This window comes from Desulfobulbus elongatus DSM 2908 (assembly GCF_000621145.1).
Lineage (GTDB): Bacteria > Desulfobacterota > Desulfobulbia > Desulfobulbales > Desulfobulbaceae > Desulfobulbus > Desulfobulbus elongatus.
This window is the reverse complement of sequence record NZ_JHZB01000017.1, coordinates 1-56,086: the sequence shown is the minus strand read 5'-3', so window position 1 is coordinate 56,086 and position 56,086 is coordinate 1. Positions and strand designations below refer to the sequence as shown.

53 protein-coding genes and 1 riboswitch (1 of these 54 cut by a window edge) are annotated in these 56,086 nt (G+C 63.7%); of the genes, 30 read left to right on the top strand and 23 right to left on the bottom strand.

Features of this window, described 5'->3' with window-relative positions; translation table 11 throughout:
- The 3 genes from Q362_RS0109930 to Q362_RS20100 all read left to right on the top strand — a co-directional run.
- Window positions 1-929: the 3' portion of a TOBE domain-containing protein gene (locus Q362_RS0109930; protein ID WP_028318564.1), read on the top strand. 163 nt of this gene lie to the left of the window's left edge; the window shows 929 of its 1,092 coding nt (coding positions 164-1,092); the start codon falls outside the window, past its left edge; the stop codon is at window positions 927-929.
- An 82-nt stretch (window positions 930-1,011) separates the two neighbouring features.
- Window positions 1,012-1,404: a cytochrome c3 family protein gene (locus tag Q362_RS0109925; RefSeq protein ID WP_028318563.1), complete on the top strand. Its 393-nt coding sequence runs from the start codon at window positions 1,012-1,014 to the stop codon at window positions 1,402-1,404.
- Between the two features lie 307 nt (window positions 1,405-1,711).
- Entirely contained in the window at window positions 1,712-4,558 is a 2,847-nt protein-coding gene (locus Q362_RS20100; protein ID WP_051554061.1) for a hybrid sensor histidine kinase/response regulator, read from the top strand.
- A gap of 14 nt (window positions 4,559-4,572) precedes the next feature.
- Here Q362_RS20100 and Q362_RS0109915 read toward each other — a convergent pair whose 3' ends face one another.
- Window positions 4,573-6,102: a YifB family Mg chelatase-like AAA ATPase gene (locus Q362_RS0109915; RefSeq protein ID WP_028318562.1), complete on the bottom strand. Its 1,530-nt coding sequence runs from the start codon at window positions 6,100-6,102 to the stop codon at window positions 4,573-4,575.
- The gene (locus Q362_RS0109910) at window positions 6,087-6,854 is read right to left on the bottom strand and encodes a tRNA1(Val) (adenine(37)-N6)-methyltransferase (RefSeq protein WP_169737400.1); all 768 of its coding nucleotides are present in this window, start codon (window positions 6,852-6,854) and stop codon (window positions 6,087-6,089) included. The genes Q362_RS0109915 and Q362_RS0109910 overlap by 16 nt, the downstream gene beginning before the upstream one ends.
- Before the next feature lie 205 nt (window positions 6,855-7,059).
- On the opposite strand from Q362_RS0109910, the gene queD reads away from it, so the two are divergent.
- The 3 genes from queD (at window position 7,060) to ribB (ending at window position 9,178) form a co-directional block, all read left to right on the top strand.
- Window positions 7,060-7,428, top strand: a complete 369-nt coding sequence (gene queD / locus Q362_RS0109905) for a 6-carboxytetrahydropterin synthase QueD (protein WP_028318560.1) — start codon at window positions 7,060-7,062, stop codon at window positions 7,426-7,428.
- Window positions 7,421-8,089, top strand: a complete 669-nt coding sequence (locus Q362_RS0109900) for a radical SAM protein (RefSeq protein ID WP_035216289.1) — start codon at window positions 7,421-7,423, stop codon at window positions 8,087-8,089. The genes queD and Q362_RS0109900 overlap by 8 nt, the downstream gene beginning before the upstream one ends.
- Before the next feature lie 123 nt (window positions 8,090-8,212).
- Window positions 8,213-8,356, top strand: a riboswitch (FMN riboswitch).
- Between the two features lie 177 nt (window positions 8,357-8,533).
- On the top strand, window positions 8,534-9,178 hold the full coding sequence (gene ribB, locus Q362_RS0109895) for a 3,4-dihydroxy-2-butanone-4-phosphate synthase (protein WP_028318558.1): 645 nt from the start codon (window positions 8,534-8,536) through the stop codon (window positions 9,176-9,178).
- Between the two features lie 62 nt (window positions 9,179-9,240).
- Here ribB and Q362_RS0109890 read toward each other — a convergent pair whose 3' ends face one another.
- The 3 genes from Q362_RS0109890 to Q362_RS0109880 are packed head-to-tail and all read right to left on the bottom strand — an operon-like array spanning window position 9,241 to window position 11,638.
- A complete protein-coding gene (locus tag Q362_RS0109890; RefSeq protein ID WP_211248476.1) occupies window positions 9,241-9,894 on the bottom strand; it encodes a hypothetical protein in 654 nt (217 codons plus the stop codon).
- Window positions 9,895-9,909: 15 nt separating this feature from the next.
- Entirely contained in the window at window positions 9,910-10,845 is a 936-nt protein-coding gene (locus tag Q362_RS20095) for a S66 peptidase family protein (protein WP_051554059.1), read from the bottom strand.
- Window positions 10,817-11,638, bottom strand: a complete 822-nt coding sequence (locus Q362_RS0109880) for a type III pantothenate kinase (protein WP_028318556.1) — start codon at window positions 11,636-11,638, stop codon at window positions 10,817-10,819. Before Q362_RS0109880 ends, Q362_RS20095 begins: the two co-directional genes overlap by 29 nt.
- 140 nt (window positions 11,639-11,778) lie before the next feature.
- On the opposite strand from Q362_RS0109880, the gene cutA reads away from it, so the two are divergent.
- From cutA to Q362_RS0109860, 4 genes are all read left to right on the top strand, one after another.
- Window positions 11,779-12,105, top strand: coding sequence for a divalent-cation tolerance protein CutA (cutA, locus tag Q362_RS0109875; RefSeq protein WP_028318555.1), 327 nt, complete (start codon window positions 11,779-11,781; stop codon window positions 12,103-12,105).
- 7 nt (window positions 12,106-12,112) lie between these two features.
- Window positions 12,113-12,322, top strand: coding sequence for a hypothetical protein (locus tag Q362_RS0109870; protein ID WP_028318554.1), 210 nt, complete (start codon window positions 12,113-12,115; stop codon window positions 12,320-12,322).
- A gap of 85 nt (window positions 12,323-12,407) precedes the next feature.
- Window positions 12,408-14,240 carry a DNA topoisomerase IV subunit B gene (locus tag Q362_RS0109865; RefSeq protein WP_028318553.1) on the top strand — a complete coding sequence of 611 codons (1,833 nt, stop codon included), beginning with the start codon at window positions 12,408-12,410 and terminating at the stop codon, window positions 14,238-14,240.
- Complete coding sequence (locus tag Q362_RS0109860; protein WP_035216287.1) at window positions 14,237-16,267, top strand: DNA topoisomerase IV subunit A; 2,031 nt, start codon at window positions 14,237-14,239, stop codon at window positions 16,265-16,267. The genes Q362_RS0109865 and Q362_RS0109860 overlap by 4 nt, the downstream gene beginning before the upstream one ends.
- Before the next feature lie 109 nt (window positions 16,268-16,376).
- On the opposite strand, the gene Q362_RS0109855 is transcribed toward Q362_RS0109860, so the two are convergent.
- Window positions 16,377-16,691 carry a BON domain-containing protein gene (locus Q362_RS0109855; protein WP_028318551.1) on the bottom strand — a complete coding sequence of 105 codons (315 nt, stop codon included), beginning with the start codon at window positions 16,689-16,691 and terminating at the stop codon, window positions 16,377-16,379.
- Window positions 16,692-17,225: 534 nt separating this feature from the next.
- Here Q362_RS0109855 and coaD point away from each other — a divergent pair.
- The 3 genes from coaD (at window position 17,226) to Q362_RS20085 (ending at window position 19,978) form a co-directional block, all read left to right on the top strand.
- Window positions 17,226-17,756 (top strand): pantetheine-phosphate adenylyltransferase, encoded by a 531-nt coding sequence (coaD, locus tag Q362_RS0109850; RefSeq protein WP_028318550.1) that lies wholly within the window; start codon window positions 17,226-17,228, stop codon window positions 17,754-17,756.
- Window positions 17,757-17,932: 176 nt separating this feature from the next.
- Window positions 17,933-19,120 (top strand): AI-2E family transporter, encoded by a 1,188-nt coding sequence (locus Q362_RS22260; protein WP_051554057.1) that lies wholly within the window; start codon window positions 17,933-17,935, stop codon window positions 19,118-19,120.
- 78 nt (window positions 19,121-19,198) lie between these two features.
- Complete coding sequence (locus tag Q362_RS20085; protein WP_051554055.1) at window positions 19,199-19,978, top strand: TerC family protein; 780 nt, start codon at window positions 19,199-19,201, stop codon at window positions 19,976-19,978.
- A gap of 307 nt (window positions 19,979-20,285) precedes the next feature.
- Here the strand turns inward: Q362_RS20085 and Q362_RS20080 are convergent, their stop codons facing one another.
- Window positions 20,286-21,359 carry an acyltransferase family protein gene (locus Q362_RS20080; protein ID WP_051554053.1) on the bottom strand — a complete coding sequence of 358 codons (1,074 nt, stop codon included), beginning with the start codon at window positions 21,357-21,359 and terminating at the stop codon, window positions 20,286-20,288.
- A gap of 779 nt (window positions 21,360-22,138) precedes the next feature.
- Between Q362_RS20080 and Q362_RS0109830 the strand changes: the two genes are divergently transcribed.
- The 9 genes from Q362_RS0109830 to Q362_RS0109790 all read left to right on the top strand — a co-directional run bounded on the left by Q362_RS0109830 (window position 22,139) and on the right by Q362_RS0109790 (window position 32,933).
- Window positions 22,139-22,963, top strand: coding sequence for an SIR2 family NAD-dependent protein deacylase (locus Q362_RS0109830; RefSeq protein WP_028318549.1), 825 nt, complete (start codon window positions 22,139-22,141; stop codon window positions 22,961-22,963).
- Window positions 22,964-23,136: 173 nt separating this feature from the next.
- A complete protein-coding gene (gene pdxH, locus Q362_RS0109825) occupies window positions 23,137-23,772 on the top strand; it encodes a pyridoxamine 5'-phosphate oxidase (RefSeq protein ID WP_028318548.1) in 636 nt (211 codons plus the stop codon).
- A 60-nt stretch (window positions 23,773-23,832) separates the two neighbouring features.
- Entirely contained in the window at window positions 23,833-26,016 is a 2,184-nt protein-coding gene (locus Q362_RS20075; protein ID WP_051554050.1) for a hypothetical protein, read from the top strand.
- Window positions 26,017-26,041: 25 nt separating this feature from the next.
- Entirely contained in the window at window positions 26,042-27,487 is a 1,446-nt protein-coding gene (locus Q362_RS20070; protein ID WP_084312549.1) for an FAD-linked oxidase C-terminal domain-containing protein, read from the top strand.
- Complete coding sequence (locus Q362_RS0109810; RefSeq protein ID WP_028318547.1) at window positions 27,480-28,736, top strand: (Fe-S)-binding protein; 1,257 nt, start codon at window positions 27,480-27,482, stop codon at window positions 28,734-28,736. The genes Q362_RS20070 and Q362_RS0109810 overlap by 8 nt, the downstream gene beginning before the upstream one ends.
- Window positions 28,733-29,998: a lactate racemase domain-containing protein gene (locus Q362_RS0109805; protein WP_028318546.1), complete on the top strand. Its 1,266-nt coding sequence runs from the start codon at window positions 28,733-28,735 to the stop codon at window positions 29,996-29,998. The genes Q362_RS0109810 and Q362_RS0109805 overlap by 4 nt, the downstream gene beginning before the upstream one ends.
- Window positions 29,999-30,132: 134 nt before the next feature.
- Window positions 30,133-31,491 (top strand): cytochrome c biogenesis protein ResB, encoded by a 1,359-nt coding sequence (locus Q362_RS0109800; RefSeq protein WP_028318545.1) that lies wholly within the window; start codon window positions 30,133-30,135, stop codon window positions 31,489-31,491.
- A gap of 45 nt (window positions 31,492-31,536) precedes the next feature.
- On the top strand, window positions 31,537-32,391 hold the full coding sequence (gene ccsB, locus Q362_RS0109795; RefSeq protein ID WP_028318544.1) for a c-type cytochrome biogenesis protein CcsB: 855 nt from the start codon (window positions 31,537-31,539) through the stop codon (window positions 32,389-32,391).
- A gap of 146 nt (window positions 32,392-32,537) precedes the next feature.
- The gene (locus Q362_RS0109790; protein ID WP_028318543.1) at window positions 32,538-32,933 is read left to right on the top strand and encodes a cytochrome c3 family protein; all 396 of its coding nucleotides are present in this window, start codon (window positions 32,538-32,540) and stop codon (window positions 32,931-32,933) included.
- Between the two features lie 113 nt (window positions 32,934-33,046).
- Here Q362_RS0109790 and glyS read toward each other — a convergent pair whose 3' ends face one another.
- The 11 genes from glyS to nrfH all read right to left on the bottom strand — a co-directional run bounded on the left by glyS (window position 33,047) and on the right by nrfH (window position 43,505).
- Window positions 33,047-35,128 carry a glycine--tRNA ligase subunit beta gene (glyS, locus tag Q362_RS0109785; RefSeq protein WP_028318542.1) on the bottom strand — a complete coding sequence of 694 codons (2,082 nt, stop codon included), beginning with the start codon at window positions 35,126-35,128 and terminating at the stop codon, window positions 33,047-33,049.
- Window positions 35,121-35,936: a GTP cyclohydrolase, FolE2/MptA family gene (locus Q362_RS20065; RefSeq protein ID WP_051554048.1), complete on the bottom strand. Its 816-nt coding sequence runs from the start codon at window positions 35,934-35,936 to the stop codon at window positions 35,121-35,123. The genes glyS and Q362_RS20065 overlap by 8 nt, the downstream gene beginning before the upstream one ends.
- A gap of 72 nt (window positions 35,937-36,008) precedes the next feature.
- Window positions 36,009-36,365, bottom strand: coding sequence for a response regulator (locus tag Q362_RS0109775; protein ID WP_028318541.1), 357 nt, complete (start codon window positions 36,363-36,365; stop codon window positions 36,009-36,011).
- 9 nt (window positions 36,366-36,374) lie between these two features.
- Window positions 36,375-37,373 carry a galactose-1-phosphate uridylyltransferase gene (galT, locus tag Q362_RS0109770; protein ID WP_028318540.1) on the bottom strand — a complete coding sequence of 333 codons (999 nt, stop codon included), beginning with the start codon at window positions 37,371-37,373 and terminating at the stop codon, window positions 36,375-36,377.
- 15 nt (window positions 37,374-37,388) lie between these two features.
- Complete coding sequence (gene dksA, locus Q362_RS0109765; protein WP_028318539.1) at window positions 37,389-37,751, bottom strand: RNA polymerase-binding protein DksA; 363 nt, start codon at window positions 37,749-37,751, stop codon at window positions 37,389-37,391.
- Between the two features lie 2 nt (window positions 37,752-37,753).
- A complete protein-coding gene (moaC, locus tag Q362_RS20060) occupies window positions 37,754-38,284 on the bottom strand; it encodes a cyclic pyranopterin monophosphate synthase MoaC (RefSeq protein WP_051554046.1) in 531 nt (176 codons plus the stop codon).
- Window positions 38,277-39,431, bottom strand: coding sequence for a molecular chaperone DnaJ (gene dnaJ / locus Q362_RS20055; protein WP_035216284.1), 1,155 nt, complete (start codon window positions 39,429-39,431; stop codon window positions 38,277-38,279). The genes moaC and dnaJ overlap by 8 nt, the downstream gene beginning before the upstream one ends.
- Before the next feature lie 24 nt (window positions 39,432-39,455).
- A complete protein-coding gene (rpoZ, locus tag Q362_RS20050; RefSeq protein WP_035216310.1) occupies window positions 39,456-39,722 on the bottom strand; it encodes a DNA-directed RNA polymerase subunit omega in 267 nt (88 codons plus the stop codon).
- Between the two features lie 177 nt (window positions 39,723-39,899).
- A complete protein-coding gene (locus Q362_RS0109745; RefSeq protein WP_028318538.1) occupies window positions 39,900-41,204 on the bottom strand; it encodes an adenylosuccinate synthase in 1,305 nt (434 codons plus the stop codon).
- Window positions 41,205-41,466: 262 nt separating this feature from the next.
- A complete protein-coding gene (nrfA, locus tag Q362_RS0109740; RefSeq protein ID WP_028318537.1) occupies window positions 41,467-42,966 on the bottom strand; it encodes an ammonia-forming cytochrome c nitrite reductase in 1,500 nt (499 codons plus the stop codon).
- Window positions 42,967-42,989: 23 nt separating this feature from the next.
- Window positions 42,990-43,505 (bottom strand): cytochrome c nitrite reductase small subunit, encoded by a 516-nt coding sequence (gene nrfH / locus Q362_RS0109735; protein ID WP_035216282.1) that lies wholly within the window; start codon window positions 43,503-43,505, stop codon window positions 42,990-42,992.
- A 346-nt stretch (window positions 43,506-43,851) separates the two neighbouring features.
- On the opposite strand from nrfH, the gene Q362_RS0109730 reads away from it, so the two are divergent.
- From Q362_RS0109730 to Q362_RS22255, 5 genes are all read left to right on the top strand, one after another.
- Window positions 43,852-44,205: a nitrous oxide-stimulated promoter family protein gene (locus Q362_RS0109730; RefSeq protein WP_028318535.1), complete on the top strand. Its 354-nt coding sequence runs from the start codon at window positions 43,852-43,854 to the stop codon at window positions 44,203-44,205.
- An 82-nt stretch (window positions 44,206-44,287) separates the two neighbouring features.
- Complete coding sequence (locus Q362_RS20045) at window positions 44,288-44,752, top strand: twin-arginine translocase TatA/TatE family subunit (protein ID WP_035216280.1); 465 nt, start codon at window positions 44,288-44,290, stop codon at window positions 44,750-44,752.
- Window positions 44,749-45,501, top strand: a complete 753-nt coding sequence (tatC, locus tag Q362_RS20040) for a twin-arginine translocase subunit TatC (protein ID WP_051554041.1) — start codon at window positions 44,749-44,751, stop codon at window positions 45,499-45,501. The genes Q362_RS20045 and tatC overlap by 4 nt, the downstream gene beginning before the upstream one ends.
- Before the next feature lie 12 nt (window positions 45,502-45,513).
- Window positions 45,514-46,449 (top strand): DMT family transporter, encoded by a 936-nt coding sequence (locus Q362_RS0109715; protein WP_245590193.1) that lies wholly within the window; start codon window positions 45,514-45,516, stop codon window positions 46,447-46,449.
- A 187-nt stretch (window positions 46,450-46,636) separates the two neighbouring features.
- The gene (locus Q362_RS22255) at window positions 46,637-48,685 is read left to right on the top strand and encodes a HAMP domain-containing methyl-accepting chemotaxis protein (protein WP_051554036.1); all 2,049 of its coding nucleotides are present in this window, start codon (window positions 46,637-46,639) and stop codon (window positions 48,683-48,685) included.
- A gap of 94 nt (window positions 48,686-48,779) precedes the next feature.
- Here the strand turns inward: Q362_RS22255 and Q362_RS0109705 are convergent, their stop codons facing one another.
- From Q362_RS0109705 to Q362_RS0109690, 4 genes are all read right to left on the bottom strand, one after another.
- Complete coding sequence (locus Q362_RS0109705; protein WP_028318533.1) at window positions 48,780-49,802, bottom strand: radical SAM protein; 1,023 nt, start codon at window positions 49,800-49,802, stop codon at window positions 48,780-48,782.
- Window positions 49,799-50,317, bottom strand: a complete 519-nt coding sequence (locus tag Q362_RS0109700) for a nucleoside deaminase (protein WP_028318532.1) — start codon at window positions 50,315-50,317, stop codon at window positions 49,799-49,801. The genes Q362_RS0109705 and Q362_RS0109700 overlap by 4 nt, the downstream gene beginning before the upstream one ends.
- 82 nt (window positions 50,318-50,399) lie before the next feature.
- The gene (locus Q362_RS0109695; protein ID WP_028318531.1) at window positions 50,400-51,638 is read right to left on the bottom strand and encodes a TFIIB-type zinc ribbon-containing protein; all 1,239 of its coding nucleotides are present in this window, start codon (window positions 51,636-51,638) and stop codon (window positions 50,400-50,402) included.
- Window positions 51,639-51,680: 42 nt separating this feature from the next.
- Window positions 51,681-52,802, bottom strand: coding sequence for an SPFH domain-containing protein (locus tag Q362_RS0109690; RefSeq protein ID WP_028318530.1), 1,122 nt, complete (start codon window positions 52,800-52,802; stop codon window positions 51,681-51,683).
- A 185-nt stretch (window positions 52,803-52,987) separates the two neighbouring features.
- Here Q362_RS0109690 and Q362_RS0109685 point away from each other — a divergent pair, with 185 nt between their 5' ends.
- Window positions 52,988-53,338, top strand: coding sequence for a hypothetical protein (locus Q362_RS0109685; RefSeq protein WP_028318529.1), 351 nt, complete (start codon window positions 52,988-52,990; stop codon window positions 53,336-53,338).
- A gap of 20 nt (window positions 53,339-53,358) precedes the next feature.
- On the opposite strand, the gene Q362_RS0109680 is transcribed toward Q362_RS0109685, so the two are convergent.
- On the bottom strand, window positions 53,359-54,591 hold the full coding sequence (locus Q362_RS0109680; RefSeq protein ID WP_028318528.1) for a bifunctional nucleoside/nucleotide kinase/histidine phosphatase family protein: 1,233 nt from the start codon (window positions 54,589-54,591) through the stop codon (window positions 53,359-53,361).
- A gap of 283 nt (window positions 54,592-54,874) precedes the next feature.
- Between Q362_RS0109680 and Q362_RS20030 the strand changes: the two genes are divergently transcribed.
- Entirely contained in the window at window positions 54,875-55,795 is a 921-nt protein-coding gene (locus Q362_RS20030) for a c-type heme family protein (RefSeq protein ID WP_084312525.1), read from the top strand.
- Between the two features lie 33 nt (window positions 55,796-55,828).
- On the top strand, window positions 55,829-56,086 hold a 258-nt coding region (locus tag Q362_RS0109670; protein WP_028318527.1), incomplete at its 3' end, for a transposase family protein.

The following is a 56,086-nucleotide window of genomic DNA, read 5'->3' as shown; positions in this document are numbered from 1 at the left end:
GCGACGTCCGGCTGGCCCGCCGCCGCATCCTGCTGGTTTTTCTCCTGATCCGCTACACCGGCGCCAAGCTCAACGAGATTCTCCAACTCGATCCCTTCACCGATATCGACGGCCAGACGGTCTGCATCCGCGATTGTGAAACCGAGGAAACCTGCACGCGCACCGTGGTCATTGCCGAGGCGCTCGGTCGGGAAATCGGGACGACGCTCCTCGACCCCGACTTTCGCCGCACCCTGGCCAACCGCTTTGCCGTGGATCCGGCCTTTGTCCGCCGCAAGTTTTATGAGCGCGCCGAGGCCTGCGGTTTTCCCAAGCATCTGGGCGGACCGGAGATGATCCGCCGGGCGCGGGCCGTGGAGCTGGTGCGCGGCAACATGCCCCTGCCGGCGGTACAGAAACTGCTCGGCCACGCCACCCCCAGCCTGACCGCCGCGCAGGTGTCCTTTTCCGAGGAGGAGCTGGGCCAGGTCACCCGACTGTTCATCGAACGGGAATCCTCGCGGAAGACGAGCGCCCGAAATTCCTTCTTCGGGAAGATCGTGGCCATCGAACCGGGCGATGTGCAGGCCCGGATCACCCTGGTCAACCTCGGCGGCCACCGGGTGGCCTCGATCATCACCCGTGAGAGCCTGGACCGGCTGGGCCTGCGGCCGGGACGGCTGATCACCGCCGAGGTCAAGGCCCCCTGGATCGTGCTGCACCGCGGGCAGACGCTCTCCGGATGCAGCGCCGACAACCGCCTGTTGGGGGAAATCGTGCGGATCAACCACGGTGCGGTGAGTTCGGAATACGTCGTCCGCCTCGACGATCACACGGAACTCTGCGCCCTCACCTCCACCAGCGACGGCGACGGTGCCGGTCTGGCCGTCGGCCAGCAGGTGTGGGCGGTCTTCAACGGTTTTGCGGTCATCCTGCATGCGGATGACTGAGTACGAAGGAAGCGCCGCGGGCATTTCCGGCCGTGGCGCCGTGTTCATTGGCTGTTCAACCAAAATGAGACAGGAGGAAAACATGAAAAAAATACTGTTGTACGGCGTGGTGCTGCTGGGGTGCTGCACCGTGGGACTGACCGGTGCGGCCGTGGCCGCGGACAAGGGTCCGGCGGAGATGACCCTCACCTCGACCGTCGATCCCGCCCCCACCCCCAAGCCGGCCACCTTTCCCCATGCGGCCCACCAAAGCCGGCTGGAATGCGGGGCCTGCCACCACGCCAAGGGTGCGGACGGCAAGCAGATCGCCTACAGCGAGGGGCAGAAGATCGAAAAATGCGAATCCTGCCACAACAGCAAGGCCGGCATGCCGGACAAGATCAACACCTTCAAGAACGCGGCCCACACCCTCTGCCAGGGCTGCCATCGCAGCACCAAACCGGAACTGGCCAAATGTACCGTGTGTCATAAATAAACCCGGCACCATTGTTCCCTCGACCCGGACGGGCCGCGTCCCATAACGCGGCCCGTCCGGGTCGTCCGCCGGCCATCGCCCCAGGCGACGCGAAACGGTCGTCCGGCGGCCGGCCTCTTTCCTTGCAACCGTTCTTCCTTCCGTTCGAGGTTTCATTCGGCCACAGTGTGGCATGGTCACCGCCGGATGCGCCGGCGCGGAAAATCTATACTTTTCCCGTTGCCTCGGGTAGGATAGGCACCGTGGCGGCCGGCTCCGTCCCCCCCCTTCCTCCACGCGCCTTTTTCCTTTCCCACGGGAGAATGCCATGCGTCCCCTGTCCTCCGCCAACCGCATCTCCGCCACGACAGCGCTCATCTATCTCGTTGTCGCCGTTCTGTGGATCTGGTTCTCGGATCAGGCCACCTATGCCCTGTTCGGGGATGCGAGGACCGTTTCCAAGGTCCAGACCGTCAAGGGGTGGCTGTTCGTCTCGTTTTCGTCGCTGCTCATTTTCTTTATTTCCCACCGGGCGATCCGCCGCTATGAACGGGAACGGAATTCCTTTCAGGCCAACGAGCGGTTTCTGGCCAGCATCTTCCGGGCGGCGCCCACCGGGATCGGTATGGTCCGCAGCCGGATCATCCTGACGGCGAACGATCAGTTGTGCGCCATGACCGGTTACACGGCCGAGGAACTGATCGGCCGCAGCGCCCGCATCCTGTACCCCAGCGACGCCGAATACGAAACGGTCGGCACCGACAAATACCGCCAGATCGACCGGTCCGGAACGGGAACGGTTGAAACCCGGTGGCAGCGGAAAGACGGCGTGCTCATCGACGTGCTCCTGAGCTCAACCCCCATCCAGGTCGGCAATCTGGAGGCCGGCGTCACCTTCACCGCCGTGGACATCACGGCGTCGAAACAGGCGGAAATGGCGGTGCGGGCAAGCGAGGAGCGGTACAGGGGCCTGATAGAACTGGCGGTCGACGGCATCCTGCTCACCACGCACGAGGGCATCATCACCGAGAGCAACAGCTCGATGTGCGCCATGCTGGGCATGGAACGCGCCAGCCTCATCGACAGGCATCTCGGCGCCCTGCCCTTCACCCCGGAAAGCGTGGCCAAGACCCCTTTCCGTCTCGAACTCCTGCACCGGAGCGAGATCGTGCTCAGCGAACGCGACCTGGTCCGGCCGGACGGATCGCTCATCTCCGTTGAAATGCGTACCAAGATGATGCCCGACGGTTCCTGCCAGTCGATCTTCCGCGACATCACCGAACGCAAGCGTACCGAGCAGGCCCTGCGGGAAAGCCGGGAAAAATTCGCCCTGGCCTTTGCCCATGTTCCCGATTCCATCAACATCACCCGTCTGTCGGACGGCGTCTTTGTGGAGACCAGCAAGAGTTTTACTGGCATGACCGGCTACACCCGCGAGGAGGTCATCGGCAAGACCTCGCTCGAATTGAACATGTGGCACGATCCCGCTGACCGGCAGCGCGTATTCGAAGCCATGCAAACGTACGGCTGCTGCGACAACCTCGAGGCCGTGTTCCGCCGCAAGGACGGCGACCTCAGAACCGGCCTGCTGTCGGCACGGCTCCTGATGCTGAACGACGAGCCCCACATCATTTCCATCACCCGCGACATCAGCCAGTTAAAGCAGGCCGAGGCCGACCTGCACCGGCTGAAGGTGGCCATCGAGCAGGCCGGCGAGGTCATCGTCATCACCGACACGGCCGGCAACATCCAATACGCCAACCCGGCCTTTACCCGGATCACCGGTTACACCGTCGAGGAGGTCCTCCTGCACAACCCGCGCATCCTCAAGAGCGGCGAACACGACGAGGCCTTTTACCGTGGCATGTGGCAGACCATCACCTCGGGCCGGACCTGGACCGGACGGCTGGTCAACAGGAAAAAGGACGGCTCCCTCTACACGGAGGAGGCCACCATCTCGCCGGTGTTCGACCCGCAAGGCGTCATTGTCAATTTCGTGGCGATCAAGCGCGACATCAGCGCCCAGCTCAAGCTGGAGGCCCAGTACCGTCAGGCGCAGAAAATGGAATCGGTCGGCCGGCTCACCGGCGGGGTGGCCCACGATTTCAACAACATCCTGGCGGTGATCATCGGCTATGCCGAAATGGCCCTGGAAAAAACGGACCCCGGCCAGATGGTCCACGCCGATCTGAAAAAAATCCACGAGGCGGCCCTGCGCTCCACCGACATCGTCCGGCAGCTGCTGGCCTATTCCCGCAAACAGCACATCACCCCGCGGACCATGGATCTCAATCGGGTCGTGGCCGGGATCCTGCAGATGCTGCGGCGGCTCATCGGCGAGGACATCGAACTGGTGTGGATACCGAATCCCGTTCTGCCGCCGATCAAGATGGATCCCGCCCAGATCGACCAGATTCTGGCCAATCTCTGCGTCAATGCCCGCGATGCCATCGACGAGACCGGCACGATCACCATCCGCACCGGCCGCGTCTTTCTCGACGAGGCCCGGTGCGCCGAGCATCCCGGCGCCGAACCGGGGGACTACGTCGTACTCACGGTTGCCGACAACGGCTGCGGCATGGAGCCGGAACTGCTCGACAAGATCTTCGAACCGTTCTTCACCACCAAGGAATTGCTCGGGACCGGACTCGGACTGGCCACCGTCTACGGCATCGTCCAACAGAACGCGGGCATCATCGAGGTCGCGAGCACGCCCGGTCAGGGGACGACCTTCTCCATCCACCTGCCCGTTCCCACCGACGGCATCGTCCAGGAGAAGCACGATCAGGCCGGACTGACCGCGCCGGGACACGGGGAAACCATTCTCCTGGTCGAGGACGATCCGGGCATTCTGGGATTGGGTCGGTCCATGCTGAAAAAACTGGGATACAGCCCCCTGACCGCCTCTTCGCCGGAGGCGGCCCTGCAACTGGCCGAACGCCACGACTGGATCGATCTGCTGATCACCGACGTGATCATGCCGGGGATGAACGGCAAGGAACTGGCCGACCGCCTGAGCGCGATGCACCCCGGCCTCCGCATCCTGTACATGTCGGGGTACACCGCCGATGTCATCGCCCATCACGGCGTGCTGGACGGGCGGATGCAGTTCCTTCAGAAACCTTTCACCCTCAAGGGACTGGCGGAGAAGATCAGGACGACGCTGGACGGGTGAGCGGGGCCGCCCCCCTAACCGTCCCACCGGAGGCGGCGGTACTGAATCGCCTCGGCCACGTGGCTGCGGTCCGGCATCTCGGCGCCGGCGAGGTCGGCGATGGTCAGGGCGATCTTGAGGATGCGGTGATAGGCCCGGGCGGAAAGGCCGAGCCGGGTGATCGACTGGCCGAGCAGGTCGGCCGAGGCGGAATCGAGGCGGCAGAATGTTTTCACGTCCTTGGCGCTCATCTGGGCATTGCAGTGGAGCCTGGCCCTGCCGGCAAACCGCTGGCGCTGGCGGCTCCGGGCCCGGTTGACCCGCTCGCGGATCGCCGCCGACGGTTCGCCCTCCGGCCGGCCGAGCAGTTCCTTCACCTGAACCGGCGGCACCTCGACGTGCATGTCGATGCGGTCCAAAAGCGGTCCGGACAGACGGCTGCGGTAGCGCTGGATCTGGAGCGGCGTGCAGGTGCAGGTCCGGACGCCGTCGCCGAGGAATCCGCAGGGGCACGGATTCATGGCCGCCACCAGCATGAAGCGGGCCGGGAACCTGAGGCTGGAGGCGGCCCGGGCGATGGTCACCGTGCCGTCTTCCAGCGGCTGGCGCAGCACCTCCAGCACATGTTTCTTGAACTCCGGCAACTCGTCGAGGAAGAGTACGCCGTTGTGGGCCAGGGACACCTCGCCGGGCCGCGGCACCTGGCCGCCGCCGATCAGGCCGGCATCGGAGACCGTATGATGCGGGGAACGGAAGGGACGGCTGACCAGCAGCGGTGTCTGTTCCGGCATGAGGCCGGCGGTGGAGAACACCTTGGTGGTCTCGATGGCCTCCTCCAGGGTCAGGTCGGGCAGAATGGTCGCCAGGCGGCGGGCCATCATGGTCTTGCCGGTGCCCGGCACGCCGGTTAGCAGGACATTATGTCCGCCGGCGGCGGCGATTTCCATGGCCCGCTTGGCGTATTCCTGCCCCTTGACGTCGGCGAAATCGACCGGATACCGGTCGTGTCGGGCAAAGAGATCGGCCGGATCGATGACCAGGGGGACGAGCGCGGCGCGGCCGGCGAGGAATGCCACCGCCTGGTCGAGCCGCTCCACCGGGTAGACGTCGAGCCCGTGGACAATGGCCGCCTCGGCGGCGTTGGCCGCCGGAACCAGGAAACGGCGCATCCCTTCCTGCTGCGCCGCCAGGGCCATGGGCAGGACGCCCGGCACCGGCCGTACCGATCCGTCCAGGGAAAGCTCGCCGGCTATGGCGGTGTCGTCGAGCAAGTTGCTGTGCAGAACGCCCGCCGCCGCCAGGATCCCCAGGGCCATGGGCAGGTCGTAGCCGGTGCCCTCCTTCTTCACCGCCGCCGGCGCCAGGTTGACCGTGATCCGGTGCTGGGGAAAGCTGTAGCCCGCATTCCTGATCGCCGCCCGCACCCGGTCCTTGGCCTCGCGCACCGCCCCCTCGGCCAAGCCTACGGTGGAAAAGGAGGGCAGCCCCTGGGCCAGGTCCACCTCCACCCGCACCAGAAGTCCGTCGACCCCGGTCACCGAGCAACCCATCACCTTGGCGAGCATGGGGCCGTCTCGTACAAAGCCTGCATGGCCGGGGTGTACCCACCGCCGCCGTGCTGATAAACGAACAGCGGCGCCAGGATGTCGACCTGCTCGCCCCCGTTTTTCCGTGCCTCGACCAGAACGAGGCTGGCCTGGTCCGCGCCGGGGTAGGAATAGACCGGTTGCAGCCGCTTGGGCGTCAACCGCTGGCCCTGGAGGGCGGCGAACAGCGCGTTGCAGCGCCTGGCCGGATAGACGAAGACCACCTGGCCCCGGTTCTTGACGGCAAACGCCGCCGCCCGGACGAAATCCTCGATCCCGCCGTGCAACTCATGGCGGGCGCGGGCCGCTTGGCTCTCCCGGTTCAACCGGCCGCTGTCCCTGCCGCCATAGGGGGGATTGCAGACGACCACGTCAAAGGATTCGGGGGGCAGCGAGGCGGCCATGGCGCAAACATCGCCCCGGAGGACAATGAAGCGATGCGCGAAACCGTTGCGCCGGACGTTTTCCTCGGCCAGGTCGGCCAATGCGTCCTGGATCTCCAGGCCGGCGACCGCGACGTCCGGATGGCGGAAGCACACAATTAGGCCGATGACGCCGCAGCCGCAGCCGAGATCGAGCACCCGCCGCCCAGGGCCGGGATCGACGAAGTGGGCCGCCAGAACCGCATCCACCGAAAAACGGTAGCCGTCGCGGTACTGGCGGCAGATCAACCGGCCGTCGAACAGGGTGTCGTCGGTCACTGCAGCGGGAGAAGAAGACGATTCCTGCACAAAATGGCTCCACCGATGAGGGTGCGGGGGGCCAACGGGCTGGCAGGACGGCGTCGTTCCTGCTACAGTACCCGTTCGCATCACGTTTCTGGACAGAACGACGATTCTGTTTACCATTTGCACGAGACGACGCGCAAGCGGCATTTCATCGTCCCGTGCTGCGCCATGACAAGCAAACACACCGAAGTATCGGCAAGGAAACACCATGGACGTTTTCATCCGCACCCATTTTTCCGGCGGCCACCACCTGCGGGCGTATCCGGGCAACTGCGAAAATCCCCACGGCCACAACTGGCAGATCAAGGTGACCGTACGGGCCGAACAACTCGACCACCTCGGCATGGGCATTGATTTCAAGGAGCTGAAAAAGACGGTCAACGCGGTGGTCGACGAACTCGATCACCGCGACCTCAATCAGCATCGGGCCTTTCGGGAAATCAACCCCTCCTCCGAACATATCGCCATCTACCTCTTCCGGCAGCTCGAACACCCCTTGCGCACCGGGCGCTACCGGCTCTACAGCGTCGAAGTGCGGGAAACCGAAACCAGCGGCGTGATTTACTACGGTGACTGAGCTGCTGCACATCTCGGAACTGTTCTATTCCATCCAGGGCGAATCGACCCGGGCCGGACTGCCCTGCCTGTTCGTCCGCCTGTCGGGCTGCAACCTGCGCTGCGCCTACTGCGACGCCAGCTATGCCTGGCAGGAGGCGGGCACACCGATGGCCGTGGCCGAAATCCTCGCCTGGGTCGGGCGCATCTCCGGCGTGCCGGTGGAAATCACCGGCGGCGAACCGCTGCTGCAGGAGGCGGTCTATCCGCTGATGCAGGCCCTGGTCCTAACCGGCCGCGAGGTGCTGCTCGAAACCAACGGCAGCCTGGCCCTCGACCGGGTGCCGGATGCGGTCGGCATCATCATGGACATCAAGTGCCCCGATTCCGGCATGGCCAGCCACAACCTGGCGGACAATCTGGAGGTGCTGCGCGACCGGCAGAAACGAGGCTGCCGCGACGAAATCAAGTTCGTCCTCAGCTCCGAGACCGATTTTCACTGGGCGCGGGGGATGGTCGCACAGGAAGGGCTGACCGCCTCGCCCCCCATCCTGTTTTCGCCGGTCCGGCCCCGGCTCGATCCCGCCGCACTGGCCCGGCTGCTGCTGGAGCACCGACTGCCCGTGCGCCTGCAACTCCAGTTGCACACCCTGCTCTGGCCGGAGAAGACCAGAGGCGCCTGACTTTTTCCGCAAGATTTTTTTTGTTTTCCACCGAGCATTGGCACCCCTCATCGTAGCGTGGCGACGTGCGCGACGGTTCCGCAAAATACCTGTTGTTGCCCCGTAGCGATTCCTTTATAGTGCGGCCATTCTCAGGGCAGGGTGCAATTCCCTACCGGCGGTAAGCCTGCAAGGCGAGCCCGCGAGCGCCTGCTCATCGAGCAGGGTCAAGCAGATCCGGTGCGACTCCGGAGCCGACGGTGACAGTCCGGATGGGAGAGAATACGGTTGACGGCAGAACCCTTGCCGGACCGCACGGCTTTTTTCGCCTGCGGTGCGCAGGGGCTGGCTCGGCTGCCCCACGCGGGCAGTTTGGGCCGCGCTCTGTCCGATGCCAGTAAACCGGCATGGGGCCGGTTGTTCCCGCACGCCCTGATTCTGGTCACTGATCCCACAGGAGGAACCATGAATCAGACCACCGACACGTCCCTTTTATCCCGCTTCGGCACTCCCAGACAACGGGTCGAAAACGCGCTGGCCGCATTGCAGCGAGGCCAGGGCCTGCTCCTGGTCGACGACGAGCACCGGGAGAACGAAGGCGATCTCATCTTCGCAGCCGAGCATCTCACCTCCGAGCAGATGGCGCTGCTCATCCGCGAAGGCAGTGGCATCGTCTGCCTGTGCCTGACGGACGAACAGGTCGGCCGGCTTGAGCTGCCGATGATGGTCGATCGCAACACCAGCCAGTACGGCACAGCCTTCACCGTCAGCATCGAGGCCCGCGAGGGCGTGACCACCGGCGTCTCCGCCCAGGACAGAGTCACCACCATCCGCACCGCCATCCAGGAGAACGCCCGGCCCGCGGACCTGTCGCGGCCGGGGCATGTGTTCCCGCTGCGGGCCCAGCCCGGCGGCGTGATGCAGCGGCGCGGCCATACCGAGGGCACCGTCGACCTGATGCAGTTGGCCGGACTCAATCCCGCCGGCGTGCTCTGCGAACTGACCAATCCGGACGGCACCATGGCCCGGCTGCCTGAAATCGTCGCCTTTGCCGAGCAGCATGCCATGCCGGTGCTGGCCATCGAGGACATCGTCGCCTACCGGCAATAGCAGAAAAACACGGGCCGGGACGAGCCATCGGCCCGGCCTGTCCTCCCTTTCCGAAACGGGAATCAGAACAGGGTGTAGCGGACGTGCCAGCCGCTGGCCAGGATGGTGCCCAGGACCGGGGATTTGATCTCGCGAGCCTGGAAGGCGTAGTCGTACTCGGCCAGCGCTGCGTACTGCTCGATGGCGGCAAGCTGTTTCATGCGCGCCCGCAGCAGTGGCAGGGGAATGCGGCGCCGGCCGATTTTGACCCGGTCCGGGCAGATGAGGAAGTCGGCGGCCCGCACCCGGTCGCAGAGGTAGACGGTGCGGAGGTCGGCATCGAAACGGCAGTGCAGTTCGTCAAGCCGGTTTTTGCCCAATTGGCTGAACAGCTCGCACCAGCGCAGTTCCCGATAGCGCCAGGTGAAGATAATTTTCTTGCGCCTGGCCAGCGCCGTCACCGGGCAGTCCATGGCGTTGACGGTCAGCAGCCGCTGCCGCAACTGGTCGAGCGACACCGGTTCGCCCTGTCCCCGGAAAAACCAGATCCTGCGCAGCAGCATGTTGGCTGCCGGCAGCAGTATCAGCAGCGCCAGCGCCAGCCAGAGGCAGACGGCCATGGCAAAGACGGGCGCCTCCAGCTTGGTGCGGAGCAACAGAAGCGGCACCAGGCTGACCAGGACACCGGCCAGCAGCAGCACAAGAAAGAACATGGTGAGGACGAAACGTCGCAGCATGGGCATGCACCTCCCTCAGGCCGGAGTCACCGAAGCGGCCAGCAACGCCAGCGTGCCGGTATCCGATTCCAGCACCGCCTCCATGCCGATGGGCAGGGCGAGATTGCGCTGCCGGTGGCCCACCGGGAAGCAGGCCCAGATCGGATAGCCGGGCGGCGCCAGTTCCAGCGCCCGCGTCCACACCGCCTCCTGGAGCCGCACATTGGCCAGATCGTCATGGCCGAGGTCGAAATCGCCGAGCACCAGCCCGGCCAGCCGCTGCAACCGTCCGGCCAGGGCCAGATGGGTCAGCATCCGGTCGAGCCGGCACAGAGGCTCGCCGGTATCCTCCAGCACCAGGATGCAGCCGTCCCAGGAGCATTCCCAGGGGGTGGCCAGGAGATGGACCAAAGTGGTCAGGTTGCCGCCGACCAGCCGGCCCCGGCCGGTGCCGCCGCGCAAAATCTCCACTCCCTTGGGCTTGAGCCGCTCCTCGAAGGTGCCGGTCAGCAGGGCGAAAAGCGAGGCCCTGCTCTGCTCGTCGCTCCGGGCAAGCGTGGCGGCCATCGGTCCGTGCACCGCGACCAGGCCGGCGCGGTCCACCAAAATATTCAGCAGCGCGGTCACATCGCTGAAACCGACGAGGAATTTGGGATGGCGCCGGAACAGGTCCCAATCCAGCAGTTCGATCATGCGCAGGCAGCCGTAGCCGCCGCGAATGGCCGCGATCGCCTTGATCTCCTCGTCGTGCCACAACTCGTGCAGGTGCGCGGCCCGTTGCTCGTCGCTGTCGGCCAGGTAGCCGTCCGCGGGCGTTGCCGGCCCCTGGATCTTGACCGCGAAGCCCAGTTCCTCGATCAGGCGGATTCCCGCCCGCAGCCGCTCGGCGTCGCGGACCGGGCCGGCCGGGCAGAACAGGCCGATGGTGTCGCCCCGGCGCAGTCTAGGCGGCAGAATCGGCTGACTGTTCATCCTTGCCCTTGCAGTTGAGCTGGTAAATCAGGCGCAGGCCGGTCAGGGTCAGGTCCAGGTCGATCTCGTCGATGGTGCTGGTGTAGGGCTTGATCAGACCGGCCATGCCGCCGGTGGCGATGGTTCTGGCCCGCTCCTGGTCCGGGGTCAGCTGTTGGCTGAGCACCTGCACCATCCGGTCGACCAGGCCGCCGAACCCGTACAGGGCCCCGGAATGGATGGCCTTGACCGTGGTGGTGCCGATGGGCTGGTCCGGGGTGACGTCGATGTCCAGGCGGGGCAGCTTGGCGGTGCGGGTAGCCAGGGCATCGAGGGAGATGCCGATGCCGGGATGGATGGTGCCGCCCACGTATTCGGGCACCCCGTTGACGCAGTCAAAGGTGATGGCCGTGCCGAAATCGATGACGATCAGCGGAACGTGATACCGCTCCCAGGCGGCCACGGCGTTGACGATCCGGTCGGCGCCGACCTCGGACGGGTTTTCGGTGGCCACCTTCATCCCCAGCTTGAGGGTGTGGGTGACAGCCAGGGGCGGCTGTCTGAGCTTGGTCAGGTAACTGCGGGCGAAATGGAGCCAGCTCGTCTCCAGGATCGGCACCACCGAGGCGATGATGAAGCCGGTGATCTTGTCCGGGTTGATGCCGGCCATCTGGAAGAGGCCGTGGTAGCGGATGGCCAGCTCGTCGGCGGTGCGGTCCTGGCGCGACTGCAACCGCCAACTGCCCATCAGTTGGCCTTTTTTGTAAATACCGCTCACGGTATGGGAGTTTCCGACATCCACGGCAAAGAGCATACGACACCTGTTTGGGTTGAGGAAGAAACGGTGAGATTTGTCTTTTTGCAAAAGCGCTGGTAAGATAGTCCAATTTATCCGTTTGGTCCAGCCCGAGTGGGTCCGGGCCTGCCCTGCGCCTGCATTTTCCGGAGAACGCCATGACGCCCTATATCCAGGTGACCACCACCCTGCCCGACCGGGCCAGCGCCGAGCGCCTGGCCGCCCGCCTGCTGGAGGAGAGGCTTGCCGCCTGTGTCCAGATCAGCACCTGCACCTCCTGGTACCGCTGGCAGGGCGCCATCGAACGGGGGGAGGAACAGGTGTGCACCATCAAGTCGCGCCGCGATCTCTTTCCCAAGCTGTGCCGGGCCATCCAGGCCGACCATCCCTACCAGGTGCCCGAAATCCTGGCCGCACCGGTGGTGGACGGCGGCGCCGGCTACCTTGGCTGGCTGGAACAGGAACTGCTGCCCCCCACGGAGTGAGTCGATCATGGCAGACCAGCCCGACAAACCGGCGCGCGGCCGGAGACGGAAAAAAGAGTTCCGCTGCCACTGCTGCAAAAAGGAAAAACCCTTCTGTTGGAGCTGCGGCTGCGGCTTTCAGATCTGCCCGGATTGCTTCGAGGAAAACAAATGGGGCATGAGCAACGGCCCCACCTGGATCTGCCCGGACTGCGAGCGGGTGCATATGATGGAGTGAAACCGATGGGACCGGACGCGCTGTCTGCGATCGATTAAACAATAAATCAACCATGCTTTTGGTCACTTTGAAGCACACGACCTCCATGACCGAACACCAGTACGACGAATCAAAAATAAAAACGCTCAGTTCGCTGGAACACATCCGCAAACGGCCGGGCATGTACATCGGCCGGCTGGGCGACGGTTCCCATCCGGACGACGGCATTTACATCCTGTTGAAGGAAATCCTGGACAACGCGGTCGACGAGTACATCATGGGCTTCGGCAAGCGGATCGACCTCCATGTGGGCGAGGACGGCCTCTGCCGGGTGCGCGATTACGGCCGCGGCATTCCCCTGGGCAAGGTGGTGGAGTGTGTGTCGGTGATCAACACCGGCGCCAAGTACAACACCGAGGTGTTCCAGTTTTCCGTGGGCCTCAACGGCGTGGGCACCAAGGCGGTCAACGCCCTGTCCACCCGCTTCGCGGTCACCGCCTTCCGCGACGGCCGCTACAAGACCGCCCGCTTCGTCCAGGGACTGCTCGAAACCGAGGAAGAAGGCGACACCACCGAAAAAAACGGCACCCTGGTGGAATTTCTCCCCGACCAGGAGATCTTTGCCGGCTACCGCTTCGATCCCCAGTATGTGGACCAGCGCCTGTGGCGCTACGCCTACCTCAACGCCGGCCTCGGCCTGTCGCTCGACGGCGAGCTGTACCTGTCCAAAAACGGCCTGCTCGACCTGCTCGACCGCGAGGTGAACAGCGAACGGCTCTACCCGCCGATCCATTTCGCCGACAAGGCCCTCGAATTCGCCTTCACCCACACCGACGACTACGGCGAATCCTACTTCTCGTTTGTCAACGGCACCTATACCAGCGAGGGCGGTACTCACCTCTCCGCCTTCCGCGAGGGCATCCTCAAAGGCATCAACGAGTTCACCGGCAAGAAATTCAACGGCCTCGACGTCCGCGACGGCGTCGTCGGCATCCTGGCGGTCAAGGTGCAGGAGCCGGTGTTCGAGTCGCAGACCAAGAACAAGCTGGGCAACACCGACATCCGCGCCGGCATCGTCAATGCCGTGAAAGACGCGGTGGCCACCCACCTCTACAAGTTTCCGGAGACCGCCGAGGTCTTTGTCGACAAGGTGCAGCGCAACGAGCGGGTACGGCGCGAGTTGCAGTCGGTGCGCCGCGACGCCAAGGCCAAGGCCAAAAAAATCGCCTTCAAGATTCCCAATCTGAAAGACTGCAAATATCATCCCTCGCGGGGACACGCCTCCAAGCCAGGCCGGGAGAACATGCTGTTCATCACCGAGGGCCAGTCCGCCGCCGGCTCGATCGTGTCCGCCCGCGACCCCATGACCCAGGCGGTGTTCTCGCTCAAGGGCAAGCCGATGAACGTGCTCGGCCAGCGGCTGGACGTGCTCTACAAGAACGAGGAGATGTACTCGCTGATGCAGGCCCTGGACATCGAGGAGTCGATCGCCGACCTGCGCTACGACAAGGTGATCCTGGCCACCGACGCCGATGTCGACGGCCTGCACATCCGCAACCTGCTGCTCACCTTCTTCCTCCACTACTTCGAGCTGCTGATCAAGCAGGAGCGGGTCTATATCCTGGAAACGCCGATCTTCCGGGTGCGCAACCGGGAAAAGACCTTCTACTGCTACTCGGACCGGGACATGGACGAGGCCATCGCCGCGCTCAAGGCCAAGGGCAAGGGCGACCGCGCCATCGAGACCACCCGCTTCAAGGGGCTGGGCGAGATCTCGCCGCCCGAGTTCAAGCAGTTCATCGGCCCGGACATGCGGCTTCGACAGGTGCGGCTCGATTCCTTGAGCGAAGTCAGCCGGGTGCTGCGCTTCTACATGGGCAAGAACACGCCGGAACGCAAGCAGTACATCATGGACCACCTGATTCTGAGGCCGGTATGAGCGAGACCACCGAAGCCCCGCGCGGCAAGCTGCACCAGCTGTTCGACGCCAATTTCCTCGACTACACCTCCTACGTCATCCGCGAACGGGCCATCCCCGACGTGGACGACGGCCTCAAGCCGGTGCAGCGGCGCATCCTGCAGACGCTCGCCAACATGGACGACGGCCGCTTCCACAAGGTGGCCAACGTGGTCGGCGAGACCATGAAGCTCCACCCGCACGGCGACCAGTCGATCTTCGACGCCCTGGTCAACCTGGCCAACAAGGGCTACCTCATCGACCGTCAGGGCAACTTCGGCAACATCTTCACCGGCGACCAGGCCTCGGCGCCCCGCTACATCGAGTGCCGCCTGTCGCCGCTGGCCCGCGAAACCCTGTTCAACCGCGACCTGACCGAGTTCATCGACTCCTACGACGGCCGCATGCAGGAACCGGTGCGGCTGCCGGCCAAGATCCCGCTGCTGCTCCTGCTCGGTGCCGAGGGCATCGCCGTGGGCATGGCCACCAAGATCATGCCGCATAATTTTGGTGAACTGCTTACCGCCCAGATCGCCTGTCTGCGCGGCGAAGAGTTCACCCTCTACCCAGATTTTCCCCGAGGCGGCATCATCGACGCCACCGACTACGACCACGGCAACGGCCGGCTGCGCTGCCGGGCACGGCTTGCCCAACCCGACCCCAAGACCATCGTCATCACCGAGTTGCCCTACAACCTCACCACCCAGAATCTGATCGAATCCATCGAGAAGGCGGCCAAGGCCAACAAGCTGAAAATCGCCTCGATCAACGACTACACCGCCGAGAAGGTGGAGGTGGAGATCAAGCTGGCGCGCGGCGTGCTCGCGGAGGAAACCATCGACGCCCTCTACGCCTTTACCGACTGCGAGCTGAGCGTCTCGCCCAGCCTGGTGACCATCGAGGACAACCTGCCCCGGCAGCACAGGGTCGAGGAGGTGCTCAGGCGCAACACCGACCTGCTCAAGACCAACCTGGAGAAGGAACTGCGCATCGAACTGGGCCGGCTGGAAGAGAAATGGCACGCCCGCAAGCTGGAGCAGATCTTCATCGAGGAGCGTCTGTACAAGGAGATCGAGGAGAAGATCAACTACAAGGCGGTGGTCTCCACCGTCCGCCAGTCGCTGGTGCCCTTTGCCGAGGAATTGCAGCGCAAGATCACCACCGAGGACGTGGAACGGCTTCTGGAGATCAAGATCCGGCGCATCTCCCGTTACGACATCGACCGCCAAAGGAAGGAACTCCGGGAAATCGAGAAGGAGATCGCCCGGATCAAGCAGAGCCTGACCGACATGGTCGGCTTCACCATCGGCTATCTCGAAGACCTGATGGCCCGCTACGGCGAGCAGTTCCCGCGCAAGAGCGAACTGCGCGCCTTCGACGAGGTGGATGCCCGCGCCGCGGCCGCCGCCGACCTCACCGTCGGCTACCACCGGGAATCCGGCTTTCTCGGCCATAAGATCAAGGCCGAGGTCGGGACGGCCGATCTGGAATGCTGCTGCTCCGAGTACGACCGCCTGCTGCTGATTTTCAAGGACGGCCTCTACAAGGTGATCAACGTGCCGGACAAGCTGTTCGTCGGCCCGGATGTCCACTGGCTGGGGGTGGTAAAAAACGATCTGGTGTTCAACCTGGTCTACCGCCACGGCCCGGAGAACCTAGCCTACGTCAAGCGGTTCGCCATGCCCAAGTTCATCGTCGGCCGCGAATACCGGCTGTTCGAGGAGAACAAGCGCTCGGCCATCCTCCTGCTGCTGCTGGGCAGGGAGGGGTTGCGGCTTCGGGCCAGCCTGGCGCCCTCGGCACGGGCCAAGCACAACGCGGTCGAACTCGATCTCGACGAGGTGCTGATCAAGGGCGTCGGCGCCAAGGGCAAACGGGTGGCCACCCGCACGGTCCGCAAGGTCACGAACATCACCGGCACGCCGAAAAAACCGCAGCCCACGCCCATGGCGCTGCCGGGCATCGGTTCGTCACCGGACGAAGAGAACGGGCAGGAGACGGACGAATAGTCGTCCTATCGGGAAAACAAACACAAACGGGGCTGCGCGCAGCCCCGTTTGTGTTTCAGCCGGATCGAGCCGGGCCGGTATCAGCGGCCGGGCCGATGTTTTGTGCTTTTTATTTGATCTTGAGCAGGTTCTTGACCTTGCTCACTCCCTTGACCGAACGGGCGATCTTTTCCGCCCGCTTGACCTGCGTCTGGGAATCGACCGCGCCGGTCAGCACCACCTCGCCCTTGAACGTCTGCACGGAAACCGCCAGGCCGCTCACCTCCTTGTCGGCCAACAGGGCCGCCTTCACTTCCGTGGTGATGGTGGCATCGTCAACCACATCGCCGGCACTCCTGCCGGCCGGGGTGGTGCAGGAAACGGCGAACGACAACAGCACCGCCAGCAGAAAAGCAAGTCCAACACGCACACTGTTTCTTTCCATCTCTGTTCCTCCTTCACCTGACGTGTACAAAGATTTTCGACCATAATTCCCATGTGCGGCAAGCCAACCGGTCCCGTCCCCGAATCCCTCCTGCGGGAAAGAGGACCCGGCAAACCGCCCGTTGTCCAACCTGATGAAAACATTACTCAACTCCTCGCGGTTCCACAAGAGGGAATCCGGATGGCATCCGGGCGGTGCGTTCCGGGATTCTTCCGGAAAACTGCGGCGGCACCGGCGGCCTGTCCGGAGCGCCGTCGTTCCGGAAGCGAAAAAAAACGGGTGCGCGCGCCCGCCGCAGCCGGCGCCGATCCGCCCCGGAGCGGCCGTTTCTCGGGCCGGGACGACATAAATGTTTCTCTAATGCGTCCTCACCGGAATATAATATTGACGGGAAACAACCCTGTTTGCTATAGCTGAGCACCTTCCGGCATGTCGTCCGGCCTCCCCGCCGCCCACCGGCCCGAGGGCGATTGTCCAAGCGCGGCGGCCTGCACCGTCAGGCCAACATCCACAACGTACGCTACAGGATTTGCAATGAAAGGAATCTATGCTGGAAGTTACGATCCTCCGACCAACGGCCATCTGTGGATGATCGAACAGGGAGCGCGCCTGTTCACCAGATTTTATGTCGCGATCGGCCAGAATTCACAGAAGGAGTACTGCTTTACCCTGGACGAACGCCTGGAGATGCTCGAAGACCTATGCGCCCGTTTCGACAATGTCGAGGTGGTGCACTTCGAAAACAAGTTCCTAGTCAAATACGCCGAGTCGATCGGAGCCGATTACATCCTGCGCGGCATCCGCAACGAAAAAGACTATACCTACGAGCGCGGCATGCGCTACGTCAACGGCAACATGACCGATACCATCCAGACCCTGTTCATGATGTCCCCCCGCTACCTGGTGGAGGTGAGTTCCAGCCTGATCAAGGGGCTGGTGGGATCGGACGATTGGGAACAGGTGGTCCGCGAGTATGTCCCGGACACGGTCTACTACAGAATGCTGAGTAAATTCGGAGGGATAAATCTCAATCACGCCCGAAAGACCGCACTGGAAAAAATCTGAATGGACAGACCCTGTCCGCGTCATTAAGATAAGGACGTTCAGAGACCGCCTTGTGCGCATAAGCGGGTAGCAGGCGGGGCAACGCTTTTTTTTCGCGGGACCGGCCCGCCGCTTGATCGCACGGGGGAATGGCTTCGCATCGTCAACGGAATCGGCCCCAGCCTCCCTTTTCTTCCATGAGCCACCACGAGAACCCGTTCCACCTCCTGCCCCACCCCTGGGACCGGATCCTCCCCCACGTCGCCACGGTCATGGTCTGGGGCCTGTTCTTCGGCCTCATCTACCTGCTGCGCTCCTTCTTTCTCCTGCTGTTCCTCACCTTTGTCTTTGCCTACATCCAGGCGCGCAGCGTCAACCGCCTCGAATCCCGCATCAACAACAGAATCGTGCGGGTGGTGCTCGTGGCCCTGCTGCTGCTCAGCATCCTGACCGCGGCCGGTATCTTCCTGGTGCCCAAGGTGAAAAAACAGACCGAGGTTTTTGCCAGTCAGTTCACCACCTATCTCTACCGGGTCGACCAGGAACTGTTCAGCCTGAGCACGCGCTACCCCCTGCTGGGCGAACTCGTGCCGGAACTCGCCGGCAGGCAGGAGCAGAACGCGCCGGAACCGGGAGAAAAAAAAGGATTGAAGCACTCGCCCACCGCATCCATGCTGCAGCAACTGCTTCGCCTGGGCGAGGCCGGCGGGGTGCAGAACGTCAACCACGTGTTCGGAACGCTCGGCAACATCGGCGGCAAGATCGCCTCCGTGACCTCGGCCTTTCTCCTCTCCCTGCTGTTTTCCTTTCTCATCGTGCTCGACCTGCCCAAGCTGGGGGCCAGCGTCCGGGAACTGGAATCGACCAAACTGCGGTTCATCTACCGGAGCGTGGCCGGCAATATCCGCGATTTTTCCCAGGTCCTGGGCAAGGCGCTGGAGGCGCAACTGATCATCGCCATGATCAACTCCTTCCTGACCGCCATCGGCATCAGCCTGCTCGGTCTGGGCGAGCACATGGCCTTTTTGTCGGTGATCGTCTTTTTCTGCAGTTTTTTTCCGGTGATCGGGGTGTTCATCAGCTCCATCCCCATCTGCCTGATCGCCCTGCAAACCGAGGGGTTGCAGGTCATGTTCCTGGCCATCCTGCTGATCACCATCATCCATCTCATCGAAGGCTACATCCTCAATCCGAGGATCTACGGATCGTACATGCGGATCAACTCCGTGATCATCCTCATTATTCTCACCATCGGCGGCAAGCTGTTCGACTTCTGGGGCCTGATCCTGGGCGTGCCGATCTGTACCTATGTGTTCGGGCACGCCATCCGCTTCAGGCAAAAGGACGAGCCCGATGCGGCTTCCTCCCTCCCCGAGGACCGATAAGGCGACATTCCCGTTCGCCCTGTGCGGCTTGGCCGCCGGGGCTTGCCATGGCAGGAAAAAAAACGACAAGACGACGGTATGGACTGGATATTCGACATCGGCATCTGGAGTTCGCTGCTCACGCTCACCGTTCTCGAGATCGTGCTGGGCATCGACAACATCGTCTTCATCACCCTGCTGGTGGGACAGCTGCCGGAGCACAAACGCCCCTTTGCCCGGCAGTTCGGCCTGCTGGCGGCCATGGGCACCCGCATCGTCCTGTTGATGTCGGTGGCATGGTTGGCCAAGCTGGTGACGCCGCTGTTTGCGGTGCTGGACCACCCGGTCAGCGGCCGCGATCTGGTTCTCCTGCTCGGCGGTCTGTTCCTCATCTACAAGGCGGTCATGGAAATCCACGGCAGCCTCGAGGGCGGCGAGGAGAACCGCGGCCCCAGGCACCTGGCCTCGCACCTGCCCCTGGTGATCGGCCAGATCGCCATCATCGACATCATTTTTTCGCTCGACTCGGTGATCACCGCAGTGGGACTGGCCGACCATCTTTGGGTCATGATCACCGCCATCGTCCTGGCCATCGGGGTGATGATGTTCGCCGCCGCCCCCATCGGCGAGTTTGTCGAACAGCATCCCACCGTCAAGATGCTGGCCCTGTCCTTTCTCGTCCTGGTGGGCGTCGCCCTGGTCGCCGAAGGCACCGGCCACGCCATGCCCAAGGGGTATCTCTATTTCGCCATGGCCTTTTCGTTCATCGTGGAGATGCTCAACCTGCGTCTGCGCCGCAAGGCCGCGCCGGTTCATCTGCACAAGATCCACGGCGAAGCCGGCGGACAACCGGACGCCTCCGGGCGCGGACAAGGCTAGGCCGGCTGCCGGCGCTGCCGGCATGAAGCCAACACGCAGCGCGCCTACCCACCGGGTGGGCATATCGTTTCTTTCCTCATCCGATCAACGCGTTCATGAAGCCATGTGACCGGTGTTCGGACTGGCCGGTACTGGCCGCAGCTTCACCCTTATTGAGCCGACCGTGGACGGCGAGCCGTTCGGTTGGATTCCAGCGCCATCCCGAGACACCGGAAGGCTTGGCGACCATCCCCCGCGGACTCCCGGTCATCCGCCCCACCACCGCATTCGCTTCTCCTTCTTTCGTTTGCGCGCCGTATCGCCGCCTTCAGCGGCCTCCGGTGATCACGCCGAGCAGGCCGGGGCACACATCCCTGAGCAGGCGATGACAGCACACCAGCAGGGCCATCACCACCACCGGGATGGTCAGGTACAGGATCAGCACGGTATAGGGACCGTCCAGGGGAATGTATGTGTAGGCCAACAGGCGCAGGATGCCCAGCAGGGGTTCGTGGGCCGCATAGACGAAAAAGCTGGCGCCGCCGAGGGCGAGCAGGGCGTGGCACAGCCATTGGCTGCGCACGGCAAATTTGGTGAGATAGAGGGTGACGAGCACCCCGGCGATCAGTCCGGTCCGGTGGATATAGATGTTGAACCAGTCCTCATACCAGATGACGTCGGCGATCAGCATCGGCAGATACACCAGGACAATGGCCGTGCCGAACCGGTCCAGGGCAAACAGGTTCCGGCCCTTGATGCCGCAGAAGGCGCCGGCGGAAAAAAAGAGCACGCCCACGGCGGCCGGGGCGTAGATCGGCCAACTTTCGGTCACCCAGCACAGATACACCGCCAGGAAGAACGGGATGGGCAGAAAGCGGACCATGACCGCCAGCACCGGCGCCAGCAGCACCAGCAGCATGAGGTCGCGGATAAACCAGAAGTGGTAGGCAACGGGATAGCCGTGCACCCCGAACAGGGCGGTGAAATATTCCGGCAGGTCATAGTCCGCGATCATCTTGCCCGCGCCGGTGAAATAGGGCCGGAAGGCCGGAATGGCCTGAACCAGGGCCAAAAAGGCCATGCCCACCAGGTTCCAGAAGACAAACGGGACGAACAGGCTGCGCAGCCGGGTGGCGATCTTGCGCCAATAGGTCTGTTTTGACCAGTGGAAGGTGGCGAAAAAGAGGTAGCCCGACATCAGGAAAAACAAAGGCACCGCAATCCGGGCGATGCCCTCCGAGATGAGGATGCGCACCCAATTGGTGAAACCGTTGACGTCGGCGGTGCCCACCGTGCCGCCGGCATAGCCGATGACGGTGTTGTAGCCGTGGATGTAGATGACGCCGATGATCGGCGGGAAACGGAGAAGTTTGAGGCGGAGCGAAGCTGCACTGTCGAGCATGACCGGTCGGATTGTCAGAGGGGTGGGGGAATCGGAGGGAACGGCAGGCCGAAAAAGAGCCGGACCGCAAGGCGCGGCGGACTCCTGCCGGCAGGGAGAGCCGCCATGGGCTGGTGCCGGATCTTGCGGCCCTCCGCGTTCGTTGTCAGCGGCGGCCGCCGGGACGGGGACCGCCAGGACCGCCGGGGCGAGGACCGCCGGGGCCGCCGGGGCGAGGACCTCTCTGCCCGTCGAAGCGTGGCGGCCTGCCGGGACCGCCATGGTAATAATGACCACGGGGGTAATGCCAGGAACGGTAGCCGAAGGAGAAACCCGGATAATAATACGGCCATCCCGGCGCAACCCCATACCCATAGGCGGGGCCTCTGTACCACGGATACGGTGAATAATACCAGGAAGGCCACCAGGGATAAGAATAAGGACGCGTGGTGTAGTAATACGGATACGAACCGTAAGTGTAGGGCTCGTCGTAATAGGCCACGCAACCGGTTCCGGCCAGCAGAAAAACCGCTGCCGCAAGCAAAAGACCTTTCATGGTGCACCTCGTGTTGAGCCAATGTGACCAGCGTTCCGACCACACTGTACCATATCTGTGCGCCGATGGGCACCGGTCTCTTGCCGCGTGCCTGCCTTCCCCCTCCCGAACCTGCGGCCGACGACGACGAAATTCCCTTGAAAAAGTTGTTTTTCTGTACTTCATTCATCGTCAGTCACCACTCACCGCTCCCAGATGCCGGCACAGGCATCGCGGGCGCCCCCATGCCAGAGGAGACGAGCCCATGCACGAAGCCGTGCGCACTGTTCTGCGAAAGACAGCCCAGGGGACCGGCAGGATCACGGTCCTGACCGGGGCCGGGATTTCAGCGGAGAGCGGCATTCCCACCTTTCGCGGCCCCGAGGGGTACTGGACCGTGGGCTCCCAGGTCTACCAGCCCCAGGAGATGGCCACCTTCTGGATGTTCACCCATCAGCCGGACGAGGTGTGGAAATGGTATCTGTACCGCATGGGCGTGTGCCGGGCCGCCGAACCCAACCCCGGCCACCGGGCCCTGGTGGCGATGGAGCAGCGCTTCGGCGACCGCTTCGCCCTGATCACCCAGAACGTCGACGGGCTCCATCTCCGGGCCGGCAATTCCCCGGAGCGCACCTACCAGATCCATGGCAACATCAACCACATGCGCTGTTCCCTGGAGTGCAGCGAGGCGATCTATCCCATTCCGCCGGCGGTCCGGCCGAAAACAAAAGACACGCACCTGACCGACAGCGACCGGGAACTGCTCCGCTGCCCGCTCTGCGGGGCCCGTTCGCGGCCGCACATCCTCCTGTTCGACGAGAGCTACAACGAGCACCACTATCACTTCTACAGCTCGCTCAAGGCGGCCCGCGAGACCGCGCTGCTGATCGTGGTCGGCACTGCCGGCGCCACCAATCTGCCCAATCAGGTCGCCCTGGAAGTCCACCGGCAGGGAGGAATCATCGTCGATGTCAACATCGAGACCAATCCCTTTGCCCAACTGGCCGAGAAAAACGGCCGCGGTTTCTTCGTCCAGGAGCCGAGCGCCTCGGCCCTGCCCGCCATGGTGGCGGCCATGACCGCCGACTGATTTTCCCGCCTGTCAGGGTTTTTCTCCTTCCCGAACCCATACCCGTGTCACTGCTCCGGTACGCCCGATGCACGGCTATGCCGCCGTGGCCTGCGGCACGACGCTTTGCTCCAAGAAGGGGGTTGATTTGTGGGGGCGGACAGCGTATTTTGCTGCGGTGACGGAGGCAAGAGATGGACATCAAGGGATTGCGCAAAGAATACACCTGCCCGGTGCTGAGCCGGGAAATGATGGCCCCCGACCCGTTCGACCAGTTCACCGCCTGGTTCAACGAGGCCTGCGCCGCCGGGTTGGCCGAGCCCAACGCCATGACCCTGGCCACGGCGGGCACGGACGGCCAGCCGACCTTGCGCACCGTCCTGCTCAAGATCTTCGACCGCGACGGCTTTGTCTTCTTTACCAACTACCGGAGCCGCAAGGCCCGGCAGATCGGCGAGAACCACCGGGTCGCCCTGCTCTTTCCCTGGATCGGCATGGCCCGCCAGGTGACCGTCACCGGCCGGGCCGAAAAAATCAGCGTGGCCGAATCGGCCCGCTACTTTGCCAGCCGGCCCCGGGACAGCCAGTTGGGCGCGTGGATTTCCCGGCAGAGTTCGGTGCTCTCCTCGCGCCAGATGCTGATGATGGAGCTGGCCCACATGAAAACCAGATTCCTCAAGGGGGAAGTTCCCCTGCCCGATTTCTGGGGCGGCTTTCGGGTCAGGCCGGACAGCATCGAGTTCTGGCAGGGCCAGACCAGCCGCCTGCATGACCGCTTCCTCTACACCCGCAGCGACGCGGGCTGGACCATCGAACGGCTGTCTCCCTGATGTCCGCTGCCCCGCGTCCGCGCCATACCTCGAACCCCTTCCGCCCCGCACAGCCCCGACATGCGTAGATTCCTGTTTTCCTGCATTCTCCTCCTGGCCTTCGTGCTCACCGCCACTGCCGAAGAAACGACGAATCCTCCGGACCGGCCCGTGCCGCCGCCGCTGCTGCATCCCCGGGGACACGCTGCCCCGCCGGCGGCCAAGCCCGAGTGGCTGCCTCTGCCGGCACCGTCTCCGGCATTGCCGTCCTCGCCCGTCCCCCTCCGACCCGACGAGCCGCAGCCCCGCCCGGTCGAGCAGAACGGCAAGCCGCCGGCGGCCGTGCAGAAAAAGGCTGCGGCCGCACCCGCTGCTGGCGCCGAGGCACCGGTGAAAAAAAACGCCCGATCGAACCAGCGCGCCAAGAATCAGGTCGCCAGGCAGGTCGGCCCGGGCAACGCCGTTCCCCCTCTGCTGGCCGCCGCGGTTGACGATGCGTGGACGGTCAGACAGCAGGCCTCGCTCTATCTCGACCTGTTCCCGTCTCTCAGGACGCTGCGCCAGGTGACCGCCACCCCGCCGCTGCTGGCCGGTATCCGCCGGGAATATGCCGCTTCTTCCGAGGCTGCCGAGCCGGAGATCGTCATCGAGTCGATGCTCGCCAAAAAGCTGATGCAGCAGGAGGAGGAACAGCGCTCCAGCGACACCCTGGACATGCTCACCGCCCTGATCGAGTTGCAGAAAAACATCAGGCAGCAGATCGTCGTCGTCTCGAAAAAACAGAAAGCCAGTACATCCGAGTCGGAGAAGCTGGACCTCCAGGAGGAACTGACCCAGCTCGACAAACAGCTTGCCGAAACCACCGTCGACTTTGAACGGATCGCCACCGGGGTCTCTCCCCAGGTCTTCGACACCCAGGAGAAGGTCACCTTCAGTTGGAAGGACGAGCTGACCACCCTGCTCGAACCGAGCATCAAGGAGCTGAAGCAGCTCACCGCCCGGGCCCGGCAGAAGACCGAGCTCAAGGAAACCATCGACGACTACAACCAGCAACTGGCCACGGCCCGCGGGGCGGTCGGGCATCTCAACACATTGATCGCCGAAACCGAGAATCCCGCCATCAAGACCTATCTCGGCGAACTGCTGCCCGCCTGGCAGAATGTCGAAAAACGGATTGGCAGCAAGCTGGATCTGGCCCAGAGAGAACTGACCAAGCTGGAGGACAAGGAGGTCTCGCTGTTCGAAAGCTCCGGCAACTCGGTGCGGGAGTTCTTCCGCGATCGCGGCTGGTACCTGCTGATCGCGGTGCTGGCCTTCGCCGCCATCCTCCTGGCCTGCCGCCTGTTCGCCCGCCTGCTCTTTTTCATCATCCCCGGCGCCCGCAAGGAGCAGCGCCCGCTTCATGTCCGCATTCTCGACATCTTTTTCCAGATCTTCTCGGTGGCCTCCGCCATCTTCGGCCTTATTTTCGTGCTCTATATCGCCGAGGACTGGCTTTTGCTCAGCGCCGCGATCATTCTCCTGGTCGGTGTGGTCTGGGCGGTGCGCCAGACCCTGCCCAAGATGTGGCAGCAGGTACGGCTCCTGCTCAACATGGGGTCGATCCGCGAGGGCGAACGGGTGGTCTACAACGGCGTGCCCTGGAGGATCGAGGCGCTCAACGTCTTCTGCAAGCTGCACAATCCGGCGCTGGGCATGTACCTGCGCATCCCGGTCGAGAACATGATCGGCCTGGTTTCCCGGCCCTATCATGCCGACGAGCCGTGGTTTCCCTGCAAACGGGGCGATTGGATCGCCATCGACGGCAAACCCTTCGCCAAGGTGGTCAGCCTCTCCCACGAGCAGGTGGAGGTGGTCGAGATGGGCGGCCGCCGGACGGTCTACCAGACGAGTACCTTTCTCGGCAAATCGCCCTCCAACCTGTCCCGCAACTTCAACCTGCGGGTGGTGTTCGGCCTTTCCTACGATTTGCAGGCTGACATCACCACCACCGTGCTGGAAACTCTGAAGGACTTCATCCAAAAGAAGATGGAGGAACACGGCTACGCGGAGGATTGTCTCAGCCTGAATGTCGATTTTCTCCAGGCCGGGCCCTCCTCGCTGGACGTGGCCGTCATGGGGGATTTCAAGGGAGAGATGGCGCCGGCCTACCGGCGGATCGAACGCGCCCTGGCCAAGTGGTGCGTGGACTGCTGCAACGCCAACGGCTGGGAGATTCCCTTCCCGCAGATGACCGTGCATCTCCCCAAGGAAGGCGGCGCCTAGGCGCAGGAGGACGAGAAGGATGCCCATGCCGGCCGAGCATATCCTGCACCGACTGGCCGACATCGTCGGACCGGAACACGTTTCCGTCGCCACGGTGGACCGGATCACCCACTCGTTTGACGCCACCCAGCGCCAGTGCCTGCCGGATGTGGTGGTCCATCCCGGCGACACCGGAGAGATCAGCCGGATCGTCCGCCTGGCCAACGAGGAGCGGATTCCCATCCTGCCCCGGGGGGCGGGCAGCGGCTTCACCGGCGGCAGCCTGCCGGTCCGGGGCGGCATCGTCCTGGTGCTCACCCGCATGAACCGGATCCTGGAGATCGACACCGACAACCTGATCGCCGTGGTCGAGCCGGGGGTGGTCACCGGGCGCCTGCAAAGGGAAGTGGAACGGCTCGGACTCTTCTATCCGCCCGACCCGGCTTCCAAGGATTTCTCCACCTTGGGCGGCAACATCGCCGAATGCGCCGGCGGCCCGCGCTGCGTCAAATACGGCGTGACCAGGGATTATGTCCTCGGCCTGACCGTGGTCACCCCCACGGGCAACGTCATCCGCACCGGCGGCCGCACCATGAAAAACGTGGTGGGCTACGACCTGACCCGGCTCTTCGTCGGCTCGGAGGGGACCTTGGGTATCGTCACCCAGATCATCCTCCGCCTTCTGCCCAAGCCCGAGGCCCGCAAGACCATGCTGGTGGCCTTCGCCGCCATCGACGGCGCCGCCCAGGCGGTCTCGGCCATCATCCGCGGCAGGATCATCCCCGCCACCCTGGAGTTCATGGACGGCGCGGCCATCGACTGCGTGCGCCGCGCCACCGACCTCGACCTGCCCCCGGACTGCCGGGCGGTGCTCATCATCGAGGTGGACGGCGACCGCGCCCTGCTCGACGGCCAAGCCCGGAAAATCCTCGACATCATCCGGCCGCTCGGCGTCCTGGAAACGCGGGTGGCCGAAACCGCCGGGGAGTCTGAGGCCATCTGGCAGGTGCGGCGCAGCGTCAGCCCGAGCCTGCGCGCCCTCAACCCCCACAAGTTCAACGAGGACATCGTCGTGCCCCGCTCGCGGGTGCCGGAGATGATCCGCGCCCTGGAGGCCCTCTCGACCCGGTACGGGGTGCCGATCGTCAACTTCGGCCATGCCGGCGACGGCAACATCCATGTCAATGTCATGGTCGATCTCAACCAGCCCGGCATGGACGCCACGGTGCACCAGGTCTTGGACGAAATCTTCCGCACCGTCGTCGGGCTCGGCGGCTCGGTGAGCGGCGAACACGGCATCGGCACGGCCAAGGCCCCCTACATCGGCATGGAACTGGACCCGCCGACCCTGGCCGCCATGCGGGCCGTCAAGCAGGCCCTGGACCCCAACAACATCATGAACCCCGGCAAAATCTTTCCGGAGAACGGTACGACCGCAGCTGCCGGCGAGGCCGATCCTGCGGCCGACCCGTCCGCATCCGACCATGGCTGAAGGCAAACCGCTGGAACAGTTTCAGGACGAGATCGCCCAGTGCGTGCGCTGCGGCGCCTGCCAGGCCCACTGCCCGGTGTACCTGGAAACCGGGCGCGAGGGCTCGGTGGCCCGAGGCAAGATCGTGCTGGCGGCGGCGGTGCTGGCCGGCGAGGCGGGTCTGGACGAGCGGCTGCACGAGGAGATCGGCCTGTGCCTGCTCTGCGGCTCCTGCGTGGCCAAGTGTCCCAACAAGGTGCCCACCGACGCCATCGTCGCCGCCCTCCGGCGGCGGATCGTCGAAGAACAGGGCCTGTCGCCGCTGGGCAAGGGGGTGGCCGCGCTCACCGGTTCCAAACCGCTCCTCGCCTCCCTGGTCAAGGGCGCGGACCTGCTCGCCCCGGTTTTGTTCAAGAAAATCCCGGCAACCAGCGGCCTGCGCCTGCGGTTCGCCCCAACGGCGCTGAAGGGGCGCAGCCTGCCGCCCCTGCCGGAACGCACGCTCTTCGCCCGCGTGCCGGAATTTCTGGAGGGCGATCCAGCCCGACCGACGGTCGGCATCTTCGCCGGCTGCGCCCTCACCTACCTCTATCCCCAGGTCGGCGAGATCCTGGTGCGTTTGCCGCACCGGCTCGGTTGTTCGGTGTACCTGCCCCGGACCCAGGGCTGCTGCGGCATGCCGGCGCTCTCCTCGGGCAACGGCCCGCTGGTCCATACCCTGGCGGCGGCGAACAACAAGGCCTTTGCCGACCGCGACCTCGACTGCATCCTCACCGCCTGCGCCTCCTGCCGCGGCATGCTCGCCGGCTACGCCGCGGAAACGGGCCGGCCCCTGCCCGCCCAACTGGTCGATATCCATGTCTTCCTCCACCAACAGGGAATGGCGGCACAGTTGGCGGCCCTGCCGAAATGGCCGCAGCGCCTCACCGTCACCTACCACGACCCCTGCCACCTGCGCACCGCCGGCATCACCCGCGAACCGCGCGAGCTGCTCCGCGCCCTGCCGCAGGCGGATTTCGTCGAGATGGAGGACGCCGGCCTCTGCTGCGGCCTGGGCGGGACCTTCACCGCCGCCCATCCCGAGTTGAGTCGGGCGATCGGCGACCGCAAGCTGGCGGGGCTCACGGCCAGCGGCGCCACGGTGATCGCCAGCGCCTGCCCCGGCTGCATCCTCCAGTTACAGGACATCATCGACCGGGCCGGACTGCCCGTCAGGGCCGTGCACACCCTGGAACTGCTCCAGCAGGCCCTGACCGAATCGGAGCCATGAGCGGCGTCTGGACCGTCCCCCTGCGCTACGGCAGGGGCCAACTCGACTGCGCCGTGCCGACAGACGCCGATATCCTGACGATCCGCGAGCCGCAACCCGAGGTGAGCCAGGCCGCCTTTTGCGAAGGGTTGCGCCGGCTGTTGCCGCAGCCGCTGCCGACAGGTCCCATCGTCATCGTCGTGGCCGACAAGACCCGGCTGTGCGGCTATGCCACGGCCCTGCCCTGGCTGGTCGAGGCGCTCTGCCGGGAGCACGGTGCGGCGCGCTCCCGCATCTGCTTTCGCATCGCCTACGGCACCCATGCCCCGCAGAGCGAGGCCGAATCGCTGGCCGCCTACGGCCCGATCTACGCGGACTTTCCCTTTGTCCACCACCGGTGCGCCGCGCCGACGCGGTTTGCCGAGCTGGGGCGCACCAGCCGGGGCACGCCGGTCCGCATCCGCGCCGATCTGCTCGAAGCCGGGCTGATCCTGACCGTGGGCGCCATCTCCCACCACTATTTCGCCGGCTTCGGCGGCGGCCGCAAGCTCCTCTTTCCCGGCCTGGGCGAACGGGAGGCCATCTATGCCAACCACCGCCTCTTCCTCGACACCGACCGGAGCACGTTGACGGCCGGCTGCCGGCCGGGCCGCCTGACCGGCAATCCCCTGGCCGAGGATCTGGCCGAAATCGATTGTCTCCTACCGCCGTATCTGTCCATCCACGGGTTGCTCGACAGCCGGGGCAAGGTCGCCGCCTACCGCTTCGGCGCAACCGCCACCGATTTTCTCGCCGTCTGCCGGGAGCACGACGCCCTCTATCGGATCGACAACGCCGGGTCGTACGATCTCGTCCTGGCCTCGGCCGGCGGTTTTCCCAAGGACATCAATCTGATCCAGGCCCACAAGGCCATCGACAACGCCGCCGCCTTTGTCCGCGAAGGCGGCACCCTGATCCTTCTGGCCGAATGTGCCGACGGCATCGGCTCGACCACCTTTCTCCCCTCTTTCGAGATGGGCGGACGCAAGGCGGCCTTTGCCCACCTGGCGCGGCACTACAGCGGCAACGGCGGCACGGCCCTGGCCCTGATGACCAAGACGGAACGGATTCACATCCACTTGATCACGGCCCTGGACAGCGAACTCTGCCGCCGGATAGGCGTGAGCCGCATACGCCTGGAAGAGGCGGACCGCCGGGCCATGGCCGCCGGCACCATGGCGGTGATCCCCAATGCCTCGCTGCTGATTCGGGGCGAGGCCGGCACGATCACTCCCACGGAGTGACCTTTTCGTCGCATCGCCGCGATTGCCGGTTGCCAGTTGCGCACCGTTCATGCTAAGGAGAGAGTTCAATTCTGATACCGGTTTTTTTCCCAGGCAACACACCCCCTCCCGCACAGGATTTTTCGCTGCATTCCATGACCACGACAAAGAAGAACGCTTCTCTCGGTTTGTTCGCCTCAGTCCAGCTCGCCCTGTTCCTGCTCTGTCTTCTGGCCAGCACCTCGATCATCGGCACCATTGTGCCCCAGAACAATCCCGCCGCCTTCTACGTCGAGCGGTACGGCGCCGCCACGGCCCGGTTCTTCCAGCTCCTCGACATCCCGGACATGTACAATTCCTGGTGGTTTCTCGGCCTGCTCACCCTGTTCGCCGTCAACCTGATCGTGTGCAGCGCGGACCGCATTCCCCAGGTCATCCGCCTGGTCCGCCGGGACAGCCTGGCCATCGCTCCCGAGCAACTGGAGAAATTTCCCCTGCGCAGCGAGCGCCACCTCGTCGAAGACGTGCCCGCGGCAGCCGCCCGGGTGACGACGCTGCTGCGGCGGCACGGCTGGCATGCCCGCACGGCGCCGCTGAACCCCGGCCTGCTCTGTTGCGCGGAAAAAGGCAAGTGGAGCCGATTCGGCGTCTATGTGGTCCACTGTTCCATCCTGGTCATCCTGGCCGGTGCCCTGCTCGGCTCCTCGGCGGTGGCACACAAGGTCTTCCGGAACCCGCTGTTCGCCTTCAAGGGCTCGGTCATGCTGCCGGAAGGCGAGCGCACCGCCCATATCTTCGCGCACAAGGGGGGCGAGCGCCTCGATCTCGGCTTTGCCCTGCGCTGCGACGACTTCACCATCGAGTATTACGGCAACGGCATGCCGAAGACCTACCGCTCGACAGTGACGGTGTTCGATGGCGGCGCGCCGGTGCAGACCACCGACATCGAGGTCAACAGACCGCTGACCTACAAGGGCGTCACCTTCTACCAGTCGAGCTATCATCCGTTTCAGGAGTATCGGGTTGCCTTGAAGAAACAGGACGGGAGCGCCGCCACCACCGCGCGCATCTCCGCGGCCCGGCAGATGGACTGGCCCGAGGGCGGTGTCAGCTACGGCATCATCAACCGGGAGAGCCAGGGCGAGGTGACGCGGCGCCTGAAAATATGGTTCACCGACAATCAGGGCGAGCCCTCCGTTTTCTGGGTGAACGCCGACCAGGAAGCGGCCATCGAGCGGCCTTCCGGCATCTATCTCCTTACCATCGGCCAGCGGTACGCCACCGGCCTGCAGGCCACCAAGGACCCGGGGGTCTGGCTGGTCTACGGCGGCTGCCTGCTCATGCTGGTGGGGCTGTACATCGCCTTTTTCCTGTCGCACCGGCGAATCTATGTGTACATGCAACCGGACGAAACAGGCTGCCACCTTCTTTTCGCTGGCGACGCCAACAAAAACAAAGTAGGGTTTGAAAATAATTTCGCTCAACTTATCAACAAGTTGGACAGCAACACCTGAGTATTTCCCTTCTGTCAACTACCTGCCGCGCAACGGATAGACCCTATGGACAGTTCGCAACTCTTCGGCATCGCCATGATTGCCTATCTTCTGGCCGCTGCCTTTTATCTCGGCCTCTTTCTCTTCAAAGTCGAACGGATCGGCCTGGTCGGCACGCTGCTGGCCCTGGGCGGCACCTGCGCCCAGACCGCGGCCATCGGCCTGCGCTGGCACGAGTCGTATCAGTTGGGGGTCGGCCATGCGCCGCTGACCAACATGTACGAATCGCTGGTCTTCTTCGCCTGGTGCACCTCCTGTTTCTACCTGGCGCTGGAATACCGGTTCAAGACGCGGATCATGGGCGCCTTCGTCATGCCCTGCGTGGCCATGGCCATGGCGTACGCCTCGTTTTCCGACCGGATCGATTCCCAGATCAACCCCCTCATCCCCGCCCTGCAATCGAACTGGCTGATCGCCCACGTGGTGACCTGTTTCATCGGCTACGCGGCCTTTGCGGTGGCCGGCGGTCTGGGCCTGATGTACCTCCTCAAGCAATCGGCGGCAACCAGACCGAACCGAAGCGGCCGGGGCATGACCGATGCCCTGCCGTCGGTGCAGGTGATCGACGACCTGACCCACAAAACCATCGTCTTCGGGTTCATGTGGCTCTCGGCCGGCATCATCACCGGCGCGGTCTGGGCCAACGAAGCCTGGGGCACCTACTGGAGCTGGGACCCGAAGGAAACGTGGTCGATCATCACCTGGTTTCTCTACGCCCTGACCCTGCATGCCCGTTTCACCAGGGGATGGCGCGGCCGGCGCATCGCCTGGCTGGCGATCCTCGGCTTCATCGCGGTTTTCTTTACCTATTTCGGCGTGAATTTCCTCCTGTCCGGTCTCCACAGTTACGGTTCGGCCTGAGGCGTCGCGCGGGGATGACCGGCGCGAAGAAACAACGGATGCGTTCTTGTCGCCTTGACAATCCTTCGGCCGTCACGCTATAACGTGCCCAGTGCAGGCATTGTGTTCATTTCTGAAGCAAACGAGTCGCAACGAGGAGGTTGGTCATGAAAAAAACGCTGATTTGCGGCGTTTTCGTGGCATTCTGTTGTATCCCCTGTTCCCTGGGCGAGGCCACCAGTGCCGACAAGGGGTCGCCGGAACTCACCCTGCAGTCGACCATCGATCCAGCGAACCCGGCAAAACCGGCCTATTTCCCCCACGGTGCCCACCAAGCCCGCCTGGAATGCAAAACCTGCCACCACGGCAAGACCGAGGAGGGGAAACGGCTTTCCTACGTCGAGGGGCAGAAAATCGAAAAGTGCGAATCCTGCCACAACAGCAAGGCGGGCATGCCCGACAAACTGGCCTCCTTCAAGAACGCCGCCCATACCCTCTGCCAGGGATGCCACCGCAAGAACAATCCCGATCTCGTCAAGTGCGTCATCTGTCATAAGAAATAGCTGACAAGACAGACGCCCCCATATAAACAAAAAGGCTGCTCTTTTGAGAGCAGCCTTTTTTATTGTCACCCCGCAAGGGGCGCACATTTGTGCCGCGCCGGCCAGGGCCGCAGTTATTCCTTCTCCACGTGCATCCGGGAGATGTCCCCCACCCGGAGAATCAGTTCGCCCAGGGCTGTCAGCAGGTTCAGACGGTTCCGGCGGATGGCCGCATCCTCGGCCATGACCATGACCGTGTCGAAGAAGCGGTCCACCGGGTTTTTGATCTCCAGCATCGCCAGCAGGGCCGGCTCGTAGCTCCGCTGCTCGAGCAATGGCAGGGCCCTGGCCCGCACTGCGGTCAAGGCGGCGAACAATTCCTTTTCGGCCGACTCGGTCAGCAGGGCCTCGTCGATGGCGGTCTCGCGGTTGTCCTTGATGATGTTGCGGATGCGCTTGAAGGAGCCGGCCAGGACCGGGAAGCTCTCCTGGCTGCGGATCTGGTTGAGGGCTTCGATCCTCATCAGGCAATCGACCGGATCGTCGAAACCGACGGAGGTGGCCGCCTCCACCAACGCCTGGGGCAAACCGGCGGCTATCTGCTCGTTTTCAAAACGAAGCCGGATAAAATGCACCACCTCGCCGGCCACGCCGGGGTTCTGCTCGACCACGCCGGCATAACCGGCCAGGGCGGCCGCGGCGACGGTTTCCAGGGACAGGGAAATGTGCAGGCCACGGAGGATGCTGATCAGCCCGATGGCCTGCCGTCTGAGGCCAAAGGCATCCTTGTTGCCCGTGGGTTTCTCGCCGATGGCGAAACAGCCGACCAGGGTATCCATGCGGTCGGCGATGCCGACCAAGGCGCCGAGCAGGGATTGCGGCACCTCGCCGCCGGCCCGGATCGGCAGGTAGTGCTCTTCGATGGCCTGGGCGACCGCCGGCTTCTCGCCGTCATGGAGCCCGTACACCCGGCCCATGATTCCCTGGAGCGAGGGAAATTCGCCGACCATGGTGGTGAGCAGATCGGCCTTGGCCAGGGTGGCGGCGCGGACGGCGGCGGCGCGCAACTCCGGGGCGATCCGCTCGGCCAGCAGGCCGGCAAGCGCGGCGATGCGCCCGCTTTTGGCCGCCATGGTCCCCAATTTGTTCTGGAAGACGATGCCGCTCAGTTCCGGACAGCGGTCGGCCAAGGGCCGTTTGCGGTCTTCGTTGAAGAAAAACAGGCCGTCCTCGAGCCGGGCGCGCAGCACCCGCTCGTGGCCGCTGGCGGCCAGCGCCCGGTCCGCGATCCGGGTGTTGTTCACCGCCACGAACAGCGGCAGCAGGCGGCCGTCCGCCCCAACCACGGGAAAATATTTCTGATGCTCTCGCATCGAGGTCACCAGGGCTTCCTGGGGCAGGTGCAGGAACTTGCGATCAAAGCGGCCACAGATGGCGCAGGGCAGTTCCACCAGATTGGTGACGGTGTCGAGCAGTCCTTCGTGCAGCACCGGCTGCGCCCCCTCTGCGCCGGCCGCCTCGCTGACCGCCCGCCGAACCTCGGCCACCACTTTGGCCCGCCGCTCGGCCGGGTCCACGATCACAAAGCGTTCGGCCAGGGTGGCCAAGTAGGAATCGATACCGTTGACCGCAACGTCCTCCGGGGCCATGAACCGGTGGCCGCGAGTGGTCGCGCCGCTGGTCAGCCCCTCGATGGTCAGGGGCAGCACCTCGCCGTCGTACAGGGCGAGCAGCCACTGTATGGGCCGGGCAAAGGTGAGGCTGCAATCGGCCCAGTGCATCGATTTGGGGAACACCAGTTCCCGGATGAGCGCTTCCAGTACCGGCGGCAGCAGCGCCGCTGTCTCCTGCCCCTGGACATCCTCCTCCACCATCAGATAGTCGCCCTTGGGCGTCGTCACCACCTGAAGCTGTTCGGGTTCGAAACCGCGCGAGCGGGCGAATCCTTCCGCTGCCTTGGTCAGCTTGCCGTTGGCGTCGAACCCGGCCTTTTTCGAGGGGCCGATATGCTGCTGGCGCCGGTCCGCCTGCCGCGACTGCAATCCTGTGACGGCCAGGGCCAGGCGTCTGGGGGTGCCGAAGGTGCGGATCGACTCGAAGGCGAGTTCCAGACCGTGCAGCTTCCCGGCAGCCGCGGCGGCCAACGCGTCCAGGGCCGGCTGGATGTATCCGGCCGGAATTTCTTCTGTGCCGATTTCAAAAAGAAGTTCACTCATTGCAGTCCGTTCTTGGTGGATTGTTGGACATGAAGGGACCAGCGGCTTCCGAAGCGCCGCCGGAACGCCACACTCCTTCCCGGCCGGCCGTCCGGTCCGGCGCGGGCTCGGGCCACTCGGAAGAAGCAAACGTTGAATACCCGCTGCCTATATTTTTCACAACAACTTTGTACCAATGAAATGAGCCGGTTGCCCGCAGGACATCGTCGATCCGCCGGCACAGGAATTCGACGGTTTCCGCCCTGGCCGCCTGCGGCGATGTCTCCTGGCGGATCAGGGCGATCAGGTCCTCGATCCAGAGAAAGCGCTTCATACGGACCGACGCGGTGACACTGCCCCACATTCCTGCGGGGGCGGGCACGTGCTCCGGACCGGGTCGGTCGGCCAGGGGCACCGGCACGTCGACCTCGACCACCAGGTCGAAGGTGCGGGCGAGCGTGCCGTGCAGACGGCAGTCGTACCGCGCCATGCCGGGTTCCTGTTCTGCAGCCCCGGCCGCGAGAAAAAAGGGAAAGGCGAGCTCCAGATGGGCGGACTCGGCCTCCAGGCGCCTCTTCATCTCCTCGAGGATGAGGTGGCAGGTCCTGATATTGAACTGGCCGTGAAACCGGTTGAGGATCTCGACAAACCGGCTCATGTGGGTCCCCTTGAACCGGTGCGGCAGATCGACGTACATGTTGACCCGCGCCAGCGTCTGCTGGGTCGCGCTCGCCCGGTCGAGGACGATGATCGGATAGGAAAGTGACTTGACGCCCACCTTGCGGATGTTGATCCGTCTGGAATCGTGGCGGCTCTGGATGTCTTTCATGGGTGGGCGAGTTGACGGGGGTGCGGCGGCATCCGGCGCCGCAGGGCTCTCAGCCGCCGGACGCCGGCCGGATCAGCCGAGATATTTGCGGACCGTGGCCTTGAGTTCGTCCATGTTGGCCGACTTGACCACGTAGGCCTCGGAGGCCCAGCTACCGAAGTCCTGCTTGTATTCCTGGTAGGCCGAGTTGAGGATGATGGGCAGCGTCGCCCGCATCTCTTTCATCTGCCGCAACACCTCGATGCCGTTCATGCCCGGCATGTTGATGTCCAGCAGCACCAGATCGGGCGGGTTTTCCCGGAATTTTTCCAGGGCCTCGGCGCCGTTGCGGGCCGAATCCACGATATAGCCCTCTTCCTCGAACTCCTCCCGGTAGAGCAACTGGATGCTTTCCTCGTCGTCGACCAGCAGGATGCGTTTCTTTTCCACGATTCTCTCCTACAGTTTCACCTCGCGAAGATAGCGGCACGTCTCTTCAGGCGGCATGGGATTGATGTAGAAGCCGGTTCCCCACTCGAACCCGGCAATGGAGGTCAGTTTGGGCACGATCTCGAAATGCCAGTGGTAATGTTCCAGCGGACCGGAGCGCAGGGGCTGGGTGTGGAGCACGAAATTATAGGGGACATGCGGAATGCAGGTATCGAGCCGGCGCAGGGTTTCGGAAAATATTTCGGCCAGCGCGATCAGCGAGGTGTCATCCTGTTCGATATAGGAGGAATTGTGCCGCTTGGGCATGACCCACATCTCGAACGGCGAGCGCGGAGCAAAGGGGGTCAAGGTGACGAACTGGTCGTTCTCGCAGACCAGGCGGACCTTCTGCTGGAGTTCCTGGCGGATGATGTCGCAGAAAATGCAGCGGTCCTTGTATTTGAAATAGGAGAGGCTGCCGTCGAGTTCGGAGGTCACCATCCGGGGCAGGATGGGTAGCGCCACCAGTTGGGAGTGGGAGTGTTCGAGCGAGGCGCCGGCGGCCTTGCCGAAATTCTTGAACACCACCACGTAGTTGAAGCGGTGGTCCTTGGCCAGGTCGCGGATGCGCTCGCGGAAGGCCTGGAAGGTGAGCAGCATCTGATGCGGCGGCAAGTGGGAGAACCGGTCCTGATGGTTCGGGCTTTCGATGATCACCTCGTGGGCGCCGATACCGTTCATCCGGTCGTAGAGTCCTTCTCCCTGCTTGTCGAGTTCCCCCTCGATGATCAGGGCCGGATATTTGTTGGGGACGACGCGCAGCTTCCAGCCGGGCGTGTTGGCATAGCCCCATTCCCGGCCATAGACCAGCACCTCGTCCGGGGTGGTTTTCTCGTTGCCGGGGCAGAGCGGGCAGAAGCCGCCCTTGACCTTGTATTCCTCGACCAGGAAATCGGTCGGCCGCTTGCCCCGCTCCTGGGCAATGATGATCCAGCGGCCGAGAATCGGATCTTTTCGCAATTCAGGCATGCACGCGCCTATCGTCTAGCGTCCCTGTTCCTTTTCCCGCTGCTCCTGCCGGGACTTGCAGTCGATGCAGAATTTGGCCACCGGCCGGGCCTGGAGCCGCTTGATGGCGATATCGCAGCCGCAACCGGCACAGACGCCGTAGGTGCCGTCCTCGATCCGCGCCAGGGCCTCCTCGATCTTGTCCATCAGTTTCCGTTCCCGGCCGCGAATCCGCAACTCGAAGCTGCGGTCCGACTCCATGCTGGCCCGGTCGTTGGGGTCGGGGATGTTGCCGGAAGAATTGGTCATCTCGCTCAGGGTCTGTTCGACATCGGTGGCGATTTCCGTCTTCATCGCTTCAAGCTGCTCTTTGAACCGCAACAAATCCTGTTCATCCATCGTTATTCTCCAACAAGGTGGTTCTCGTTTTCTCCATCACTATAGCATGCGGTGGATGGCCTGACAAACAGTCCGCTCTTGCCGCCGCTTTTGCGCAGCAGCCGGATGTCCGACACCACCATGGTCTTGTCGACGGCCTTGCACATGTCGTAGATGGTCAGGGCCGCGACCGACACCGCCGTCAGGGCCTCCATCTCCACCCCGGTCCGGCCGGTGATCGTCACCGTTGCCGTGATCCCGATGGCGCAACGGGCATCGTCGAAGGAAAAGTCGATATCCACTCCGGTGATCGCCAGGGGATGACACAGGGGAATCAACTGGTCCACTTTCTTGGCCGCCATGATGCCGGCGATCCGGGCCACGCCGAGCACGTCGCCTTTCTTGACCGTTCCCTGGCGGACCATGCCGTACGCCTGCGCGGACATGGCAATCGTGCCGGCCGCGGTCGCCTGCCGAGCGGTTTCGCCCTTGGCGCCGACATCGACCATGCGGGCATTGCCGCTGGCATCGAAGTGGGTGAATTGCTCAGGCATTGGCTACCTTTTCCTGGTCGCCGCTTTTTTTCTTCTGCTTGCCGAGATTGCCATGGAAGAGTCTGGAGAAAAATCCCTCTTCTTCCTGTTCCTTGCTGAAGTCCTCGAACTCGCGGAGCAACTGCTTCTGTTCCTTGGTCAGCTTGGTGGGGGTCTGGACCTGGATCTCGACCACCATGTCGCCCCGGCCGCCGCCGCGCAGGCTGGGCACGCCTTCGCCCCGCAGAACGAACCGCTCACCGGACTGGGAGCCGGCGGGGATCTTCAGCTTGGTTGTGCCGTGAATGGTGGGGACATCGGCCTCGCAGCCGAGGGCGGCCCGCACCATCGACACCGGCAGCCGGAGATAGATGGTCTGCCCATCCCTTTGAAAATGCTCGTGTTCGTCGACATGGATGACCACGTACAGATCGCCGGACGGTCCGCCGCGGCGGCCGCCCTCACCCTCGCCGGCCAACCGCATCCGCGAACCGGTATCCACGCCGGCCGGAATGCGGATGCTGACCTTCTTGCTCCGGTTGACCAGGCCCTCGCCCTGGCAGTCGGTGCAAGGGTCGGTGATCACCTGGCCCGCGCCATGGCAGCGCGGACAGGTGGTGGTGACCTGAAAAAAGCCCTGGGAACGGACGACCTGGCCGCGGCCCTGGCACATCGGACAGACCTGCGGCCGATGTCCCGGCCGGGCTCCAGATCCTTCGCAGGTCCAACAGGTTTCCCGCTTGGTGACCTCGACCTGGCGGTTGACGCCATGCACCGCCTCCATGAAGGAAATGCGGATGTCGTAGCGCAGGTCCTCGCCCTGGACCGGGGCATTGGGGTCGCGCCGCCGAGCCCGGCCGCCGCCGAACCCGAACAGGTCGCCGAACAGGTCGTTGATGTGCGAAAAAATATCCTCGCTGCTCCCCGGTCCGCTGTAGCCGCTGCTGCGCAGTCCTTCCTTGCCGTAGGTATCGTAGATCCGCCGCTTCTGCGCATCGCTCAGCACTTCGTACGCCTCGGCGGCCTCCTTGAATTTTTCCTCGGCCTCGGTGTCGCCCTGATTGCGGTCCGGGTGGTATTTCATGGCGAGCTTGCGGTAGGCCTTCTTGATGGCCTCGGCCGAAGCATCCTTGCTGACACCGAGTATCTCGTAATAGCTCTTGCTCATGGTCGGTCCCACATCCGGCTGCGGCTATTCCTCGGCGGCAGCCTCGTCGACGGCTGCCTCCGCCGCCTTCTCCGCCTTGCGCTGTTTGGGAAGTTCGTGGATGTTGTCAAAGGTCACCTTGCCGGCGGCGATCTCGCGGAGGGTCATGACAATCTCCTTGTTCTTGCCCGTCACCAGAAAGGGTTCACCCTTGCGGTGCTGCCGAATCCGCTCCACCGCCAGGTGGATCAGGGCAAACCGATTGTCGTCACCTACCTTTTTCAGGCAATCCTCAACAGTTATACGCGCCATGTTTTCTGCCTCCATGGAATAAAAATCCCGGAGGTCGTTTTTTCTCCGGGAAACTGAAACGCTCTGGAAGCCCGCTGTCGCCGTGCATACAGTGCCGGGACCGGCAGGTCTCCAAGTTGTTTTCTAATAAGCACGATCAGGAATTTGACAAGATCCGTTGTCAACAACCCTGCGGTATCACCCGGAAAAAGGATTGCGCAGCAGGAGGGTTTCCTCGCGGTCGGGGCCCACGGAAACAATCGCCGGGGCAACGCCGGTCAGGTCCTCCAGACGCTTGAGATAGTCCTTGGCCTGCGCCGGCAGGTCCTCGTAGGAGCGGATTCCGGGGAGTTCGGTGCCCCATCCGTCCATTTCCTCGTACACCGGCTCGGCCATCCGCGCCTTGCGGATATTGTCCGGCATGTAGCCGTACGGCACCCCTTCCACCCGATAGCCGGTGGCGATCTTCAGTTTTTTCAGGCCGGAAAGGACATCGAGCTTGGTCACGGCGAATCCGGTCAGACCGTTGAGCCTGACGGCGTCATTGGCCACCACTGCGTCGAACCAGCCACACCGGCGGCGGCGGCCGGTGGTCGCGCCGTATTCGTGCCCCTTTTGCTGGAGGATGTCGCCGATACCATCGCCTTCCGGCAGCTCGGTGGGGAACGGCCCCTCGCCCACCCGGGTGGTGTAGGCCTTGAGAATGCCGATCACCTCGTCGATATGGACCGGTCCGAACCCGGAGCCGATGCAGGCGTTGCCGGCGATGGTATTGGAGGAGGTGACAAAGGGGTAGGTGCCGTGGTCGATGTCGAGTTGGGTGCCCTGCGCGCCTTCGAACAGAATGTTTTTGCCCGCCTTGCGCGCCTGATCCAGCGCCACCGACACATTGCCGATAAAAGGTGACAACTGGGCGGCATGGGCCTCGAACTGGTCGAGGATGGCGGCATAGTCCAGCGGCTGCGCCCCGAACTGCCGGGTGAGGATGAAATTCTTGTCCTCCACCGCGGCCTGGAGCTTGTCGGTGAACAGGCTCATGTCGAGCAGGTCGCCGACCTTCATGCCGACCCGCCCGACCTTGTCCATGTAGCAGGGGCCGATGCCCCGGCCGGTGGTGCCGATCTTCTTGCCCTTGGCCAGGGCGTTCTCGCGGGCCACATCCAGGCACTGATGATAGGGCATGATCAGGTGGGCGTTCGCGCTGATCAAAAGCTGCCTGGGCGTGACGGCCATGCCCTTTTCGGCCAGGTTGGCCATTTCCTTGAGCAGCACGCCGGGATCGATGATCACCCCGTTGCCGATGACGCAGGTCTTGTCCTTGTACAGAATCCCGGAGGGGATGATATGAAAGATGTACTGTTTCCCATCCACAACCAGGGTATGGCCGGCATTGTTTCCGCCCTGGAACCGGACGACGAAATCCGCATACCGGGTCAGGAGATCGACGATTTTGCCTTTGCCTTCATCACCCCACTGGGTGCCGACCACCACCACACTGGCCATGTTTTCTCCACATATTGAATAGATACGAGCGATCAACGCCCCGCGGCAACGCCCTGCCGGCGCTGGTCGACGGCGTCGAACCCCAACCAAACCTTGTTTATCTAGCAGATAAAGTGTGAAAAGTCAAACAGGAGAAAAAAGGGGCCGCAGGGCAAGAAAAACCGTATTCCGGCACAATACGGCATAAATAAAAAAGCCTTCCGGTCCGCCCAGCAGAGCGCGGACGGACCGGAAGGCGGCAGACAGGGAAGACCGGAACGGCTCAGTTATACGAGGTTTTCAGCACCATGTCCTTGCGGGACGCAGGATCGTACAACCCCTTTTCCTCGCCTTTTTTGAACCACTCCTGTTTCAGGGTGTTGAGGAAGGTCTTTTTCTCCTCGACCAGCTTGGCGTAATCCAGGCCGACCAGGGCCTGCGCCTTCTCCTTGGTGGAAAAATCCGGAGCGGTGAAATCGGCGGCATTGTATCTGGCCAGAACGGTGCGCAGTTTCAGCCGGGCATCCTGGCCCTTGTTGATGGCTCCGGCCAGGACCCGCAGGGTTTCCTCCGGCGCATGGAAAAAGGCGCCGTGGCCGGCAACGGCGTAATCCCAGCGCCACTGGCCGTGGCGGATGTCCTGCAGGGCCGGCGCCATTTCCTCCTCGGTCGCCCCGAGGCTCCAGGCCTTGGCCGCTTCCAGGTGGGCCCGGGCCAGGATGTCGGTGGCCAGCTTGGCCAGTTCCTCTTTACGTGCCAGCTTTTTCTCCACGGTCTCGCGGAATTCCTTCTCGGTGCCGTTATGGCAGTTGAGGCAGGTGTTGGCGATGTCGTCGAGCGGGCTGCCGACCTTGTGGCTCGAATACTTGACGCCGCCCTCCCGCACGTAGGACATGTGGCAGTCGGCGCAGGCCAGGCCGTTGCGGCTGTGGACGCCGGTGACAAAGGTTTCGTAGTCGGGATGCTGCGCCTTGAGCATCGGCGTTTTGCTCAGCGGGTGGGTCCAGTCGGAAAAGCCGTAGCTGTCGTAGTACTCTTCCATGTTCTCGGCCGACAAGCCTTTGTTCCAGGGGAAGGTGACCACTGCGGCGGTTTTCTTCTGCCCCTTGTCCTCCCACTCGGTCTTCTTGAAATAGTATTCGGCGTGGCATTGGGCGCAGACCAGGGAACGCATGTCTTGATGGGTGATGTCGGCGGTTTTCAGCCGGCCCTCGGCATCCAGGGCCCGCTTGAGGTAGTCGCGGCTCAGGGTCAGTTTCATGGTGGCGCTGTCGTGGCAGTCGCCGCAGCCGATGGGGTTGACCACCTCGTCGCCGTACTTGGCCCAGGTGCCGGTGAAAAACTCCTTCTCGCCGTCCCGCTTGATCAGCCGGGGCACGTCCGGAGACTTGCAGGTCCAGCAGGCCGTCGCCAGGGGGCCGGTCTTGTTGTCCACCGGCGCACCGGTACGCAGGGTGTTGAGGTTGTCCTCCAGGGCGTAATAGTGGCCCCGCGGCTTGTTGTAATCCTTGGCGAACGGATAACCCGCCCACAGAATCACCATGGCCGGGTCCTGCTTGAGGACATCGGTGATCTCGTCGCTCTTTCTCGTCTGCATGAAGGTGTCGTACTGCCGGGGATAGTGTTTGCCCCACTCGGAGGACCGGGTCTCGCCCTCCTTGATGGCCGGGACGGCGTTCATGACCTGCTGCTCGGCCTTGTTCTCCCGGATGGAAAGGGTCAGCAGCACCATCGGGACCGTGGCGAGCGCACAGAGCGTGAAAACGACGGATGATTTCTTCATACACATTCTCCTGGTTGAGATCCTTACAACACCTTGACCGTAAAATTATTCTGCGTTGCCGACAGGTTGCGCATGGTGCCGTGGGGGAGGCCCCGGTGGCATTCCCAGCAGCGGCGCCCCATCTGCACGGCGTTGTCGGCCACCCGTTCATAGAGCGTGCTGTTGGCCGTCATCTGGGAAACCACCTCCCGGTGGCAGGCGATGCAGTTGTCCTGGATCCGCCGGGCGGCATCGGTGCTGATGCGCAGGTTGGCACCATAGGTCTTGAACGTCATGGCCACGGAATGATGGTAGCCGTCCCGCGCCTTGGCCAGCATTTTGTTCACGAACGAGTCGCGCGGCAGATGGCAGTCCACGCAGGTGGCCCGGTTCCGATGGGAACTGTGCTGCCAGGTGACATAGTGGGTGGTCATGGTGTGGCAGTTGACGCAGACCTTGGGATCGCTCGACAGGTAGGACAGCATCCCGGACTCGTGGACCAGGTTGGCGAACACGCCCAGGGTCACGATCACGGCGAGAACGGCGGCATATTTCATCATAGGCAGCTCTGTTGCCCCTTCTTGCTTGTTGGATTGCACGGCGTCGCCGCTGCCGGCATGCGACCGGACCGCGCGCGCTGCCCCCTCTTCAGGCACCAGCTTCGAAGCAAACGGCATACCAGGCCGGACAATGCGGCAACTTCAACCCCATGCGACCCCGCGGCCACGGCATGTGCTACGATTCGGTAACATCAACGCCCGCAGACCGTTTCCTTTTCGTAACATTCACCGGTCCCGCGCCAATCCCCGGTGCATTGACGGTGCTTCCTTGCGGCGACCGTGGTACAGTGGGTCCGACCATGCGGAATGCTGTGTTTCCGTGTTTCCTCCTTGCACTGAAAAACCGATGCCAGACGTCTTCACTTCACGGCGCATGCAGCGCGAAGCCCGAACCGTGGAAGCACTGATCCGCCGGTACTGCCGGGATCACCACAACAGCGCACCGGAACTGTGCGAGGATTGCCGTCAGCTCCTCGCCTATGCCCGAAAACGGCTGCATCATTGCCCCTTCCAGGACCGCAAGCCCACCTGCGGCAAATGCCCCATTCACTGCTACGCCCCCGGCAAGCGCGAACAGATCCGCGCGGTGATGCGGTACAGCGGCCGTCGCCTGCTCCTGTCCCATCCCGTGCTCGCCCTCCTCCACCTGCTCGACGGCCTCCGCAAGCCGCCCTCCGGCAAGGCATCCGGCCCCGCTTGACACCTCGGGTCAAATCCCGTAGACTTGATGATTTGCAGCGGCTTGTCAGCCATTCCCGCCAAACTTCTCCCTGGTGTTCGCCATGTTCGGAATAGGCCTCCCGGAAATAATCGTCATCCTTGCAGTGGCCCTGATCGTGGTCGGGCCGGACAAACTGCCCGGTCTGGCCCGTTCGTTGGCAAAGGGACTGATGGAGATGAAGAAAACGCTCAACCAGGTCAAGGAAAGCCTGACCGAGGAAGACGAAACCCTTAAAACCGTGCAGCGCGACCTGCGCACGACCGCCGACGATCTGCGCACCAGACTGATCGACACCGATCTCTCGGAGTGGAAACCGGCCGCCGGACCGGACGCGCGGAGCGGCCGGGATCAGGAGCCGGTCATCGACGTGGAACCCGAGGAACGGGCCATCGAGGCCGAACTGCGCCACCAGGACGCCCCTGCGGACGAGACCGCCGCTCCTGACCGGCAGGCGGCGCAAGCCCCGCCGCCCGAGACGGCCGCCACTTTCCGAAAATCGGCCGGGGACAGCACGCAGGCGCCATGATCGAGGCCCTGGAACATCTGCGACCCCATCAGGATGAGTTGCGCAAGCGGCTCATCCGCTGCTGTGTCGCGATCCTGCTGACCAGCACCGTCGCCTATCTCTGCAAGGATGAGATCGCGGCCTGGTGCATGCGGCCCCTCTACCTCGCCTACCCGCAGTTGGGCAAGCTGGTCTACACCAAGCTCACCGATGCCTTTCTCAGCTATCTCAAGCTCTCCCTGCTGGTCGGCCTGGTCACCGCCTTTCCCTTTCTGCTCTATCAGGCCTGGCTCTTTGTCGCCCCGGGGCTCCTCGACCGCGAAAAACGAACGGTGCGCACCATTGTCCTCTGGGCCACGCTGCTGTTCGCCGCGGGCGCGGCCTTCGCCTTCTTCGTCGCCCTGCCCCGCATGCTCCATTATTTCATGAGCTATGCCTCGCCCTCCCTGCAGCCGATGATCAAGCTCGGCCTGTACCTCACCTTCACCGCCCGCATGGTGCTGGCCTTCGGCATCGCCTTCGAGATTCCCTTCCTCATGGTGATGGCGACCCGCGCCGGCCTGATCAGGAGCGATCATTTCAGCCAAAAGCGCATCCCCTTCTACCTTGCCATCGCGGTCCTCGCTTTCCTCCTGACAACCGGCGAGCCCACCGCCACCGTGCTGCTCTCCCTGCCGCTGTTTGCCCTGTACGAAGCCGGCATCGTGGCCTGCCGCGTCTTCGGCGGCGGGAAGAAAACCGGCGCGAACGACCGTGCGACCGCCGCCTAGGGCGGACCCGCCGTGTCCCTGCCCCATGCCCGCCGCTCCTTTTCCGCCATGACCGCGTCCACCCGCCCGACACCCGCGGCCGAAACCGCCCGGCGTGAGCCGCTGCTCGGCTGGCTGGCCGTTTTCGGTTCAGCGGGCTGCTTCTACCTGGCCACCGTCATCATCAGTTGGGGCCAGGCGTACGTGGACATCAGCGCCGCCTTCTACACCTTTGCCCGTTTTGTCCTCGGGTTCGCCATTGTCAGCGTGTCCATGGCGCTCAAGGGGCACCGCCCCGACTGCACCCGCGTCCACTACATCGTCGGCCGGACGGTGACCAATGCCCTGGCCGTGTTCTGCTTTTACAAGGCGGTCGATGTCTCGACCGTGGCCAGCGCCAACATCCTCAACATGACCTATCCCCTGTTCGTCACCGCCTTTTCCTGGTTCGCGCTCCGCGACCAACGCGATGCCGTCGCCCTGGGCATCGTCGGCCTCGCCTCGCTGGGCGTCTGGCTGATCCTCGCCCCCGGCGGGACGCCGTCGCCGGCAACCGGCAACCAATGGTGGGGCCTGCTGTCCGGCTTCTTTGCCGGCTTCTCCATCATCTATCTGAACCTCAGCCGTCAATTCCACGATTCGCAGACCATCCTCTTCTACATGTTCGGGCCGGGGGCCCTGCTGATGCTGCCCCTGCTCCACGACGCCCTCTTTCTCCCGAATCCGCTTGAATGGGGCTTTCTGCTCGCCTGTTCGGCGGTGGGCGTGCTCGGCCAGTATCTGCTCACCTATGGATTTCTCTATGTGACAGCGGTGGAGGGCGCGGTCGTCTCCTCGAGCCGCATTCTTCTCGCCGCCCTGCTCGGACCGTGGCTGGTCGCCGACCCGCCCCTGACCGCCACCGGTTGGCTGGGCGCCCTCATTCTCTTTGCCGCCAACGTCGCCCTGGCGATCCGCAAGACCGGGTAGTCCGCTTTCCCGGGTTCCCCATCCCATCCTCCATCTTATCATTCTTTTTTTCCTCTCCCTGTCGGCGGCCGCAGACATTTTCCCTTTTCAACCTTGACATGCCCCAGGCGTTTCCCGATAATCCGTTACAAGCGTATTTTTCTCTTTCATCCTTTCACCTTTTTATTCATCTCACCGGGATTGCAGCATGAAAAACATCAGAATCGGGATCAAAATGCTTGGCGGCTTCCTGCTTTCCGCTCTCCTCATTCTCGTGGTCGGGCTTCTGTCCATCCTCCAGCAGGGGGAACTCGCCCATGAATCGGACCAACTCGGCAACGAAGGACTGCCGGCCGTGGAAAGCATTCTTGTCGTCAAGAGCGAGGCGGCCTCCATCGCCGCCCTGATGCGCACCCTGCTGACTCCCTACGCCACCAGGGAACAACGTGAATTCTCGCACAAACAGCTTCTCGAATCGCGCAAGGTCTATGGCGCCGCCAGGGAAAAATTCGCCGGCCTGCCGATCATGAACACCATCAAGACCGAGTGGCAGGATTTCAATACCCACATCACCAAATGGGCCGAAGCCAACAACCAGGCGGTCGAGCTGTCCAAGGAACTGATCGCCATGGACATGACCCAGCCCGACATCATGCGGGAGCATATTTCCTCGTTTGAAATCGGCCACAATGCCCTGCTCGCCAACATCGGCAAATTGATCCTGCTGAATATCCCGTTCGAGGGGGGCGTCAGCGATACCGATTGCGCCCTGGGCAAGTGGATGAAAAACATGGACACCACCAACCCGGACATGGTGGCCCTGGCAAAGGAAATCAAACCGGTCCACGCCACATTGCATCAACTGGTGGGGGAAATCAAAACACTGGCGACCAGCGGTCAGTTCGGCCTGGCCAAGGAAATATATGAGAAGCAACTGATTCCCGTTTCCCAACAGGTCTTCGCCATGACCGGCAAGATGGGCAACATCGTCACCAGTGCCAACGAGAAATTCGTCAAGATGAACACCTTGCTGCTGCAACAAGGCGCCACCGAGCAGACCAACACCTTCGCCGCCATCGACAAGATGGTCCAGGCCGTCGAGAAAAATGCCGCCGCCAATGTCGAGGCGGCCCACAAGATCGCCGCCCGCGGCCGCCTGATCACCATCGTCTGCCTGGTGATCGGTGTCGCCATGGCGGTCTTCTCCGGCCTGCTCCTCACCCGCCTGATCACCAAGCCGCTGTTCAAGGGGGTCGATCTGGCCAAGGCCATGGCCGGAGGCGATCTGACCAAGACCATGGACGTCGACCAGAAGGACGAAATCGGCATCCTGGCCCGCTCGCTCAACGACATGGCGACCAACCTGCGGCGGATGTTCGGTGACATCAACAGCGGCGTGGTGCGGGTGGACGAATCCTCGACCCAGCTGGCCGCCATCGCCAATCAGATGGCCGCCGGCGCGGGATCGACCGCCAGCCGTTCCGGCCAGGTGGCCGCCGCCGCCGAGGAGATGAGCGCCAACCAGAATTCGATCGCCGCCGCCATGGAACAGGCCGCGGTCAATGTCAACATGGTGGCCGCCGCCGCCGAGGAAATGAACGCCACCATCAACGAAATCGCCAGCAATTCCGGCAAGGCCAAGGAAATCACTACCGTGGCGGTCCAGCAGTCGCGCAAGGCCTCCGAACGGGTCAACGAACTCGGCAAGGCCGCGGACGAAATCAACAAGGTCACCGAGGCCATCACCGAAATCTCCGAACAGACCAACCTGCTGGCCCTCAACGCCACCATCGAGGCGGCCAGGGCCGGCGAGGCGGGCAAGGGATTCGCCGTGGTCGCCAACGAGATCAAGGACCTGGCGCGGCAGACCGCCGCCGCCACCCTCGACATCAAGAACAAGATCGAGGGCGTGCAGGAGGCGACCGGCATCACGGTCAAGGAAATCAACGAGATCGGCCAGGTCATCGCCGATGTCGACAAGATCGTCGCCACCATTGCCGCGGCCGTGGAGGAACAGACCGCGACCACCAAGGAAATCGCCCAGAACGTGCACCAGGCTTCCCAGGGCATCAGCGAAGTCAACGGCAACGTGGCCCAGAGCACGACGGTGGCCGCAGAGATCGCCTCGGACATCGCCGCAGTCAACAACAGCGCCAACGAGATCAACCAGGCCAGTGGCCAGGTCAAGGTGAGCGCCGAAGAGCTGTCGACCATCGCCGACCGGCTCAAGGAGTTGATGGCCAAGTTCAGGACCTGATCAACACGCGCAGACAACGTGCAAGGGAAGAGGACCGCCACGGTCCTCTTCCCTTTTTTATTGATCGGAGGAATTGAGAATTGTCCGGGCCGCTTCAGGAAAGCGGGGCCACTTCCTGCTTGAGCAGGCAGCAGGAAATGCGGTGCATCGGCGTGCCGTCGGCACGGTAGCGGATGTTGTCGGGCTGGAGCAGTTTGTTCATGACGCAGCCCTCGGGGATGTTCAGGGGAAAGAACCGGTCCTCGGTGAGGCCGTCGCGGTACACGAGCCGGTTGTCCTCGATCAGGTAACTGTGGATGGGATGGTCTTCGCACAGCGGGCAGCGGTACACCCGGCCGTTGGGAAACACGAAAAAATTGTCGGCCACGATGCCGGCGCACTGGAAGGCCTCCTCCGCATCGAGATAGACCTTGGGATAGATCGCGTGGATGCCCAGGCGGGCCGCGGCCAGGGCCACCTCGGGCACCACCGCCAGCCACTCTTCGGGCGCCACCTGCCAGTTGTCCTGACCGACCGGCTTCTTCACCACCGGGTTGCCGCGCAGGCCGATCACCTGGATGAAGAAGCGGCGGATGCCCAGATCGGCCAGCAGGGCCGGCATGCGGTGCAAATGGCCGATGTTGAGATTGGAGACCGTATAGATCAGACTGGTGTTGAAGCCGGCGGCCACGGCCCGGCGGATGTTGTCGGTGCAGACCGCGAACACGCCCTCGCCCCGGATCGGGTCGTTGACCGCCGCCTCCGGGCCGTCGAGGCTGAAGCTGAGGTAATCCAGTTCCTGCGGCCCGATCCGGTCGAGCAGGTCGTGGAAGAGGTAGCCGTTGGTATCCACGGTCACCGCGTACCGCATCGACTTGGCCGCCCTGATGATGGCCGCCAACTCGGGATGCAAAGTGGGTTCGCCGCCCAGAAGAATGAGGTTGGTCTGCCGCTCGGGCCGGGCGAACAGCTTCAGCCACTGGCGGACGGTATCGAACCCCAGGGTGGCGGTCCCGTGCTGGGCGGGATTGATGTAGCAGTGGCGGCAGGCCAGGTTGCAGGCGGTGAGGATATGGAAGAAGATGTTGCGCTCGCCCTCCTGGAAGCCCACGGTCCGGGCGGCCGGTGCGGTGGTCATGGCTTCGCCTGGACGGTCTGGGCCATGGTGTAGCGGGCCAGCAGACTGTCCTGCCAGTAGGTACCGGTGCGGAAAAACTCCTGGAACAGATGCAGGCTCTCCTCGCGCAGCACCCGGTCGAGCAGGTGGACCCGCATCTGGGCGTACAGGGTGTTGAGCATGTACAGGGGCAGGTTGGCGCCGCCTCCCATCACATCCTCGTAGGCCCAGACAAAGGTGCGGATGCCGGACAGCAGCATGGTGGCGTAGCACATCAGGCAGGGTTCCAGGGTCGAATAGACCGTCACCGTGCCGAGGTCCAGATCCGGCCGTTCGGCAACCAGCCGCCGCAGGGCGATCACCTCGGCATGATCGATCTCGTTCCGCTGTCCCTCGGCGCTATTGCAGCGCCGCGCCCTGGCGACAATCCGCCCGTCGGCGACCATGACACAGCCGACCGGAAACTCGCCCCCGGCCAGGGCCTGGCGGGCTTCATCCAAGGCGGCGTGCATGAACTGTTCGTGTTCGCTCATCATGTGAACAAGGGTCCCAAAAGAGAAAAAATCGTGCTGACCTGATGGGTTCCAGCTATACCACGGGGCCGGGCGGCTGTCAAAACTAGAGCGTCCGGCCGAACCTGAGAATGTTCTTGCCGATGGCCACGCCGGTTTCCGGTTGCACCCAGTCATGGCCGCGGTCGGCAAAGGGCAGGTAGACCAGCCGGGTGCTCACCCCGGTCAGCCGGACTTGCGGCAGCATGGGAAAAATGCGGCGCGGGCTGGCCGAGCTGGCGGCCAGCATCAGCTTGACCGCCTGGCGGGCCTCCGAGGCCGGCAGGGTCGCCGGAAACAGGTTCGGCCGGACCCGACCCGGTACGGGCGCAAGCCGCCATTGCCCCAGGGTGGCCTGGCGGCCGGCCTGGAGGAAGATCTTCGGCCGCAGCCGCACCGCCGGAATCCACAGACTCATGGCCCGGTCCCGCCACTCCGGCCGGGGCAGAAAGGGCTGATTGCTGCGGACGACGAAATCGGCGAAGCTGCTGATGCGCAAGGCCGGAATCTGGGCGGTCATCTGCCAGAACGGCAGGAAGAGCGCGGTACTCTCCGTTGCCGGCTGCATCTGCCAGTCGACAGCGGCCAGTCCGTCCGGTCCCACGGCCCAGGCGCTGTCGCAGAGGGCGCAGGTCATCACCTCGCAGTCGCCGGCCCCCTCCAGCCCGGCGCCGCACTGCGGGCAGAGGGCCGACAGGAATCGAACCCGCCAGCTCTCGTCGAACCGCCGGCCGCTCAAGCCGTGCTCGCCGGTGCCGTCGAGTTCGAGCAGCCGCTCGCCGGTTACCCCGTCGTATACGCCCCGGTTCTTAGCCACCAGCGGCAGATAGATGTAACTGAGATGCTCGCCGATGTAGGCGCGGTGCTGAAACGGCTCGCACCCCAGGGGGGCGAGCCCGCCGACCATTGCCGCCTTCTCGACAATGGCGCTGGCCTTGAGAGTCTGGGGCAGGAAGAGATTGCCGTCCTCGGAGACGATTCGGCGCAGGCGCATGGCCTGGGGCCGGAGTCCCAGCGACGGCGGCAGACCGAGGGCCGGACTGGCCGCCTGGGTGGTGTCGATCACCCGGTGCTCGATGGTTTCTCCGCGCACCAGATAGATGGTCCCCTTGAACCGCAGATAGGGGGCGAGCAGCAGACCGGCCGAGGAAGCCCCGCCGGCCATGGGCAGGACATAGCGGCACGGACCGGCGCTCTGGAGCAGGCTCCTGGCGCCGCAATAGCCGCAGGCAAGGACATGGTCGGTTTCGACGAACTCGATCGCGGCGCCGCAGTGCGGGCAATCCTGCTCAACCCGGATGGCCATCGCTCTCCGCGCGCGCCGACGGTGCCGGGTTGGACGCCACCCCTACCCGAGCCGCTCGCCGCATTGGTTGCAGAACAGGGAGGCGGGCAGGTTGGCGGCGCGGCAATGCGGGCAGATCCGCTCGCGCACCTCTTCCTCCGCCGGATGACCGCAGAGCGGGCAGTATTTCACCCCCGGCATCAGGTTGTTGCCGCAGTTGGCACACTGCTGGTTGAGGATCTGCTGATGCCCGCAAAAGGGACAGAAACGGGCCGTGGCCGGGATCGGGTTGGCACATTCCCCACAGGCGACCTCCCGGCCCACTCCGTTGCCGGGGGAATCCGTCCGGAGGCCGGCAAACATGGTCGGCATCAGCATGCCCAGCCCCAAGCCCAGGCCGGCACCAGCCTCGCCGCCGGCGGTCGCCGCCTTTTCCATGGCCATGGCCGCCTTCATCCGCACGAACTTGTCCATGTCCCTGATCACGCCCAGTCGCGACCGGTCGTCGATGGCCTGCTGCACCTCGGCGGGCGGCGTGATCGAGGTCACGTACAGGGCGGCCAGGCCCAGGCCGAGCCGGGCGAAGTCCTGGCGCAGGCGCTGTGCCAGTCCCTCGGCGATATCGTCGAACCGGCCGGGCAGATCGAACAGCGAGGTGAGGTGTTCGCCCAGATAGTCGTTGAACCGGGAGACGATCATCTGGCGCAGGTAGTCCTCGACCTGCTCGGTGCTGTACCGGCCCATGGTGCCGGCCAGGGTGTTGATCAAAAGCAGCGGCTGGATCACCCGGATGCTGAACACGCCATGGGCGCGCAGGCGGACCAGGCCCAGCTCGGCGTCGCGGAAGGCCACCGGGTCGCGGGTTCCCCACTTGAGATCGGGGAAGGTCTTGAGGTTGATAAAAAATACCTCGGCCCGAAGGGGACTGATCATGCCCCAGGGCGCGGACAGGATCTTGGTCAGGATCGGGATGTTGCCGGTCTTGAGGGTGTGGCGGCCCGGCCCGTAGGCGTCGCAGGCCTTGCCTTTGTAAAACAGGACGGCGGCCTGGCTGTCGCGCACCGTCAACTGCGCCCCGTACTTGATTTCCCCCGACCCCTGCTCGGGCAGGCGGTGCAGCAGTTCCTGCCCGCTCTCGTCGAACCACTCCAGGGATTCCAGCAAAATGACGTTGTCCGCACCCATGAACCGCTCCTTGAAAAGATTGCCGTGACGACTGGGAGTATTATAGTGGCGGCTGGAACGCGAACCAAAGGAAAATCTCGCCTCCGGATACGGGCGATGACAGACGACGACGGCCAGCCGTGCTGCAACGGGATGCTCCTTTCCGATATGGCCCGGCCGTCACATCAACATCAGGAGAAGCAGCCATGATTCCCTTCGCAGAGCAGTGGACCGTGGAATCGGCCATGCGCATCGTGCAGCATCCGACCGTGGACAGCGAACTCTGGGCCTCGGCGGTGGAGTGGCTCCTGCTGCACGGGCCGCCGGAGATTCGTGAACTGCTGGCTCAGGCCAGCTGCCATGCCACCGGTGCCCAGTTCCCCGAACTCAAGCCGCGGCGTTTTGCCCCGGACGGCAGCCCCTGCTACGATCTTGCCGAACTGGCGCGATCCTTGGGCATCTCCGAGGAGGAGGCCAGAAAGCAGCTTCAGGAAAAGGAACGGCAGCACGGCGTCCGGCACGGCTTGAGCGAGGACGACACCACCGCCCTGCAATAGCCGACGCCCCGGCCCGCCGTCTACCAGCCCGAGGCCACGCTCCGGTAGGGGACGAGTTCGAACAGCCGCTTGTGCGGGTCGATCTGGATGTGGTAATAGCGGTCCTGCGGCATGTAGATGTAGGGAATCTCCTCTTCCTGGCGTGAGAGGAAACAGGAGAGAATCATGCGGTTCACCGCCCGGTGGCCGACGATCATGATGTTCTCGTCGTAGTTGTTGAGGAAAAACACCTTTTTCAGGCCGCGGTGCACCCGGTCTTCCATGGTCTTGTAGCCTTCGCCTTCGGGATAGACGTAGCGGTACTTGTTCGGGCCCCGCGCCCTGGCAACGTGCGGCATGTTCCGGCGGATCTCCTCGTAGGTCATGCCCTCGCAGATGCCGGCATGGATTTCGTTGAACTCCGGCAGGGCAATGATCGAGCAGGGGTCCTGGCGCTCGGCGATCGGCTCGGCGGTCTGCAGGGTCCTCTTGTAGTTGCTGGTGAAGATGATGGGGATGCGGATGGTGGCGAAATGCTCGGCCAGGGCCTTGGCCTGCTCCCGGCCCTTGTCGGTGAGATCGGAATCGCCGCCGATGCGGTCCTCGCGGTTGTAGTGGGTTTCGCCGTGGCGAACGAGGTAGAGGTTGCGCACCACCCTGGTGGTGATGATGTCGCGGATGCGGTCGTAATAGGGCAGCACATCGGTGATATGCTCCTGCAGGATGCAATTGTCGAATGAATCCACCAGAATGCGGTTTTGTTCGGTGTCGAGCGGCTCGTAGATCGACTCGTAGTAGGCGATCCGCCTGGTGAAGCTTTCCAGGGCCTTTTCCGGCGACAGGTGCCGGAATTCCTTCAACTTGGTCTTGCGCTCCAGGTTGGCCTCCAGGGCCTCTTCGTCGGCGTTGAGACACTCGATGCAGCAGAGCGGCAGGCCGGGGAAGGCGGCGGCAATGGCCTGCCGCCGCTCCCGGGTGACGTTGCTCGCGTCCATGATCGCCACCTCGCCGCCTTCGGCCAGAAAGGCCTGGGCCATCTCGATGTTCATCCGCGAAATCTGTTCGCGCAGCTCGCGGCCCCGGACATTGGTCGGCGCAAAAAAATCCGAGGCCGAGGTGTCGGCATCGGTGTCGAGCTTCCGGCGCAGCTCGCCGTTATTGAAGATGCGCACCCTGACCCCGTCCAGCTCCAGCGTGCGCCCCAGCTTGCGCGCCATGGTCGATTTGCCGCGCGCCGGCAGGCCCACCATCACGATGACCAGTTTCCGCTTCATGGCTCCTCCTCCCGGCGCGGCACCCGCCGGCAACAAGGGGTTGTCGGAATTTTCCAATTCTACGGAATCGGAAAAAAAAAGACAGGGAAAAATGAGGGGCGCAACGGCAGCGCCCGGCGCGGCAGTCGGCCGCTGGGAGTTCGTTAACCATCGGGACGGTTTGCCGATGGCCGCAATGTTACCGTAAGGTAGCAATCCAGCGGCGGCTATGGTACCGTGCGAACCTGCATGGGCGGCAACAAACGATCGGCTGCCCTCCCTCTTGAAGAGCCGCGCGAACGCCATGACGCTGAAGGGAAAGTTCATCCTCGCCGTCGTCACCATCCTGATCCTCTCCTCCGGGTCGCTGATCCTCTACACTGCCGACCTGCAGAACCGGCTGATCATCGGCCAGGCCGAGCAGCAGGCCCGCATGCTGTACAAACAGATCCTGCTCACCCGGCAATGGGTGGCCGACCATCAGGGGCTGTTTCTGGTGCGCTCGGCGACGACCCCGGCCAACGTCTATCTCCACGAACCGGTGATGACCACGGCATCCGGCCTGGTGCTGGTCAAGCGCAATCCGGCCATGGTCACCCGCGAACTCTCCGCATATGCCGCCAAAACCGGCATGGGCTGGTTCCGGGTGACCAGCTTGCAGCCGGTCAATCCCGACAACGCCCCCGACGCCTTCGAACAGGACAGCCTGCGCAGTTTCGCGCAGGGGGCCAACGAACAACTGGCCCTCGACCGCACGGCCGACGGCCGGGTGCTGCGGTACGCCGCGCCGCTGTTCACCGAGACCTCGTGCCTGACCTGCCACAGCGAGCACGGCTACCAGCCCGGCGACATCCGCGGCGCCCTGTCCATCACCATCCCGATTGCCTGGGCCGACGCCGTCATCGGCGCCAACAACCGCACCCTGCTTCTGTTGGGCCTACTCTCGGTTCTGGCGGCGGCGGCAGTCATGTTTGTGCTGTTCAACCGGCTGGTCGCCCGGCCGATCCACCAGCTCACCCAGGCCATGGCCGCCTTTCCCGAACGCCAGGCCGAATTCCTCGATCTACCCGCCACCGGGGACGAAATCGGCCGTCTCGGCACCAGCTTCCGGGGACTTTGCCAGCGATTGACCGCCTCCCAGCAGGCCCTGGCCACGGCCGGCGAGCAGGGATTCCGCGCCGAAAAACTGGCTCCTCGTCATTTGGTGTGGATTTGCTGTATATAGGGATCAAAGCCACACCAAATGACGAGGGATACCATGAACGGCAACGATATCATTGCGTTAGGCCTTGGGCTGCTGGCGCCTTGGGAGATTACCGGGCAAATGCTCGACACATCCAAGAGTCCTCACGAACTTCGATTAACGATAGCGGCTCAACGCGGCACGCTTTTCCCGTGCCCTGAGTGCGGGAAGCTCTGCCACGCCCATGATTTTAAGGAGATGACTTGGCGCCATCTCAATTTTTTTCAGCACCATTGCTACATTACCGCGTCGGTCCCTCGTGTTCGCTGCCCG

Excerpts from the sequence above, each read along its gene's own strand:
- galT (WP_028318540.1), bottom strand. The coding sequence starts at position 37,373 with ATGCCTGAATTGCGAAAAGATCCGATTCTCGGCCGCTGGATCATCATT.
- Q362_RS20070 (WP_084312549.1), top strand. The coding sequence starts at position 26,042 with ATGCCGGCCGAGCATATCCTGCACCGACTGGCCGACATCGTCGGACCG.
- Q362_RS0109880 (WP_028318556.1), bottom strand. The coding sequence starts at position 11,638 with ATGCTCTTTGCCGTGGATGTCGGAAACTCCCATACCGTGAGCGGTATT.
- Q362_RS0109695 (WP_028318531.1), bottom strand. The coding sequence starts at position 51,638 with ATGGCCATCCGGGTTGAGCAGGATTGCCCGCACTGCGGCGCCGCGATC.
- Q362_RS0109790 (WP_028318543.1), top strand. The coding sequence starts at position 32,538 with ATGAAAAAAACGCTGATTTGCGGCGTTTTCGTGGCATTCTGTTGTATC.
- glyS (WP_028318542.1), bottom strand. The coding sequence starts at position 35,128 with ATGAGTGAACTTCTTTTTGAAATCGGCACAGAAGAAATTCCGGCCGGA.
- Q362_RS0109730 (WP_028318535.1), top strand. The coding sequence starts at position 43,852 with ATGCCAGACGTCTTCACTTCACGGCGCATGCAGCGCGAAGCCCGAACC.
- Q362_RS22260 (WP_051554057.1), top strand. The coding sequence starts at position 17,933 with ATGAGCCACCACGAGAACCCGTTCCACCTCCTGCCCCACCCCTGGGAC.
- Q362_RS0109855 (WP_028318551.1), bottom strand. The coding sequence starts at position 16,691 with ATGGAAAGAAACAGTGTGCGTGTTGGACTTGCTTTTCTGCTGGCGGTG.
- Q362_RS20075 (WP_051554050.1), top strand. The coding sequence starts at position 23,833 with ATGCGTAGATTCCTGTTTTCCTGCATTCTCCTCCTGGCCTTCGTGCTC.
- nrfH (WP_035216282.1), bottom strand. The coding sequence starts at position 43,505 with ATGATGAAATATGCCGCCGTTCTCGCCGTGATCGTGACCCTGGGCGTG.
- Q362_RS0109915 (WP_028318562.1), bottom strand. The coding sequence starts at position 6,102 with ATGCTCGCCAAGGTGATGGGTTGCTCGGTGACCGGGGTCGACGGACTT.
- cutA (WP_028318555.1), top strand. The coding sequence starts at position 11,779 with ATGACGCCCTATATCCAGGTGACCACCACCCTGCCCGACCGGGCCAGC.
- Q362_RS20080 (WP_051554053.1), bottom strand. The coding sequence starts at position 21,359 with ATGCTCGACAGTGCAGCTTCGCTCCGCCTCAAACTTCTCCGTTTCCCG.
- Q362_RS0109865 (WP_028318553.1), top strand. The coding sequence starts at position 12,408 with ATGACCGAACACCAGTACGACGAATCAAAAATAAAAACGCTCAGTTCG.
- Q362_RS0109805 (WP_028318546.1), top strand. The coding sequence starts at position 28,733 with ATGAGCGGCGTCTGGACCGTCCCCCTGCGCTACGGCAGGGGCCAACTC.
- Q362_RS0109860 (WP_035216287.1), top strand. The coding sequence starts at position 14,237 with ATGAGCGAGACCACCGAAGCCCCGCGCGGCAAGCTGCACCAGCTGTTC.
- Q362_RS0109705 (WP_028318533.1), bottom strand. The coding sequence starts at position 49,802 with ATGACCACCGCACCGGCCGCCCGGACCGTGGGCTTCCAGGAGGGCGAG.
- moaC (WP_051554046.1), bottom strand. The coding sequence starts at position 38,284 with ATGCCTGAGCAATTCACCCACTTCGATGCCAGCGGCAATGCCCGCATG.
- Q362_RS20100 (WP_051554061.1), top strand. The coding sequence starts at position 1,712 with ATGCGTCCCCTGTCCTCCGCCAACCGCATCTCCGCCACGACAGCGCTC.
- ccsB (WP_028318544.1), top strand. The coding sequence starts at position 31,537 with ATGGACAGTTCGCAACTCTTCGGCATCGCCATGATTGCCTATCTTCTG.
- Q362_RS0109870 (WP_028318554.1), top strand. The coding sequence starts at position 12,113 with ATGGCAGACCAGCCCGACAAACCGGCGCGCGGCCGGAGACGGAAAAAA.
- queD (WP_028318560.1), top strand. The coding sequence starts at position 7,060 with ATGGACGTTTTCATCCGCACCCATTTTTCCGGCGGCCACCACCTGCGG.
- Q362_RS20065 (WP_051554048.1), bottom strand. The coding sequence starts at position 35,936 with ATGAAAGACATCCAGAGCCGCCACGATTCCAGACGGATCAACATCCGC.
- Q362_RS0109685 (WP_028318529.1), top strand. The coding sequence starts at position 52,988 with ATGATTCCCTTCGCAGAGCAGTGGACCGTGGAATCGGCCATGCGCATC.
- Q362_RS0109700 (WP_028318532.1), bottom strand. The coding sequence starts at position 50,317 with ATGATGAGCGAACACGAACAGTTCATGCACGCCGCCTTGGATGAAGCC.
- ribB (WP_028318558.1), top strand. The coding sequence starts at position 8,534 with ATGAATCAGACCACCGACACGTCCCTTTTATCCCGCTTCGGCACTCCC.
- Q362_RS20045 (WP_035216280.1), top strand. The coding sequence starts at position 44,288 with ATGTTCGGAATAGGCCTCCCGGAAATAATCGTCATCCTTGCAGTGGCC.
- rpoZ (WP_035216310.1), bottom strand. The coding sequence starts at position 39,722 with ATGGCGCGTATAACTGTTGAGGATTGCCTGAAAAAGGTAGGTGACGAC.
- Q362_RS0109745 (WP_028318538.1), bottom strand. The coding sequence starts at position 41,204 with ATGGCCAGTGTGGTGGTGGTCGGCACCCAGTGGGGTGATGAAGGCAAA.
- coaD (WP_028318550.1), top strand. The coding sequence starts at position 17,226 with ATGAAAGGAATCTATGCTGGAAGTTACGATCCTCCGACCAACGGCCAT.
- nrfA (WP_028318537.1), bottom strand. The coding sequence starts at position 42,966 with ATGAAGAAATCATCCGTCGTTTTCACGCTCTGTGCGCTCGCCACGGTC.
- Q362_RS0109680 (WP_028318528.1), bottom strand. The coding sequence starts at position 54,591 with ATGAAGCGGAAACTGGTCATCGTGATGGTGGGCCTGCCGGCGCGCGGC.
- Q362_RS0109800 (WP_028318545.1), top strand. The coding sequence starts at position 30,133 with ATGACCACGACAAAGAAGAACGCTTCTCTCGGTTTGTTCGCCTCAGTC.
- dnaJ (WP_035216284.1), bottom strand. The coding sequence starts at position 39,431 with ATGAGCAAGAGCTATTACGAGATACTCGGTGTCAGCAAGGATGCTTCG.
- Q362_RS0109890 (WP_211248476.1), bottom strand. The coding sequence starts at position 9,894 with ATGCTGCGACGTTTCGTCCTCACCATGTTCTTTCTTGTGCTGCTGCTG.
- Q362_RS0109810 (WP_028318547.1), top strand. The coding sequence starts at position 27,480 with ATGGCTGAAGGCAAACCGCTGGAACAGTTTCAGGACGAGATCGCCCAG.
- Q362_RS20085 (WP_051554055.1), top strand. The coding sequence starts at position 19,199 with ATGGACTGGATATTCGACATCGGCATCTGGAGTTCGCTGCTCACGCTC.
- Q362_RS0109830 (WP_028318549.1), top strand. The coding sequence starts at position 22,139 with ATGCACGAAGCCGTGCGCACTGTTCTGCGAAAGACAGCCCAGGGGACC.
- Q362_RS0109925 (WP_028318563.1), top strand. The coding sequence starts at position 1,012 with ATGAAAAAAATACTGTTGTACGGCGTGGTGCTGCTGGGGTGCTGCACC.
- Q362_RS22255 (WP_051554036.1), top strand. The coding sequence starts at position 46,637 with ATGAAAAACATCAGAATCGGGATCAAAATGCTTGGCGGCTTCCTGCTT.
- tatC (WP_051554041.1), top strand. The coding sequence starts at position 44,749 with ATGATCGAGGCCCTGGAACATCTGCGACCCCATCAGGATGAGTTGCGC.
- Q362_RS0109690 (WP_028318530.1), bottom strand. The coding sequence starts at position 52,802 with ATGGGTGCGGACAACGTCATTTTGCTGGAATCCCTGGAGTGGTTCGAC.
- pdxH (WP_028318548.1), top strand. The coding sequence starts at position 23,137 with ATGGACATCAAGGGATTGCGCAAAGAATACACCTGCCCGGTGCTGAGC.
- Q362_RS20095 (WP_051554059.1), bottom strand. The coding sequence starts at position 10,845 with ATGAACAGTCAGCCGATTCTGCCGCCTAGACTGCGCCGGGGCGACACC.
- dksA (WP_028318539.1), bottom strand. The coding sequence starts at position 37,751 with ATGGATGAACAGGATTTGTTGCGGTTCAAAGAGCAGCTTGAAGCGATG.
- Q362_RS20030 (WP_084312525.1), top strand. The coding sequence starts at position 54,875 with ATGACGCTGAAGGGAAAGTTCATCCTCGCCGTCGTCACCATCCTGATC.